At 65.9% G+C, this 57,498-nt stretch carries 51 protein-coding genes (1 of these 51 cut by a window edge); 24 read left to right on the forward strand and 27 right to left on the reverse strand.

Features of this window, described 5'->3' with window-relative positions; translation table 11 throughout:
• The 6 genes from IEJ03_RS10965 to IEJ03_RS10990 all read left to right on the forward strand — a co-directional run.
• Window positions 1-609: the 3' portion of a D-hexose-6-phosphate mutarotase gene (locus IEJ03_RS10965; protein ID WP_192034898.1), read on the forward strand. It extends 381 nt beyond the left edge of the window; the window shows 609 of its 990 coding nt (coding positions 382-990); its start codon lies beyond the left edge, outside the window; its stop codon occupies window positions 607-609.
• Window positions 606-1,481, forward strand: a complete 876-nt coding sequence (locus tag IEJ03_RS10970; RefSeq protein ID WP_192034899.1) for an aldo/keto reductase — start codon at window positions 606-608, stop codon at window positions 1,479-1,481. The genes IEJ03_RS10965 and IEJ03_RS10970 overlap by 4 nt, the downstream gene beginning before the upstream one ends.
• Window positions 1,482-1,590: 109 nt before the next feature.
• Entirely contained in the window at window positions 1,591-3,282 is a 1,692-nt protein-coding gene (pgi, locus tag IEJ03_RS10975) for a glucose-6-phosphate isomerase (protein ID WP_192037286.1), read from the forward strand.
• Window positions 3,279-4,247: a carbohydrate kinase gene (locus IEJ03_RS10980; RefSeq protein WP_192034900.1), complete on the forward strand. Its 969-nt coding sequence runs from the start codon at window positions 3,279-3,281 to the stop codon at window positions 4,245-4,247. The genes pgi and IEJ03_RS10980 overlap by 4 nt, the downstream gene beginning before the upstream one ends.
• Window positions 4,248-4,347: 100 nt before the next feature.
• Window positions 4,348-6,831 (forward strand): PAS domain S-box protein, encoded by a 2,484-nt coding sequence (locus tag IEJ03_RS10985; RefSeq protein ID WP_192034901.1) that lies wholly within the window; start codon window positions 4,348-4,350, stop codon window positions 6,829-6,831.
• Between the two features lie 34 nt (window positions 6,832-6,865).
• Entirely contained in the window at window positions 6,866-8,614 is a 1,749-nt protein-coding gene (locus tag IEJ03_RS10990; protein WP_242457942.1) for an EAL domain-containing protein, read from the forward strand.
• 146 nt (window positions 8,615-8,760) lie between these two features.
• On the opposite strand, the gene IEJ03_RS10995 is transcribed toward IEJ03_RS10990, so the two are convergent.
• From IEJ03_RS10995 to zwf, 3 genes are read right to left on the reverse strand one after another with little or no spacing between them, the layout of a single operon-like run.
• A complete protein-coding gene (locus IEJ03_RS10995) occupies window positions 8,761-9,423 on the reverse strand; it encodes a bifunctional 4-hydroxy-2-oxoglutarate aldolase/2-dehydro-3-deoxy-phosphogluconate aldolase (RefSeq protein WP_192034902.1) in 663 nt (220 codons plus the stop codon).
• An 18-nt stretch (window positions 9,424-9,441) separates the two neighbouring features.
• Complete coding sequence (pgl, locus tag IEJ03_RS11000; protein ID WP_192034903.1) at window positions 9,442-10,107, reverse strand: 6-phosphogluconolactonase; 666 nt, start codon at window positions 10,105-10,107, stop codon at window positions 9,442-9,444.
• 48 nt (window positions 10,108-10,155) lie between these two features.
• A complete protein-coding gene (gene zwf / locus IEJ03_RS11005; protein ID WP_192034904.1) occupies window positions 10,156-11,649 on the reverse strand; it encodes a glucose-6-phosphate dehydrogenase in 1,494 nt (497 codons plus the stop codon).
• Between the two features lie 263 nt (window positions 11,650-11,912).
• On the opposite strand from zwf, the gene IEJ03_RS11010 reads away from it, so the two are divergent.
• Both IEJ03_RS11010 and IEJ03_RS11015 read left to right on the forward strand, forming a co-directional pair.
• A complete protein-coding gene (locus IEJ03_RS11010) occupies window positions 11,913-12,797 on the forward strand; it encodes a MurR/RpiR family transcriptional regulator (RefSeq protein WP_192034905.1) in 885 nt (294 codons plus the stop codon).
• Window positions 12,798-12,894: 97 nt separating this feature from the next.
• A complete protein-coding gene (locus tag IEJ03_RS11015; RefSeq protein ID WP_192034906.1) occupies window positions 12,895-13,662 on the forward strand; it encodes an outer membrane lipoprotein carrier protein LolA in 768 nt (255 codons plus the stop codon).
• Between the two features lie 111 nt (window positions 13,663-13,773).
• Here IEJ03_RS11015 and IEJ03_RS11020 read toward each other — a convergent pair whose 3' ends face one another.
• From IEJ03_RS11020 to IEJ03_RS15825, 9 genes are all read right to left on the reverse strand, one after another.
• Window positions 13,774-14,133 (reverse strand): RidA family protein, encoded by a 360-nt coding sequence (locus IEJ03_RS11020; RefSeq protein WP_192034907.1) that lies wholly within the window; start codon window positions 14,131-14,133, stop codon window positions 13,774-13,776.
• A gap of 138 nt (window positions 14,134-14,271) precedes the next feature.
• On the reverse strand, window positions 14,272-15,126 hold the full coding sequence (locus IEJ03_RS11025) for a universal stress protein (RefSeq protein WP_192034908.1): 855 nt from the start codon (window positions 15,124-15,126) through the stop codon (window positions 14,272-14,274).
• Window positions 15,127-15,215: 89 nt separating this feature from the next.
• Window positions 15,216-16,706: a SulP family inorganic anion transporter gene (locus IEJ03_RS11030; protein WP_192034909.1), complete on the reverse strand. Its 1,491-nt coding sequence runs from the start codon at window positions 16,704-16,706 to the stop codon at window positions 15,216-15,218.
• Between the two features lie 528 nt (window positions 16,707-17,234).
• Window positions 17,235-18,014, reverse strand: coding sequence for a slipin family protein (locus IEJ03_RS11035; RefSeq protein ID WP_192034910.1), 780 nt, complete (start codon window positions 18,012-18,014; stop codon window positions 17,235-17,237).
• 36 nt (window positions 18,015-18,050) lie between these two features.
• On the reverse strand, window positions 18,051-19,655 hold the full coding sequence (locus IEJ03_RS11040; RefSeq protein ID WP_192034911.1) for a nodulation protein NfeD: 1,605 nt from the start codon (window positions 19,653-19,655) through the stop codon (window positions 18,051-18,053).
• Window positions 19,656-19,826: 171 nt separating this feature from the next.
• Window positions 19,827-20,627, reverse strand: a complete 801-nt coding sequence (locus tag IEJ03_RS11045; protein ID WP_192034912.1) for an aspartate/glutamate racemase family protein — start codon at window positions 20,625-20,627, stop codon at window positions 19,827-19,829.
• A 114-nt stretch (window positions 20,628-20,741) separates the two neighbouring features.
• Window positions 20,742-21,464: a hypothetical protein gene (locus IEJ03_RS11050; protein ID WP_192034913.1), complete on the reverse strand. Its 723-nt coding sequence runs from the start codon at window positions 21,462-21,464 to the stop codon at window positions 20,742-20,744.
• A 74-nt stretch (window positions 21,465-21,538) separates the two neighbouring features.
• Window positions 21,539-22,300 (reverse strand): hypothetical protein, encoded by a 762-nt coding sequence (locus IEJ03_RS15820; RefSeq protein ID WP_202884365.1) that lies wholly within the window; start codon window positions 22,298-22,300, stop codon window positions 21,539-21,541.
• A 48-nt stretch (window positions 22,301-22,348) separates the two neighbouring features.
• Entirely contained in the window at window positions 22,349-22,624 is a 276-nt protein-coding gene (locus tag IEJ03_RS15825; protein WP_202884366.1) for a hypothetical protein, read from the reverse strand.
• A gap of 271 nt (window positions 22,625-22,895) precedes the next feature.
• Here IEJ03_RS15825 and IEJ03_RS11065 point away from each other — a divergent pair, with 271 nt between their 5' ends.
• The 8 genes from IEJ03_RS11065 (at window position 22,896) to IEJ03_RS11100 (ending at window position 30,132) form a co-directional block, all read left to right on the forward strand.
• The gene (locus IEJ03_RS11065) at window positions 22,896-23,996 is read left to right on the forward strand and encodes a phosphotransferase (RefSeq protein ID WP_192034914.1); all 1,101 of its coding nucleotides are present in this window, start codon (window positions 22,896-22,898) and stop codon (window positions 23,994-23,996) included.
• 65 nt (window positions 23,997-24,061) lie between these two features.
• Entirely contained in the window at window positions 24,062-25,354 is a 1,293-nt protein-coding gene (locus IEJ03_RS11070; RefSeq protein WP_192034915.1) for an ABC transporter substrate-binding protein, read from the forward strand.
• Between the two features lie 5 nt (window positions 25,355-25,359).
• Window positions 25,360-27,057 (forward strand): ABC transporter permease subunit, encoded by a 1,698-nt coding sequence (locus tag IEJ03_RS11075; RefSeq protein WP_192034916.1) that lies wholly within the window; start codon window positions 25,360-25,362, stop codon window positions 27,055-27,057.
• A 35-nt stretch (window positions 27,058-27,092) separates the two neighbouring features.
• On the forward strand, window positions 27,093-27,800 hold the full coding sequence (locus IEJ03_RS11080) for an ATP-binding cassette domain-containing protein (RefSeq protein WP_192034917.1): 708 nt from the start codon (window positions 27,093-27,095) through the stop codon (window positions 27,798-27,800).
• On the forward strand, window positions 27,797-28,507 hold the full coding sequence (locus IEJ03_RS11085; RefSeq protein ID WP_347400978.1) for a TIGR04283 family arsenosugar biosynthesis glycosyltransferase: 711 nt from the start codon (window positions 27,797-27,799) through the stop codon (window positions 28,505-28,507). The genes IEJ03_RS11080 and IEJ03_RS11085 overlap by 4 nt, the downstream gene beginning before the upstream one ends.
• Window positions 28,497-29,120, forward strand: coding sequence for a TIGR04282 family arsenosugar biosynthesis glycosyltransferase (locus tag IEJ03_RS11090; RefSeq protein WP_192034919.1), 624 nt, complete (start codon window positions 28,497-28,499; stop codon window positions 29,118-29,120). Before IEJ03_RS11085 ends, IEJ03_RS11090 begins: the two co-directional genes overlap by 11 nt.
• Before the next feature lie 200 nt (window positions 29,121-29,320).
• Window positions 29,321-29,929 carry a sigma-70 family RNA polymerase sigma factor gene (locus IEJ03_RS11095; RefSeq protein ID WP_192034920.1) on the forward strand — a complete coding sequence of 203 codons (609 nt, stop codon included), beginning with the start codon at window positions 29,321-29,323 and terminating at the stop codon, window positions 29,927-29,929.
• Window positions 29,926-30,132 (forward strand): zf-HC2 domain-containing protein, encoded by a 207-nt coding sequence (locus IEJ03_RS11100; RefSeq protein ID WP_242457943.1) that lies wholly within the window; start codon window positions 29,926-29,928, stop codon window positions 30,130-30,132. Before IEJ03_RS11095 ends, IEJ03_RS11100 begins: the two co-directional genes overlap by 4 nt.
• Before the next feature lie 139 nt (window positions 30,133-30,271).
• On the opposite strand, the gene IEJ03_RS11105 is transcribed toward IEJ03_RS11100, so the two are convergent.
• The 13 genes from IEJ03_RS11105 to doeA form a co-directional block, all read right to left on the reverse strand.
• Complete coding sequence (locus IEJ03_RS11105) at window positions 30,272-30,736, reverse strand: DUF302 domain-containing protein (protein WP_192034921.1); 465 nt, start codon at window positions 30,734-30,736, stop codon at window positions 30,272-30,274.
• Between the two features lie 150 nt (window positions 30,737-30,886).
• The gene (locus IEJ03_RS11110) at window positions 30,887-31,558 is read right to left on the reverse strand and encodes a haloacid dehalogenase type II (protein WP_192034922.1); all 672 of its coding nucleotides are present in this window, start codon (window positions 31,556-31,558) and stop codon (window positions 30,887-30,889) included.
• Window positions 31,559-31,690: 132 nt separating this feature from the next.
• A complete protein-coding gene (locus IEJ03_RS11115; protein ID WP_192034923.1) occupies window positions 31,691-32,647 on the reverse strand; it encodes a cyclodeaminase in 957 nt (318 codons plus the stop codon).
• A gap of 43 nt (window positions 32,648-32,690) precedes the next feature.
• A complete protein-coding gene (eutB, locus tag IEJ03_RS11120) occupies window positions 32,691-33,689 on the reverse strand; it encodes a hydroxyectoine utilization dehydratase EutB (protein ID WP_192034924.1) in 999 nt (332 codons plus the stop codon).
• 162 nt (window positions 33,690-33,851) lie between these two features.
• Window positions 33,852-35,255: an aspartate aminotransferase family protein gene (locus IEJ03_RS11125; RefSeq protein ID WP_192034925.1), complete on the reverse strand. Its 1,404-nt coding sequence runs from the start codon at window positions 35,253-35,255 to the stop codon at window positions 33,852-33,854.
• A gap of 118 nt (window positions 35,256-35,373) precedes the next feature.
• Window positions 35,374-36,867 carry an NAD-dependent succinate-semialdehyde dehydrogenase gene (locus IEJ03_RS11130; protein ID WP_192034926.1) on the reverse strand — a complete coding sequence of 498 codons (1,494 nt, stop codon included), beginning with the start codon at window positions 36,865-36,867 and terminating at the stop codon, window positions 35,374-35,376.
• A gap of 337 nt (window positions 36,868-37,204) precedes the next feature.
• On the reverse strand, window positions 37,205-39,994 hold the full coding sequence (locus IEJ03_RS11135) for an aminotransferase class I/II-fold pyridoxal phosphate-dependent enzyme (RefSeq protein WP_192034927.1): 2,790 nt from the start codon (window positions 39,992-39,994) through the stop codon (window positions 37,205-37,207).
• A gap of 76 nt (window positions 39,995-40,070) precedes the next feature.
• Window positions 40,071-41,069 carry a C45 family peptidase gene (locus IEJ03_RS11140; protein WP_242457944.1) on the reverse strand — a complete coding sequence of 333 codons (999 nt, stop codon included), beginning with the start codon at window positions 41,067-41,069 and terminating at the stop codon, window positions 40,071-40,073.
• Window positions 41,070-41,116: 47 nt separating this feature from the next.
• Window positions 41,117-42,586, reverse strand: coding sequence for a biotin carboxylase (locus IEJ03_RS11145; RefSeq protein WP_192034929.1), 1,470 nt, complete (start codon window positions 42,584-42,586; stop codon window positions 41,117-41,119).
• Window positions 42,587-42,767: 181 nt separating this feature from the next.
• A complete protein-coding gene (locus IEJ03_RS11150) occupies window positions 42,768-43,637 on the reverse strand; it encodes a carbon-nitrogen hydrolase family protein (protein WP_192034930.1) in 870 nt (289 codons plus the stop codon).
• A 154-nt stretch (window positions 43,638-43,791) separates the two neighbouring features.
• Entirely contained in the window at window positions 43,792-44,262 is a 471-nt protein-coding gene (locus IEJ03_RS11155; RefSeq protein ID WP_192034931.1) for an Lrp/AsnC family transcriptional regulator, read from the reverse strand.
• A 7-nt stretch (window positions 44,263-44,269) separates the two neighbouring features.
• Window positions 44,270-45,301 carry a N(2)-acetyl-L-2,4-diaminobutanoate deacetylase DoeB gene (gene doeB / locus IEJ03_RS11160; protein ID WP_192034932.1) on the reverse strand — a complete coding sequence of 344 codons (1,032 nt, stop codon included), beginning with the start codon at window positions 45,299-45,301 and terminating at the stop codon, window positions 44,270-44,272.
• A gap of 10 nt (window positions 45,302-45,311) precedes the next feature.
• On the reverse strand, window positions 45,312-46,511 hold the full coding sequence (gene doeA / locus IEJ03_RS11165; protein ID WP_192034933.1) for an ectoine hydrolase DoeA: 1,200 nt from the start codon (window positions 46,509-46,511) through the stop codon (window positions 45,312-45,314).
• A gap of 287 nt (window positions 46,512-46,798) precedes the next feature.
• Between doeA and IEJ03_RS11170 the strand changes: the two genes are divergently transcribed.
• A complete protein-coding gene (locus IEJ03_RS11170) occupies window positions 46,799-47,746 on the forward strand; it encodes a glyoxylate/hydroxypyruvate reductase A (protein ID WP_192034934.1) in 948 nt (315 codons plus the stop codon).
• Between the two features lie 207 nt (window positions 47,747-47,953).
• On the opposite strand, the gene IEJ03_RS11175 is transcribed toward IEJ03_RS11170, so the two are convergent.
• A complete protein-coding gene (locus IEJ03_RS11175) occupies window positions 47,954-48,541 on the reverse strand; it encodes a TetR/AcrR family transcriptional regulator (RefSeq protein ID WP_192034935.1) in 588 nt (195 codons plus the stop codon).
• Between the two features lie 169 nt (window positions 48,542-48,710).
• Entirely contained in the window at window positions 48,711-49,268 is a 558-nt protein-coding gene (locus IEJ03_RS11180; protein ID WP_192034936.1) for a DJ-1/PfpI family protein, read from the reverse strand.
• A gap of 185 nt (window positions 49,269-49,453) precedes the next feature.
• Between IEJ03_RS11180 and IEJ03_RS11185 the strand changes: the two genes are divergently transcribed.
• From IEJ03_RS11185 to ugpC, 7 genes are all read left to right on the forward strand, one after another.
• Complete coding sequence (locus IEJ03_RS11185) at window positions 49,454-50,167, forward strand: hypothetical protein (RefSeq protein WP_192034937.1); 714 nt, start codon at window positions 49,454-49,456, stop codon at window positions 50,165-50,167.
• A gap of 213 nt (window positions 50,168-50,380) precedes the next feature.
• Window positions 50,381-51,307 carry a lysine exporter LysO family protein gene (locus IEJ03_RS11190; RefSeq protein ID WP_192034938.1) on the forward strand — a complete coding sequence of 309 codons (927 nt, stop codon included), beginning with the start codon at window positions 50,381-50,383 and terminating at the stop codon, window positions 51,305-51,307.
• Window positions 51,308-51,541: 234 nt separating this feature from the next.
• Window positions 51,542-52,837: an ABC transporter substrate-binding protein gene (locus tag IEJ03_RS11195; RefSeq protein ID WP_242458116.1), complete on the forward strand. Its 1,296-nt coding sequence runs from the start codon at window positions 51,542-51,544 to the stop codon at window positions 52,835-52,837.
• A gap of 12 nt (window positions 52,838-52,849) precedes the next feature.
• Window positions 52,850-53,824 (forward strand): sugar ABC transporter permease, encoded by a 975-nt coding sequence (locus IEJ03_RS11200; protein WP_192034940.1) that lies wholly within the window; start codon window positions 52,850-52,852, stop codon window positions 53,822-53,824.
• Complete coding sequence (locus IEJ03_RS11205; protein WP_192034941.1) at window positions 53,821-54,663, forward strand: carbohydrate ABC transporter permease; 843 nt, start codon at window positions 53,821-53,823, stop codon at window positions 54,661-54,663. The genes IEJ03_RS11200 and IEJ03_RS11205 overlap by 4 nt, the downstream gene beginning before the upstream one ends.
• A gap of 26 nt (window positions 54,664-54,689) precedes the next feature.
• Window positions 54,690-56,339: an alpha-glucosidase gene (locus tag IEJ03_RS11210; protein ID WP_192034942.1), complete on the forward strand. Its 1,650-nt coding sequence runs from the start codon at window positions 54,690-54,692 to the stop codon at window positions 56,337-56,339.
• Between the two features lie 46 nt (window positions 56,340-56,385).
• Window positions 56,386-57,492, forward strand: coding sequence for a sn-glycerol-3-phosphate ABC transporter ATP-binding protein UgpC (ugpC, locus tag IEJ03_RS11215; protein ID WP_192034943.1), 1,107 nt, complete (start codon window positions 56,386-56,388; stop codon window positions 57,490-57,492).
• Window positions 57,493-57,498: the final 6 nt, after the last annotated feature.

The raw sequence follows: 57,498 nt of genomic DNA on the forward strand, positions 1-57,498 counted from the left end.
GACCGTTCGGGGCCGCTGCACGGCCCGGCACGTCGCGCCGACTGGCGCCTGGACGCCGTCGACGAGCACGAGGAAGGCGTCGAGCTGCACCTGTCGCCGATCGAGCGCCTGCACTCCCAGCTGGTGCCCCGGGCGGTGATCCAGGCCAACGCTCGACGCCTGCATGTGGAACTTATCACCGAGCATGTCGGCGAGACTCCGGTCAAGCTCACCGGCGCCCTGCACAGCTACCTGGCCGTCGCCGATGCCCATGGCTGCCGGGTCGAGGGACTGGCCGGCGCGCGCTATCTCGACAAGCTGGCCGGCTTCGCCGAGCGTGAACAGCAGGGCGAGCTGGGCATCCGCGGCGGACTCGATCGCATCTACCATTCCAATCGCGAGGTCATCCTCGACGATGGAGCACGGCGCCTGCGCATCGCCAAGCAGGGCAGCGACTCCACCGTGGTCTGGCACCCGGACCAGACGCCGCCTGCCGACACCTCGGTGTCGGCGGGTCGGCACTTCCTGTGCATCGAGGCCGCCTTCACGCGCCTGGATCCGGTCTGGCTGGTGCCCGGCGCCCAGCACCTGCTGGGCACCACCCTGTCACGGGGAGAGAGCGACGGATGAGCACCGAGCTGTTTCGCGACGCGCCCTTCCTGCTCGGCATGATGCGACTGCATGAGCACGAGCCGCTGCACCGGCCCGATGCCCTGGCCGACTGGATCGAGGCGCGCCTCGACCAGGGCCTTTGCTGGTTCGACCATGCCGACATCTACGGCGATCGGCAGGGTGAGACCCTGTTCGGGCAGGCGCTGCGCGCCCGCCCGGGGCTCGCGTCCCGGGTCCGGATCGTCACCAAGGCGAGCATCGTCACCCCCGGGCGCGATACCTCGCCGATGGGCGTCAAGCACTACGACAGCTCCCCCGTCTATCTTACACAGGCCATCGATGATGCCCTTTCGAGGCTCGGCGTGGAGCGCCTCGAACACTTCCTGCTTCACCGCCCCGACCCGCTGATGGACGCCGAGGCCACCGGCCGCGCCCTGGACGCGGCCATCGATGCCGGCAAGATCGGCGCCGCCGGCGTCTCGAACTTCCTGCCCGAGCAGTGGCGCCGCCTGCAACAGGCGATGCGACACAAGCTGGTCGGCCATCAGCTGAAGCTGTCGCTGGCCCACCCGGAGCCACTGTTCGATGGCCGCTACGATGCCCTGGTGGCCGATGATCTGCATCCCATGGCCTGGTCGCCACTGGGCGGCGGCATCGTCTTCGAGGACGTGCTCGGCGAATCCCTGACACGCATCGCCGAGGAGCTCGCGACCAGCTCCGCCGGCCTGGCCCTGGCCTGGCTCAGGGCCCTGCCCCAGCATCCGGTGCCGGTGATCGGCACCCTGCGCCCCGAGCGCATCGACCAGCTGCTCACCGGCGCCAACCTCGAGCTTGCGCGCCCCACCTGGTTCGCCCTGCTCGAGGAGGCACGCAGCCATCGCGTCGCCTGAGCGCCCCTGGACCTTGCTCACCTGCGGGTGACTCGATTCATCCGCTCGGCGACCATGACAAGAAGCGATCATGACAACAATCACGCACCCCGACACCTTGGAGGACGGCATGTTCCAACTGACCCGCAGCGTCACCTGGCAGGCCCTCGAGCGCCTGCAGCAGCAGACCGCCAACGATCGCATCAGCGACTATTTCTCTGCCGACCCCCAGCGCTTCGAGAAGATGAGCCTGCGGGTCGGAGGCCTCTTCCTCGACTATTCCAAGCATCAGGTCTCCGATGAGGTACTCAAGACCCTGCTGGAACTGGCCGATCATTCCGCCCTGGTGCAGCGTCGTGCCCAGATGTTCTCCGGCGACATCATCAACGTCACCGAAGACCGCCCGGTGCTGCACACCGCCCTGCGCAATCTCGGCGATGAGCCGGTCTACGTGGACGGCAAGGACGTGATGCCGGAGATTCATCAGACCCGCGAGCAGATCAAGCGCTTCTCGGAGGAAGTCCGCAGCGGCGAGTGGAAGGGCTACAGCGGCGAGCGCATCAAGGACGTGGTCAACATCGGCATCGGCGGCTCGGACCTGGGTCCCAACATGGCCTGCCGCGCCCTGCTCAAGCACCGCCATCCCGAGCTCAATTTCCACTTCGTCTCCAACGTCGACGGCACCCATATCCAGAAGGTGCTCAAGCGACTCGACCCGGCGACCACCCTGTTCATCGTCTCCACCAAGACCTTCTCGACCCAGGAGACGCTGCTCAACGCCAAGACCGCCCGCCGCTGGTTCCTCGACAGCGCGGGCGAGGACGCTGACGTGGGCGCTCACTTCATCGCCGCCTCCACCAACCGCAAAGCGGCCATGGAGTTCGGTATCCGCGAAGAGAACGTCTTCGAGTTCTGGGCCTGGGTCGGCGGACGCTACTCCATGTGGTCCTCGATCGGCCTGCCGATCGCGCTGTCCATCGGCTTCGAGGGCTTCATCGAGCTGCTCGAAGGCGCCCAGGAGATGGACAAGCACTTCATCGAGGCGCCCTTCGCCGAGAACATGCCGGTGCTGATGGCGCTGATCGGCATCTGGTACATCAACTTCCACGGCGCCGAGACCCAGGCGATCGTCCCCTACGACCAGGCCCTGCATCAGCTGCCCGCCTTCCTGCAGCAGCTCGACATGGAGTCGAATGGCAAGTCGGTGGACATCTTCGGCCAACCGGTCAACTACAAGACCGGCCCGATCGTCTGGGGCGAGACCGGCTCCAACGGTCAGCACGCCTTCTTCCAGCTGCTGCACCAGGGCACGCGCTTCGTGCCCATCGATTTCATCGCCTCGCTGAAGCCGGAGTCCGGGTTCGAGGATCACCACTTCGCGCTGCTGACCAACATGCTCGCCCAGGCCAACGCCTTCATGGAAGGCAGCCAGGACAGCAGCCAGCTCGATCCCTACAGCTGCCCGGGCAACCGCCCCTCGAGCACCCTGCTGCTCGACGAGCTGACGCCGAAGAACCTCGGTGCCCTGATCGCCCTCTACGAACACAAGGTCTTCGTGCAAGGCGTGATCTGGAACATCAACTCCTTCGACCAGTGGGGCGTGCAGCTCGGCAAGCGCATCGCCGGCGAGATCAGCGAGCGTATCGACGAGAACAGCCAGGACTTCGATGCCTCGACCCAGGGGCTCCTGTCGCTGGTGCGTGCCCGCTTCGGCGACCGCCAGGCCACCTCCTCCAAGAAGGACAAGGCCGCCGCCTCAGCCAAGGACGCGGCAGCGTCCAAATCCTCCCAGTCAACGGCCAAGCAGGATACCTCCGCATGACCCCGATCATTGCCTTCGGCGAAGCCCTCGTCGACATGCTCTCCAGCCGCCTGGGCGACGACGCCCAGGGACCCGAGACCTTTACCCCCTATGCCGGCGGCGCGCCGGCCAATGTGGCGGTGGCCTGCGCCCGCCTGGGGGTGCCCAGCCGCTTCCTCGGTATGCTCGGCGATGATTACTTCGGCGACTTCCTCGCCGACGAGCTCACCGCCCATGGGGTCGACACCTCGGGCGTGGTCCGCACCGACGAGGCCCGCACGGCTCTGGCCTTCGTCTCCCGCGACGCCGCGGGCGAGCGCACCTTCGACTTCTACCGGCCGCCGGCGGCGGACCTGTTGTACCGCCTCGAGCACCTGCCCGCCGGCGTCTTCGAGTCCCCGGCGATCCTGCATCTGTGCAGCAACAGCCTGACCGAAGAGGCCATCGCCGAGACCACCCTGAGCCTCGCCGACATGGCCGCCAAGAGCGGCAGCCTGGTCAGCGTCGATGCCAACCTGCGTCACAACCTGTGGGCGAGCGGCCAGGCCGAGATCGGCCCGGTGACGCAGCTGATCGACCGGGCCGCCCTGGTCAAGCTGGCCCGCGAGGAGCTCGACTACCTGCGCGGCGACCACCCAGCCGATGACTGGCTGGCAGAGCGGCTGCGGGCCGGCGTGCGCCTGCTGCTGATCACCGACGGTCCCGATGCGGTCGAAGTGCGCACCGTGAACGGCAGCTTCCAGGTGACGCCGCCGCGGGTCCAGGCGGTGGATACCACCGCCGGTGGCGATGCCTTCATCGGCGGCCTGCTCGCGACCCTGGCCGACCAAGACCTCTCTCCCCAGGGCGCAGGCAACGACTGGTGGCACGACGAGGCCCTGCTGCGTCGCGCCGTGGATGTCGCCTGCCGCTGCGGTGCCCATGCGGTCACCCGCCCCGGCGCCTATGCGGCCCTGCCCACCGCCCAGGATCTGGCGGCCTTCTAGCAGGAGCAACGTTAAGACAGCCGACCATCGGCCGATAGCTGTGATAGCTTGATGCCCTGCCCGGGAGCCATCTGGGCAGGGCAACGATCACGGAGAGGCCATGACGCAGAATGACACCCCAGCCATCGATGCACGGCGCCTGGCCGAGCTCGAGGAGACCGCCCGCCGCTACGAGGCCCTGGTCGATGAGGCGCCGACCGGCATCGTGCGCATCGACAGCCGGGGCATCATTCAGGCGATCAATCCCTTCGCACTAGCGTTGCTGGGCTACACATCCGAGGCCGTGGTCGGCCGCAACGTGGCCTGCCTGATGGCGCCAGAGCTCGGTCAGCAGCACGACGACTTCCTTGGTCGCTATCTCGCCGGCGAGGCACCACGCATCGTCGGCATCGGTCGCGAGGTCGAGGCGCGGCACCGGGATGGTCATGCCATTCCAGTGCATCTGGCGGTCAATGTTCTGCACGACGCGCGCGGCGAGGTCAGCGAATTCCTCGGTATCCTCACCGACCTCTCCGAGGTGCATGCGGTCCGCCAGGAGATCGTTCGCGAGCGCGCCCTGCTGCGTGCCATCCTCGACGGCAGCAAGGATCCCATCTACGCCCGCAGCACCAATGGCCGCTACCTGACCGCCAACCGGGCCTGCCTCGACCACCTGGGCCTGACGACACCGCCGCAGACGCCCGAAGAGATCGCCTCGCGCCTGCCCGACGCCATCGCCGAACGACTGGCCGAGGCGGAAGGAGCCGTCGTGCGGGATGGAGAGCCCGAGCGCTTCATCCTGCCTCCGCTCAACGACACCCTGTTCGATGTCACCGTCTCGCCGCTGCGCGACGCCGAGGGGCGCATACGCGGCACCGTGGGCGTCGCCCACGACATCACCGCCGCCCAACGTCAGGCGGCCCTGCTGCGGGTGCTACATCAGGGAATCACCGATTATCAGGCGCTGATGTCCGGGGAGCAGCTGTGGGACTTCCTGATGGAGGGCCTGCGCGAGCTCACCGGCAGCGACTATGCGCTGATCGGCGAGGTCATCAGGGTCGAGCAGCACTCCGCGCTGAAGATACATGCCATCACCGACCTGAGCTGGAGCGAGGAATCCCGCGCCTTGATGGAGCGGCTGCGCAGCGGCGACATGACGCTGGACAACCCGAACACCCTGCTCGGCCGGGTGTTCGCTCACGGCGAGACCGTGATGACCGACGACCTGGCCAGCCATCCTAAGCGCGGCGGCTTTCCGCCCGGCCACCCCACCCTGCACAACTACCTGGGCGTGCCGATTCTCGACGGCGAGCAGGTGATCGGCATGTATGCCATCGCCAACAGCCCCCAACGCTTCGATGAGACGCTCCTCGCCTGGATCGAACCCTTCACGGCCACCTGTGCGCTCCTGATCAACTTCTATCGGCAGCGCGCCCAGCGCGAGAACATCATCGCGGAACTGGGTCGCGCCCGGGATCAGGCGGAACAGGCGAGCCTCGCCAAGAGCGACTTCCTGTCCTCGATGAGTCACGAGTTACGCACCCCGCTCAATGCCATCCTCGGCTTCGCCCAGCTGCTCGCCAGCAGCCGCAGGTCCCCCCTCAACGAGCGCCAGCAACGCCAGGTCAGCCAGATCGAGAAGAGCGGCCATCATCTGCTCGGACTGATCAACGAGGTACTGGACCTGGCCAAGATCGAGGCTGGCCATCTGCATCTGTCCCTGGAGCCTCTGTCGCTTAAGACCCTCGTCGAGGATGCCACGGACACCATGGCCGGCATCGCCGAAACCGCCGGCATCACGCTGAGCGCCTCTTGTCCCGATACGGACTTCATCGTGGTCGCCGACTACACCCGCGCCAAGCAGGTCCTGCTGAACCTGATCTCCAACGCCATCAAGTACAACCGTGTGGCGGGACGTGTGAGGGTTCACGTCGCCCGGGCAGCAGCGCGGGCACGCATCACCGTCAGCGACACCGGACACGGCATTGCCGCCGAGCGCCAGGCGGAGCTGTTCGAGCCCTTCCAGCGGCTGGCCGCCGAGCATGGCGCCATCGAGGGCACCGGCATCGGCCTGGCGATCACCCGCCAGCTGGTGGAGCGCATGCAGGGGACGATCGAGGTCGACAGCCGTCTCGGGGAGGGCAGCGACTTCTGGGTCGAGCTGCCACTGGCGAATGAACAGGCAAGCGCAGCGCCCAAGCCCCATGCGGTGACGAGGGCCGCGACGTCCCACACGCCGGAGCGTCGGCTGCTCTACATCGAGGATAACCCGGCCAACCAGCGATTGATGGAGGACATCATCGCGGAGCTGGAGGGCTTTGGCCTGCAGATTGCGCCTAGCGCCGAGATCGGCCTGGAGCTGATACGCTATAGCGCGCCGGATCTGGTGCTGATGGACCTGCACCTGCCGGGCATGGACGGCTACCAGGCCCTGGCCGCACTCAAGCGAGACCCAGTCCATTCGACCCTGCCGGTCGTCGCCCTGTCCGCCAACGCCATGGCCCGAGACCTGAAGCGCGGCCAGCAGGCCGGCTTCGATGCCTACCTGACCAAACCCCTGGCTCTCGACCACCTGCGAGAGACCCTGGAGCGCCTGCTGCCCTGAGCGCGGCGCCGCCTGACCCGAGAGGATATCCGCGTTGATCGCCGACACGCCCCTGACCCACAAGCGCCTGCTGGTGGTGGACGATAACCCGGCCAATGTCGAGCTGCTGCTCGACCTGCTCGATGACCATGGCTTCGAGAACGTGACGAGTACGCTCGAGGGCACCCGAGTGGTGGCGATGTGCGAGGCCGACCGCCCGGACCTGATCCTGCTGGACATTCGCATGCCGGTCCTGGATGGCTACGGAGTCATGGAGACCCTCAAGGAGCGCTTCGGTGCTCAATCGCCGCCGGTCATCGTGCTCACCGCCCAGCACGATGACGAGACCCGTCACCAGGCGCTCTCGCTTGGCGTTCGCGACTTCCTGACCAAGCCTTTTCGTCATGACGAGGTCCTGCAGCGCATTCGCAATGTGTTGGAGGTACAGCACCGCTTCGATGTACGCGACCAGCAGGCCGATGCGCTCGAGCACCTGGTGGCCCAGCGCACCCAGGCACTCGAGCACCAGGCTCACACCAATGCCACCACCGGCCTGCCGAACCGCCAGGGGCTGACCCGGCTGCTGGAGGATCTCTCTTCCCGTGAAGAGCCCACCGGCATCCTCTTCATCGCCCTCGACGGGCTAGATGACATCATGCGTCTGCATGGCTACGGCACCATCGAGGCCTTGCTCAACCGGCTCGGCCGGCTGCTCTCGGCGACGCTGCCCTCCTCCCATGCGGTAGGCCCCTGGGGCAGCAATGAATGGCTGGTGATCTGCCCGAATTCCGAGGAAGCCGCCTCGCTCACGGCCCTCGCCGAGCGCCTCTGCCAGCTGATCCACCAGGATCACCCGGTGGGCGAGCTGCTGCTGCCGCTGAGGGCGCGCATCGGCATCTGCCAGGCCAGCGCCTTCGAGCCCGAGCGGCTGATCCACCAGGCCGCCCTGACCCTGCCTCATGGTCACCTGCCGCCGGTGCAGTACTACTCCGAGGCCCTGGAGCAGGCACAGCGCCATCGCCTGAAATTGCAACAGGCGTTGCGCGGTGCCGCGGCGCGGGGCGAGCTCACCCTGGTCTTCCAGCCCAAGATAGCCCTGGCCAGTGGCCAAATGATCGGCGCCGAGGCGCTGCTGCGCTGGCACCACCCCGAGTTCGGGCCTGTCTCGCCATCGGACTTCATCCCCCTGGCCGAGGCCAGCGGCGACATCCTGGCGATCGGCGACTGGGTCATCGACGCCGCCCTCGCCAAGCTCCAGACATGGCGCCAGGAACCCTGGTTCAGGGCAGACTTTCATCTCGCCATCAATGTGTCGGCGCGCCAGCTGTCACGCCAGGACTTCGCCACGCATCTGCTCGAACGACTGGCACGCTGGGACCTGCCTGGTGACCGCCTGGGCCTCGAGGTCACCGAATCGGGGCTCATGGTCGATGTCGCCCTGGCGCGAAAACAGCTGGCGGTCCTCGCCCGTGCCGGCCTACCCATTGCCATCGACGACTTCGGCACCGGCTACTCGTCGCTGGCCTACTTAAAGACCCTGCCGGTACGCACCCTGAAGATCGACCGCGCCTTCATCAGCCCGCTGCCGGACAGCGAGGAAGACAGCAACCTGGCCGCCACGGTCATCGCCATGGCGCACAGCTTCGGCTGCGACGTGGTCGCCGAGGGCATCGAGTGGCCCACCCAGGCCGCGTTACTGCATCGGCTGGGCTGCGAGGTCGCCCAGGGCTACCATTACGCCCGCCCCCTGACCGCCGAGGCCTTCCTCGACTGGTGTCGCCAGCGAGACGCCGCGCTCAGCTAGGACTACGGGAAAGCGACACGCAAAAAAAGACCCGCCAGTGGCGGGTCGAACAACAGCAGAGCTGTCGAGAGAGAAGCTTGGGTGCGAGCACGGGTCGCGATGGCAGGCCCCCGGCATCGCCGGCGGTGACGCCGCCGGCGCGAATCTCAGTGGTGGAAGCGCTCAGCGGCCTGGCGCGCCAGTTCGCGGATACCGTCCCAGTCCTCGGCGTCGACCAGGGCCTTGGGCGTCAGCCAGGAACCGCCCACGCACATAACATTGGGCAGCTTGAGGTAGTCCTCGGCATTGTCGACGGTGATGCCGCCGGTCGGGCAGAAGTGGGCATCGGGGATCGGGCCACCGAAGGACTTGATGGCCTTGGCACCGCCGCTGGACTCCGCCGGGAAGAACTTGAAACGACGATAGCCGTACTGCCAGCCGGTCATCAGCTCGGAGATGGTCGAGACGCCGGGCAGCATCGGCACCGGGCTCTCCACGCCGTAGCGATACAGTGCCTCGGTGGCCCCCGGGGTCACCACAAAGTCGGCGCCGACCTCTTCGGCCTGACGGTACTGAGCCGGCGTCAGCACGGTGCCGACCCCGATGCTGGCGCTCGGCAGCGCCTCGCGCATGCGCCGGATGGCTTCCAGGGCACAGTCGGTGCGCAGGGTGATCTCCAGTACCGGCAGCCCCCCTTCGACCAGGGCGCGGGCCAGGGGCACGGCGTCCTCGATACGCTCGATGGTGATCACCGGGATCACCTCGGCCTTGAGGCAGATGCTGTCGAGTTCGGTCGTGCGGGTAGAGGGCAGCTGCTTGTCGATGCTCATGATGGTCTCCAGATGGGGTCAGGGCGCCCAGTAGATCGCCAGGGGGCAGGCCAGGAAGGCGCGGACCGGCAGCTCGCGCACGTCATCGCCCCCCAGAGCCGCGGCCAGCCTGGAACGCTTGTCCTCGCCAGTGAGGTGCAGCACATGGCGCTTCGCCTGATGCAGCCGGTCGGCACTCAGGGTGATGCGCGCCTGAGGCTGGCTCGGGGTGCGCACCGCCACCACCGTGTCCTCGGTACTCAGGGCAAGCGGCAGTTCCTGGCTGTCCGGGAAAAGCGAGGCCGTATGGCCATCGCCGCCCATGCCGAGGATCACCATGCTGGCCGGCCAGGTCAGCGCCGCCAGGCGCTCGCCAACGGCCGCCGCGCCCTGCTCCGGAGTCTCGTCGTCGGTGGTCAGGGGCACGAAGGTGGCCGCCGCGGCCTCGCCGGTGAGCAGGTGTTCGCGCACCAGCCGGGCATTGCTGTCATCGGCATTCTCGGCGACCCAGCGCTCGTCGGCGAGGGTCACGTCGATGCGCGACCAGGGCAGCGGCTTGGCCGCCAGCGCCTTGAAGAAGGGCACCGGGGTGGAACCACCGGAGACCACCAGCAGGGCCCTTTCCTGATGCGCGAGATCGGCGCGGAGCGCTTCGGCCACGGCCTCTGCCAGCTGGTGAGCCAGATGTTCGCGACTGGGGTTCATCTTGCGTCCTCGTACAGTGAACATGGCGCCGCCCGCGGCGGCGCCGGATCAATAGTCTTCGTACCAGCTGCGGCCGTCCTGGGTGATCATGGCGATCGAAGCCACGGGGCCCCAGGAACCGGCCGGGTAGCGCCGCGGCGGCGTGTCACGATCTTCCCAGCCGGCGATCAGCTGATCACACCAGCGCCAGGCGTGCTCGATCTCGTCGCGCCGCACGAACAGGTACTGCTGGCCCTTCATCACCTCGAGCAGCAGCCGCTCGTAGGCGTCGGGAATCCGTGCCTTGGGGAAGGCGCTGTTGAAATCCAGGTGCAAGGGCCCGGTACGCAGGCGCATGCCCTTGTCGAGGCCGGAGTCCTTGGTCAGCACCTGCAGGGCGATGCCCTCCTCGGGCTGCAGACGGATCACCAGCTTGTTGGCCGCCAGGCTGCGCTGATCGGGATCGAAGATATAGTGCGGCTGCTGACGGAAGTGAATGACGATCTGCGACAGCTTGTCCGGCATCCGCTTGCCGGTGCGCAGGTAGAAGGGCACGCCCGCCCAGCGCCAGTTCGCGACCTCCGTCTTCATGGCCACGAAGGTCTCGGTATGGCTATCGGTATTGGCGCCCTCTTCCTCGAGGTAGCCCGGCACGGCCTGGCCGCCACTGGTGCCGGCGGTGTACTGGCCGCGTACCACGTCGCGATCCAGCGACTCGTGGGTGAAGGGCTTCAGGGCCTTGAGCACCTTGACCTTCTCGTCCCGGATGGCGTCGGCGTCGAGATTCGAGGGCGGGTCCATGGCCGTCAGGCATAGCAGCTGCAGCAGGTGGTTCTGTACCATGTCCCGCAGCTGGCCGGCCTGGTCGAAATAGCCCCAGCGCCCCTCGATGCCGACCTGCTCGGCCACGGTGATCTCCACATGGGAGATATGGTTCTGGTTCCACTGGGTGCCGAACAGGGGATTAGCGAAGCGCAGCGCGATCAGGTTCTGGACGGTTTCCTTGCCCAGGTAATGATCGATGCGATAGATCCGCGATTCCGGGAACACCTCGCCGATGACATCATTGATCTCCTCGGAGGAGGCCAGGTCGTAGCCGATCGGCTTCTCGACCACCACTCGCGTCTCGTCATCCAGGCTGTCGCTGGCCTGGAGGTTACGGCAGATGTCGCCATAGATCTTGGCCGGCACCGACAGGTAGACCACCATCGGCCGGTTCGCTCCCTCGCGCCAGGCGCGCACGGCCTGGTAGTCGTCGGGCTTGGCGAAATCGACCTTGGCGTAGTCGATACGCTCGAGGAAGCGAGCCAGACTCTCTGGGTCCTGCTCCTTGGGCTTGACCCGTTTCTTCAGAGCCGCGGCCACCTTGTCGCGGAAGTCGCCTTGATCCAGCTCATGACGAGCAAGGCCCAGCACGCGGGTATCGGCGGGCATCAGCCCTTCGCGATCGAGCTGATAGAGCGCCGGAAACAACTTGCGCAGGGCCAGATCGCCCAGAGCGCCGAACAGGGCCAGGTCGACATCCAGGCGGCCGGTGTCCTGAGAACGGGTATCGCGGGTCATGCCTCGCTCCCTGAAATATGGTTAACTTACGCACAAAATACGTTATTTGTGCGGCATAAAGCAAGATTTATATGTAACTTTACAACTTAAGGCACAGGGCGATGGCCACAATTTGGCGCATGCCTGCCGCCCACGCTAGCATATCCTGCATAATGTAGTTAAATCACTACATGACGAGCGCCATCCCGCGGATCGCGCCGCCAGAACGGCCCTACATCCATGCCGCCTCGTCATGTTCGTCGCCACGGAGACACCCCCTCAGCATGGCCAGTCACGACCTGATCGCCCGCATCCGCGCTCGCCTGGACGAACTCAACCGTTCAGAGCGCAAGGTGGCCGACGTCATCCTTCAGGATCCCGCCGCCGCTACCGGCATGAGCATCGCCACCCTGGCCCAGGCGGCCTCGGTCAGCGAGCCCACCGTCAACCGCTTCTGCCGCAACTTCGAAGCCAAGGGCTACCCGGACTTCAAGATCAAACTGGCACAGAGCCTGGCCGGTGGCACCCCCTACGTCAGTCGCAACGTCGAGCGAGACGACGATGCCGCTCACTATGGCGACAAGATCTTCGGCGCCACCATCGCTGCCCTCGACGAAGCGCGCCGCGAACTGGATGCCAAGCGCGTCGAGCGAGCGGTGGATTATCTGATCCAGGCCAAGCAGATCCACTTCTTCGGCCTCGGTGCCTCCGGACCGGTGGCGCAGGATGCCCAGCACAAGTTCTTCCGCTTCAACCTGCCGGTGATGGCCTACGAGGACGTGCTGATGCAACGCATGGTCGCCGCCTCCTGTCACACCGGTGACGTGGTGGTGATCATTTCCTACACCGGGCGAACGCGAGAGCTGGTCGAGATCGCTCGCCTGGCCCGGGACAATGGGGCCGTGGTGCTGGGCATCACTGCCCCCGACTCGCCGCTGGCGATGGAATGCACCGAAACCCTGGAGGTCACCACCCCCGAGGATACCGATGTCTACATGCCGATGACCTCGCGGATGATTCATCTGGCCCTGATCGACGTGCTGGCCACCGGCGTCACCCTGCGCCGCGGCGAGGACTTCCTCGGCCATCTGAAGAAGATCAAGGAAAGCCTCCAGGCGACCCGCTTCCCAAGCGAACCGGAGGCCGCAGGCGGCCCCGCCGGCGGCTGAGCACGGCGATCGCCCCCGCCTCGGGTTACACTAGGCAAACCGCCCCGACTTCAGCAAGAGAGCCCCCGATGAACCACGCCGCGCCCCGGAAGAGATCATGATCGCCAGATTGCGCCCCGTGCTGCTTGCCACCCTGCTGCTGCCGACACTGGCGTTTGCCCCGGCGGCTCAGGCCTTCGATCTCGATGCATTGGAAGCACAGCTAGCTACCCCCGAGCGACTGCAGGGCCACTTCCGCCAGTTCCACTGGCTGGCGGATCAGGAAGTTCGGCTGCACAGCCAAGGCCGCTTCCTCTTCCAGCGAGACCAACAGCTGATCTGGCTCTTCGAGTCCCCGACGCGCCAGGTATTGAGCTTCACCCCCGAGCGGCTGAGCTATGTCCCAGAGAGCGATGCCACGGAGAGCGAGGCCGAGCAGGACCAGGCCCGCTCTCTCCAAGGCGATATCGAGGCACTGCTGCCCGCCCGCCGTACCTTCCAGCGCCAGCTGGTCGCACTCATGGGCGGAGACCTCTCGGCGCTCGGTGAGGAATACCACCTCACGCTCTCCGGCGACCGCGAAGCCTGGCAGGTGGCACTGCGGCCACGAGCCTCGACCCTGGAGCTGCCACTGGCGACCCTGACCCTGTCGGGCGGCGAGCATCCCGAACGGCTGGACATGGCCATCGCCAACGGCGACAGCCTCTCCATCCGCTTGAGTGACACCGAGGAAGTGCTCAACGAGAGCCTGGTGCCCTGGCTGGTTCACTGGCTGATTGGCGATCCCACCGCAGCGGAGGACGCGGCGCCCCTGGAAGATGTGGAGGGCGAGAAGGAAGAGCGCGGCGCGACCGCCCGCGACGCCGCCGTGGAGACGCAAGACTAGAGCAGGAGGGCTGGAGCGGGAAAACGCTAGCAGAACTAGCAGAAAGGGGCCGGCGAGAAGCCGAATACGCATGGGGAGCGACGCGGTCGCTCCCCGACAGGCAGCAAAGGCTCAGCCCTTGATGGCGCAGGTCACGGTGATCTCGACCTTGAGCTCATCGGCCGGCATCGGCGCGGTGATGCAGGTGCGCGCGGGGGCGTGACCCTCGGGCACCCAGGCATCCCAGACCTCGTTCATGGCGGCGAAGTCGTGGCCTTCCTTCAGGTAGATGGTTGCCGAGAGCAGGTGCTCGCGGTCGGAACCGATCTCCTCAAGCAGCGCCTCGACCCGTGCGAGCATGCTCTGGGTCTGTTCGGCGATATCGCTGTGACGGGCCTCGGGGCCAGCCACCTGGCCACACAGATAGGCCACCCCATTGTGAATCACGGCGCGGCTCATGCGCGCTTTGGTGTCGTGTCGAACGATGGTCACGTCCTGGTTCTCCTTGAGTTTCCCTGGGGAAGGTGGCGGCCGGCCCTGTCGCCCGACCGCCACGCATCATGTGCTCTGCGCCGATCTCGGCGCCCGAGCCTATCTCAGCAATCTATTTCAACACTCTATTTCAAGAACTTATCTCAGCAACAGCACCGGCAGGCTGGCCCGGCGCAGCATGGTGGTAGTGGTGCTGCCGACCAGCAGATGACGCACCCGCGAGTGGCCATAGGCACCCATCACCAGCATGTCGATGTCGTGTTCCTCGGCGTAGCCGCGAAGGCTCGCCTCCACCTCACCGGCGCGGATCTCGCCGTGGGCCTCGAAGCCGGCCTCGGAGAGCGTCTTGAGCGCCCAGTCGAGCTGCGAGCGCAGATCGGCCACCTCGGCCCCGACCATCACCACATGACAGTCGATGCCCGTGAACAGCGGGCTCTGGGCGATCATCTCGACGCCCTTGCGGGTGGTCTTGCTGCCATCGAAGGCGATCATCACCCGGCGCGGGGGGCGAAACTCCTCGGGCACCATCAGGATCGGCCGATGCAGGCTGCGAACCACCCGCTCGAGGTTGGATCCCAGATGTTCGGGCGCTTGGTGGGCGGACTCGCCGCGCTTGCCGATCACCAGCAGGCGAATCTCGCTCTCGAGTTCGGCCAGCGTCTCGACCAGCTCGCCGTTGCGCTGGCGAGAAGCGGGTTCGGCCACACCATCCTCGACGGCCCGAGTCTTGGCGGCCTCGAGCATCACCCGGCCACGCTCCTGGGCCAGGCGCGCGCGTTGCTCGTCCAGCGACGAGAGCTCCTCGAGCAGGTGCTCCCGGGAGCCCAGGCCGATGTTGCCGGAGAGATCCGCCTCGGCGGTCTGGGGATGGTTATCGACCACATGCAGGAAGGTCAGGGGCGCAGCCAGCGCCTGGCTCGCCCAGGCGGCGTAATCGCATACGCCGGTGGAGAAGTGAGAGCCGTCGATGGCTGCCATCACTTGATCGGTCATGGTGCAGGTCCTTGGCAGGTGAATGGCGTCTCTTACCGCCTTTCTACCGCAATGCGCCGGCGCTGGATAGCACCGGCGCGATTCGCGTATCAGTGACCGCCCATCAGCTTGTCCACGGCATCCGGCTTGTCGTGGATCGCGAAGCGGTCGACGATGGTCGCGCTGGCCTCGTTGAGGCCGATCACCTCAACCTCGGTGCCCTCGCGGCGGAACTTGAGCACCGCCTTGTCCAGCGCCTCAACGGCCGTGATGTCCCAGAAGTGTGCCCGGGACAGATCGATCACCACCCGCTCGACGCTTTCCTTGAAGTCGAAGGCGGCCATGAAGCGCTCGCCGGAGGCGAAGAACACCTGGCCCACCACCTGATAGCGACGGCCGCGACCGTCTTCGGAGGCCTCGGAGCCGATGTAGAGAATGTTGCCGACCTTGTTGGCGAAGAACAGCGCGGCCAGCAGCACGCCGACGAAGACGCCGATCGCCAGGTTATGGGTGCTCACGGTGACCACCACGGTCGCCAGCATCACGATATTGGTGGAAAGCGGATGCTTCTTCAGGTCACGGATCGAGGCCCAGCTGAAGGTACCGATCGAGACCATGATCATCACCGCCACCAGCGCGGCCATGGGAATCTGCGACACCCAATCGGAGAGGAAGACCACCATCAGCAGCAGCACCACGCCGGCCACCAGGGTCGACAGGCGACCGCGGCCGCCGGATTTGATGTTGATCACCGACTGGCCGATCATCGCGCAGCCCGCCATGCCGCCGAGCAGGCCGGCGCCGATGTTGGCGATCCCCTGCCCCTTGCACTCACGGTTCTTGTTCGAGGAGGTGTCGGTCAGGTCATCGACGATGGTGGCGGTCATCATCGACTCGAGCAGGCCGACCACGGTGAGCATCACCGCATAGGGCAGGATGATCCACAGGGTCTCGAGGGTCAGCGGCACCTCGGGCCACAGGAACACCGGCAGGGTGTCCGGCAGCTCGCCCATGTCGCCGACGGTGCGAATGTCCATGCCCGAGAGGATATACACCGCGGTCAGCACCAGGATGCACACCAGCGGGGAGGGCAGAGTCTTGCCGATCACCGGGATCAGCGGGAACAGATAGATGATGCCAAGTCCCGCCGCCGTCATGGCATAGACATGCCAGGTGACGTCGGTGAGCTCAGGCAGCTGCGCCATGAAGATCAGGATCGCCAGGGCGTTGACGAAACCGGTGACCACCGAGCGCGACACGAAGCGCATCAGGTCGGCGAGGCGCAGATAGCCCGCCACGATCTGCAGCACCCCGGTCAGGAGGGTGGCCGCCAGCAGGTATTCGAGGCCATGTTCCTTGACCAGCGTCACCATCAGCAGCGCCATGGCACCGGTCGCCGCCGAGATCATGCCCGGCCGGCCGCCGGTGAAGGCGATGATCACGGCAATACAGAAGGAGGCGTAGAGGCCCACCTTGGGGTCGACGCCGGCGATGATCGAGAAGGCGATGGCCTCCGGAATCAGCGCCAGCGCCACCACGATCCCCGATAGCGAATCGCCCTTGATGTTGGAAAACCAGTCTTGCTTGATTGATCGGATCATTCTGCGGTCCAGTCGTGGGTCCATGTCATGCCCGAAGGCGCGAAGCGCGTGGCGCGCGGTGACGTCGAGATACGGGGGCCGCCTGAAGCGCGACGCTGGCCGCGGCCTGCCGGCGAAGGCAGCCCATAGGCGAGGCGGAGCGTGTCGCTAATCAGCACGGTTGACGTCAGGATGACGCCAAGCGGTGACGCTGCCATGAAGACAGCGACAGGATGGGAAAGGGAGCGCTAGGGCGGGGTACTGCCACCGGCGGGCAGGGTCTGCCGAGTATCAACTGTCGTATCGACTATCACAGTGAATCATCCCGTCACTCGCAGGTAAGGACCGTCACGGCGATCCTTTACCCTGGTGGTATCTACGTCACTTTTGACAAGCGGCGGATTCTATCAGTTGAGCGCGCGACCTGCACCCTCCTGGCGACGGGGACCGCCGCCCGGCCAGGCTCGGACCGTCGGGCGGGGCACAAGGAAGGTTCGAGCCTCACTCGGCCCTTTTCTCGCTTCTTACTCGCGCCTTAATCTCGCGCATTTAGTCAGTCGGGGGCGGCGGCGTGGCCTTTCGGTACTCGCCCATGTCCCGGAAGGCCTGCATGACATCCATGGGCAGCGGGAAGAAGATGGTCGAGGCATTCTTGTTGCTCATGTCGCTCATGGTCTGCAGGTAACGAAGCTGCAATGCCGCCGAATTCTCGGACATCACATTGGCCGCCTCGACCAGCTTCTTCGAGGCCTGCAGCTCGCCCTCGGCATGGATGACCTTGGCGCGCCGCTCCCGCTCGGCCTCGGCCTGACGGGCGATGGCGCGGATCATGCTCTCGTCGAGATCGACGTGCTTGATCTCGACGTTGGCCACCTTGATGCCCCAGCCTTCGGCGGAGGTGTCGATGATCTCCTGGATGTCGTCATTGAGCTTGTCGCGCTCGGAAAGCATCTCGTCGAGCTCGTGCTTGCCGAGCACCGAACGCAGCGTGGTCTGGGCCAGCTGACTGGTGGCATTGACGTAGTGCTCGACCTGGATGATCGCCTTCTCCGGGTCGACCACCCGGAAGTACAGCACCGCATTGACCTTGACGGTGACGTTGTCCTGGGAGATCACGTCCTGCTCCGGCACATCCATGGTGATCACCCGCAGGTCGACCACCTGCATCCGCTGAATGCCGGGAATGATGATGACGAGCCCCGGCCCCATGACGCGCTGGAAGCGCCCCAGGAAGAACACCACGCCGCGCTTGTATTCCGGCAGGATACGAATCGATGCCGCCAGCAGCATGATCAGCAGCACCACCGGTACCAGATAGGAAATCAACATGACGCACACCTCCTTGGCAGTCCCCGGCCGCACTGGCTAGGACTCGCGTGATGATGCCTTGAGCGGTTCGACCTCCACGGTCAGGCCGTGAAGCCCCACCACCTTGAGCGGCTGCCCCTCGAGCACCGGCTCCCGGGCGCGAGCGCGCCAGCGTTCGTTGTGCAGCCAGACGTGGCCATCGGTATCGAAGTCCTCCAGTGCCCTGGCCTCGGCACCGAGCAGCTCCTCCTGACCGGTACGCACCGGACGCCGGCGCAGGCGGATGAAGTGGACCATCATCCACAGCAGCAGGGCCGCCGCGAGTCCCGCCACGCCGCCGATCAGCGGCAACGAGACGCGCAGATTCTCGGCATCCATCAGGATCACCGAGCCGATCACGAAGGCGACGATGCCGCCGATACCGAGAATGCCGAAGCTCGGCATCAACGCCTCCCCGGCGATCAGCCCCAGGCCGACCAGAATCAATGCCAGGCCGGCGAAATTGACCGGCAGCACCTGGAAGGCAAACAGCGCCAACAGCAGCGAGATCACTCCGATGGTGCCGGGCACCAGGCTGCCGGGATTGGAGAGCTCGAAGATCAGCCCGTAGATGCCGATGATCATCAGGAAGTAGGCGACATTGGGGTCGGTGATCACCGACAACAGCTCGGTGCGCCAATCCGGATCGAAGCGCTCGAGGGTCAGGTCCGCGGTCGCCAGCACCCGCTCTCCGTTCTCCATGATCACACGGCGACCATCGAGCTGGGCCAGCAGGTCATCGAGATCGCGGGCCAGCACATCGATGACCCCTTGCTCGAGGGCCTCGCTGGAGGTCAGGGTCCGGGCCTCGCGCACGGCGAGCTCGGCCCAGTCGGCGTTGCGACCGTGACGCTCGGCGAGGCCGCGGATATAGGCCACCGCATCCTCGAGCACCTTGCGCTCCATGGCGGTGGCGCCACGCCGCTTCGGGGCGTCGGCGTCTGGTTTCTCTGCCGCCTGAGCATCTGGAGCCCGACCATCTGGAGCCCGATCATCTGGAACCTGAGCATCAGCCGCCTGAGGAGCCGGTGTACCGGCCGTTGCGCCCCTTTCGCCGGAGGCGCCTTCACCCTTGCTCACCTCCCTGCCCTTGGCCTTGCCGGACGTAGCCTTCCCTTCGGTTTCATCACCGGCCGGGGGCTCCTCGTCGCCGAAGCCTGGCAGGCCGCCCCCACCCAGGCTCACCGGAGTGGCCGAGCCCAGATGCGTCGACGGCGCCATCGCCGCCACATGACTGGCATACAACAGGTAGGTGCCGGCGCTGGCCGCTCGAGCTCCGCCAGGCGCAACATAGATCGCTACCGGCACCGGCGAGGAGAGCATCTCGCTGATCATGTCGCGCATCGAGGCATCCAGCCCACCCGGCGTATCGAGCACCAGGATGGCGAGTTCGGCATCGAGGTCCCGGGCACGATGCAGGCCGCGGATGAAATAGTCCGCGGTGGCCGGGCCAACAACACCGCCCAGGGTCATCACCAGCACCTGGCGCTCCCGACTCTCCTGCTGGGCGAGGGCCGGCCCCAGCCAGGCGAGCATCGCGCCGAGCAACAGCACCGCGAGGCTCGGCCACAGTCGCCCTCGGCTCCTGCGACAGAATGTGCGATGGGATCTGCTGGCCTTCATGATCTCTGCCCCCTTCCCTGCCGCTGGGCCTTGCGAGCCCGGCCAGGGAGAGCGCCTGCTCCCCCCACCCATGTGCCGCGCTTGCGGTGTACTCACCCTTACAACATAGCCAACATCGACATCATCAGGCCCGATTTCGCCATGAACACCCAGACTCGACGGCTTGCGCCCTCATACGCCGGCCAGCAGCCGCCCGAAGCCGGCCTGACAGGTGGGGCGGCCGGCGATCCAGCGGGCGTGCCAGTAGAGCGCCTGATTGCTCGAGATGCAGGGCACGCCGAAGCGCTGCTCGAGCTCCTCGAGCACATCCAGCGCACGCAGGTTGGTGCAGGGCAGGACCACCGCCTCCACAGGCTCCACGCCTTCCAGAAGCGACGCCAGGGCATCGCCCAGGCAAGCGGGGTCCACCGCCGGAATGTCCGGGTCGTGGTCGAGGCGGAAGCCGCCGATGGCCGCGACCTCGATACCTTGCGCCGTGAAGGCGGCGAGAAAGGCATCATCCACTGCACGCACATAGGGAGTTAGCACGGCGATGCGGCGCGCCTCCAGCGCCTCCAGGGCGGCACGGATGGCAAGCCAGGGGTGAGTGACGGCAACCTCGGGGCGCACCGCATGCAGGCGCTCGGCGATCGGCACGTCGCCGATCAGGAGCCCCGCCGAGGTACAGCCGAACACCAGGGTATGCAACGGCAGTCCCGGCACCAGGGTCGCCGCGGCCGGGGTGATACCGGCTTCCAGGGCCTTGAGGGCCTCCGGGGTGACCTCGGCGTGAGTGGGCATGCGGGTGCAGAAGAGCTCCATGTCGTCACCGACCAGCCGATGCCAGTCCCGCTCCAGGGTGTAGTCGGTATCGAGCAATACCAGACCAATGCGCAATAGCTCCGGTCGGGCATAGCGATGAAACGCCAGTGCCCGGTCGTCCGCCGCGGCAGTGAGCGGGAAGGAGGAAACTGAGGAAGAGACTGGCGGCATGGCGGCATCCGTGAATAGAGGCGTGATGCTATTACCCTAGTCGCTCTATGGGTCTCAAGCCTGTGTCTTCGTGCGCACATGTCGCTGATTGTCATGCGGCGCGTCAACGCAGCCTCACTCCCCGACGATCCCCTGCTGGTCGCGACGCGCCCGAAGCGCGCCTTCCAGGACCGCCGCCCAGGCCGGCAGGTCGATAGGCAGCTGGCCGATCACCTCGATCTCTCGATTCTCGAAGACCTCGGGATCCGCGCCGGCCAGCCGCCTGATCTCCCGGTCGCGGTGCTCGAGCAGTACGTCGAGATAGGGGTGATAGCAGGCCAGCAAGGCGGTGATCCAGCGGTTGACCGGCCAGGAAGGCCAGGCATGATCGAGGGCGAAGGCCTCGGCAAGCGACAGGGTCGTGGTCGCATCGCGCCAGTGCTCGCCGGTCACCCAGCGGTTGGTGGTGAAGAGGCCCAGCGGCTCGCCCCAGGCGTCCATGGAGATGGCGATCAGATGAGTGGGCGTGCCGACCTCGCCGTCCCCATGGTCGGCGACCGGGCGGTTGAAGACATGGAAGTGACCATGCTCGCCGCCGCGATGGGCATGATAGTAGTACTGGCCACCGGTCTCGCTGTCATAGACATCGCCATCGGGATAGTGATTGAACTCGAGGAAGTCCCCCTGCCCCTTGAGCAGTTCACCAACGAGATTCAAGCCGACCTTCTTCAACACCCGCTGGCAGTCCAGCGCCTCTCTGGCAGCGGCCGCCATGACCGCGATCTCAGCGGTGGAATAGCCCTCGAGGCGTGGCACCGAGATGGGCTCGAAGAGGGAGAATGCGGCCATTGATGTCATCGATGACTCCTTGCTTGGCTCTGGACGGCGGTCCGGCGCCCTCCAACGGCGGCTCGCCGGACCTGTTGCCCTTCCTAGAGGCGGTGGGGTTCGCCCGCATAGCGCTTCTGTACCTCGACCACATAGGCCGATAGCGCGGAGAGCTCCTCGCTGTCCCAGCCCAGCGTCGAGGCGGCCATGGGGTTGAGCATGCAGACCTGGACCATCTCGTCGGCATGCAGCATCGACATGCCATAGAGGCTCTCGCCCATCGCCACCCGATGCGGGAAAGGCGAGGCGAAGGTGGCCTGATAGGCGCTGTCCTGATCGACCCCATGGCAGCTCGCACAGGCCAGGCCATTGGTGCTGAGGCTCGCGTCCTGGAAGAGTGCCTTGCCTCGAGCGATCAGGGTGTCAACGTTGTCGCCGTCTTCCCGATAGCCCGGCGTGTAATTGTCCGGCCGCTTCACTGCGCAGGGGTTTCTGGCACTGGCCGCGGCACAGGGGTTCTTGGCCGCGCAGGGATTCGCCGCACAAGGATTCTTGGCCGCGCAGGGATTCGCCGCACAGGGATTCTTGGTGGCGCAGGGATTGGCGGCGCAGGGATTGGCGGCGCAGGGATTGGCGGTACAGGAATTCTTGGCCGCACACGGATTGTCCGCGGCACAGGGGTTCTTGGCGGCACAGGGGTTGGGGGCACAGGCCTGCTGGACGGCGCAGGGGTTCTTCGCCGCACAGGGGTTGGCGCCACACTGGGCCAGGGCCTGCCCCATGACACCGGCCAGGGAAACGCCGAGCAGGGCCCCGCCTGTCATCAGGGGGCGGCGACAGCGCCAGAGATGATCGATCGTAGTCATGGACTCGCTCCTGAGACTCTTCCATTAGCAGGATAGACGGAGAGGCCCCTACTGGCCGCCGGCCTCGCAGGGATTGCAGGGAGGCTTGACCGCACAGGGATTGGCCGCCGCGCAGGGATTGGCCGCGGCACAGGGGTTCTTGGCCGCACAGGGATTCGGCGCGCAGCTCTGCTGGGCGGCACAGGGTGTCTTGACCGCGCAGGGGTTGGCCCCGCACTGCGCCAGGGCGCTCCCGGCGGCACCTGCCAGGCCGAGCCCCAGCAGCGACGCGGCCAGCGAGTGAGTCATGGCACGACGGTTGGGCAGCAGACGAAAGCTAGGCATGATCGTTCTCCAGATTGTTGTCGGTGGCTGGCCCTGAGGGCCCTGGATACGTGCCGCAGCGTGCGAAACGTGGAACTTGGTCGCGCATCCTGAGCCAGACTTACACCCCGGTGGCGATTTTCGCCGATGCGCCCGAGGCTCCTGCCTCGTCCAGCACCGGCCGAATCGAGCGGATAACCCGGGTAAGGTTCTGTGCTCAAAGGCTGTAAGGTATTGCGACGACGGTAGACCAAGTTCCCGTATTCTCTCTTTTTTCTGACCCGAGACCGCCATGCTCGATACGGACACCGCTGCCTCGCTCCCCCCCGCCACACCCCTGCAGGCCCCCCTGGCTCAAGCCCTCGAGGTAGCGGGGCTCGCCGGAAACCTGCTGGCCATCAAGCCGATGCCCGATACCGGCCTGGCCCATGCCCACCTGTGGCTCGAGCGCGACAGCGGCGAGGACTGGGTGGCGCGGCTGCCCAAGCAGAGCCAGATGGGGCTCGCGGTCGACGACAACCTCGCCTACCAAGCGGCCTGCTTCACCCGAGCGAGCCGAAGCGGTCATACCCCGGCACTCAAGGCCGTGCTGCCCCCGAGCGCCGCCTTGCCGCGAGGTGGCCTGCTGGTCTCGGCGATCCGCGGCCGCCCATCCCGGTTGCCCGAGGACCTGCCGGCGATTGCCGAGGCCCTGGCCAGCCTGCATGCACAGCCACTGCCACCGGCCGAAAAACGCGCCCCTTTGCTGGCGCCGATCGATCCCTGGGCGGCCATGCTCGCGGAGCTTCATGAGCAGGCGGCGTATCTTGATCAGGCGAAGATCGCGCCCGAGGTGCGCCAGGCGTTGCACGACGATTTGCTGGCGCTCGTGCAATGGGCCAGTGAGGCACCGCCCCCCCGGCCTACGCTGATCAGCTTCGATGCCCATCCCGGCAACTTTCTTGTTCAAGACGGCGGTCGGGCGATGCTCGTCGACCTGGAGAAGTGCCGCTATAGCCTGCCCGGCTTCGACCTGGCCCATGCGACCCTCTACACCTCGACGACCTGGGACCCTCGGAGCCATGCCGCGCTGAGTCTCGCCGAGGTCCGCGCCTTTCATCGCGCCTGGGCCGCGTCCATGGCCGAGCGCGACGCCCGGTTCGACGCCGATGACCTGCTGCAGTGTCGTCGCGCCATGTGGCTGTGGTCGGTGACCTGGTGTGCCAAGTGGCAGGTCGAGCGATGCCGGGCGCGTGATGCCGCCGCCGCGGGCGCAGACTGGTCGTCGGAACTCAGTGACCCAGCGCTGATCCGTCATGTCGCCGACCGGGTCCACCACTATCTGTCTGCGCCCGTCATCGCCCGCGTCCGTGACGAGTGGCGGGCGCTTGCCGACGACAGCGGCCTGGCCTGACGGCCCGCGCCTCTAGGGCCTCTCTTACCCTGACGATTGACACCATCACCACAAGGATCGCCTTCATGACCCGGATAGCCCTCCTCGCCCACCGTCACAGGCCCGCTGCCTCATCTCGCTCGCTCGGTCGTTGGCGAGGCCGCTCCCTCACCGGCTTGCTGAGCGCCATCGCCCTCACCATCACCGCTCTGCCGACCCTGGCTCAAGATGACGCCCTGCGCCTGGATGACTGGGCCGCCATCGAGCGGGCTGCGAAGGGCCAGACGGTCTACTGGAATGCCTGGGGCGGCGACAGCCGTACCAACGCCTACCTGGCCTGGGCCGCCGATACCCTCGAGGCGCGCCACGACATCGAGCTGGTCCACGTCAAGCTCGACGATACCGGTACCGCCGTCTCACGGGTGATCGCGGAGAAGGCCGCCGGCAACCTCGATGAGGGCGCCATCGACCTGATCTGGATCAACGGCGAGAACTTCGCCGCCATGAAGGACAACGACCTGCTGTTCGGTCCCTTCGCCGAGGCCTTGCCGAACCATGACCTGACCCGGCCCGAGACCAACCCCGAGGTGCGCCTCGACTTCACGGTGCCTACCGAGGGCTTCGAGGCCCCCTGGGGCAAGGCGCAGCTGACCTTTTACTACGACAGCGCTCGCCTCGAGACGCCGCCGGGCTCCATCCCGGCTCTGCTCGACTGGGCTCGCGCCCATCCGGGCCGTTTCACCTATCCGCTGGTGCCAGACTTCACCGGCAGCACCTTCTTGAAGCAGGCCCTGATCGAACTGGCGACGGACACCGCACCCCTCTATGAACCGGCCGCACAGAGCGACTTCGCCGCCGTCACCGCCCCACTGTGGGACTACCTGGACGCCCTGCACCCGCACCTGTGGCGCGACGGGCGTCACTTCCCGGCCAGCGGGCCGGAGATGCGGCGCCTGATGGGCGACGGCGAGCTGAGCCTCGCCTTCACCTTCATACCCTCCGAGCCGGCCGCGGCGGTGGCCGACTTCCAGCTGCCGCCGACCACCCGCAGCTACGTGCTGGACGGCGGGACGCTGGGCAACGTGCACTTCGTCGCCATTCCCTTCAATTCAAGCCACAAGGCCGGGGCCCTGGTCACCGCCAACTTCCTGCTCTCGCCCGAGGCCCAGGCGAAGAAGCTGGATCCGGCCGTCTGGGGTGATCGCACCGTGCTCGACATGGCCGCCCTCGACGAGGCGGCACGCGCCACCTTCATCGACGACCGCGACAACCCCGCCGCCCTGCCCGCCGATGCCTTGTCGAAGACGCGTCCCGAACCCCACCCGAGCTGGATGGCGCGTCTCGAGGCGACCTGGCTCGAGCGTTACGGCAGCCAGTGATCCCGATGCGCCTCTTCTCACCGACCATTCGTGCCATCCCCTGGCTCGCCATCGCCCTTCTCAGCCTGCCGGTTGTCGGCGGGCTGGCCGGGGTCCTGGCCCCGGCACTCGGTTGGCTGCCGGCCCTCGGCGGCGATGAGCTGACCCTCGCGCACTGGCGGAGTCTGGCCGCAACCCCGGGCCTTGGCGACATGGTACGCCTGAGCCTGACCACCGGGCTTGTCAGCACCCTGGTCTCGCTCGCCATCGTCATGCTGTTCATCGGCGCCTTCGCCGAGACCCGCGCCCTGGCGCTGGTGCGTCGCCTGCTGTCGCCCCTGCTGGCGGTGCCCCATGCCGCCGCCGCCATCGGCATCGCCTTCCTGCTCACACCCTCGGGGCTGGCCAGCCGGCTGATCTCGCCCTGGCCCAGCGGCTGGGAGACGCCGCCGGACTATCTCTTCCCCGGCGACCCCTGGGGCCTTGGTCTCATCATCGGACTGGTCATCAAGGAGGTGCCCTTCCTGTTACTGATGAGCCTCGCCGCCCTGCCCCAGTGCCAGGCCCAGGCTCGCCTGCGACTGGCCCGCTCGCTGGGCTATGCGCCCCTCACCGCCTTCGCCAAGGCGGTGCTGCCCGGGCTCTATCCGCTGATTCGTCTGCCGGTTTACGCGGTGATCGCCTTCGCCTCGGCCAATGTCGAGGTGGCGATGATCCTCGGGCCCAGCACCCCGCCGCCGCTGGCGGTCTCGGTCGTGCGCTGGATCAATGACCCGGACCTGGCGATGCGCTTCGTCGCCTCGGCGGCGGCCCTTTTGCAACTCGGCGTCACCCTGACGGCGCTCGGGGCCTGGTGGTTGGGCGAGCGGCTGATCGCCCGTCTCTTCCACGCGTCCCTGACCAACGGGCGGCGCCACGCAGGCGATGGTCTCTGGGCCGGCGCCGGCGGGCTCACTACCCTGCTCGCCGTGGCGCTACTGGGTGGCAGCCTGATGGGGCTGGTGCTGTGGTCGCTGGCCGGCTGGTGGCCCTTCCCCGCGCTGCTGCCAAGCCCCCTGAGCCTGCATGCCTGGCAAGGCGCCCTGCCGGGACTGCTGGATCCGCTTGCCCAGACCGCGCTGATCGGCGTGTGTGCCACCGGCCTGTCGCTGGCGCTGGCCATCGGCGCCCTGGAGGCCGAGCAGCTGCGCGGCCAAGGCATGGCGGCCTGGGCGGAGCTGGTGCTCTACCTGCCGCTAGTCGTGCCGCCGGTGGCCTTCCTGTTCGGGCTGGTGCAGCTGCAGGGCCAGGCCGGCCTGGCGCCGGGCACGCTGGCCGTGATGCTCGCCCACAGCCTCTTCGTGCTGCCCTATGTGTTCCTGTCACTGGCCGAGAGCTATCGCCGCCTCGATCCCCGCTGGGCGCAGGTCGCGGCGAGCCTGGGCCATTCGCCGGCCAGCCTCTTCCTGCGGGTACGCCTGCCGCTGCTCACGGTGCCGATCCTGACCGCCGCGGCGGTCGGCTTCGCGGTGAGCGTCGGCCAGTACCTGCCGACCCTGCTGATGAGCGCCGGCCGCCTGACCACCCTGACCACCGAGGCGGTGAGCCTGGCCAGCGGTGGTGATCGTCGCCTGGCCGCCGTCTATGCACTGATGCAGCTGCTGCTGCCCGCCCTGGGCTTCGCCCTCGCCCTGACCCTGCCCCGACTGCTGATGCGTCACCGAAGTGGAGTGCTCGACCCGTGATTTCTCTCGATTCTCTCGCCCCGGGCACCGCCCCCATGACTGCAAGAAGTGCCACCACCGACCGTTCTCTCCCCGCCGATGCGGGAAGCAAAAGCCGCCCCGTCGAGGGAGCCCTGACCCTGGAAGGGGTTCGCATCAACCAGCGCGGCCAGCCGCTGGTGGCACTGGATACCCGCATCGCTCCCGGCGAGATCCTGACCCTGATGGGCCCCTCCGGGGTCGGCAAGTCGACCCTGCTGTCCTACCTGGCGGGCTTTTTGGCCCCGGCCTTCTCGGCGCGGGGGCGGGTGCTGCTCGACGACACCGACCTCACCCGCCTGGCCCCCGAGGCGCGCCAGTTGGGCCTGCTGTTCCAGGACCCGATGCTCTTCCCCCACCTGAGCGTCGGCGGCAACCTGGCCTTCGGCATGCCCCGCGGCGGCGGCCGCCGCGCGCGGCGCACGCGCATCGAGGCGGCACTCGAGGAGATCGGCCTGTCAGGCTACACCGACCGGGACCCGACCACCCTGTCCGGCGGCCAACGCTCCCGGGTGGCCCTGATGCGGGTACTGCTCTCGCGCCCCCGTGCCATGCTGCTGGACGAGCCCTTCTCGAAGCTCGATGCGTCCCTGCGCCACGAGATGCGATGCCTGGTGTTCTCCCGGGTGCGCCGCCTGGGCCTGCCGGCGCTGATGGTCACCCACGACGCCGCCGATGCCGAGGCGGCCGGCGGGCCCGTCATCGAGCTGGGAGCTCAATCTTGACCCCATCGATGCCCGTGCCTAAAACCCCGCGCCTGAGTATCATCATCCCGACCCTCGACGAGGCGGCCACCCTCGAGCCTCAGCTGGCCACCTTGCTCGGTCTATGGGTGTGCGGGGTCGAGATCCTGGTCGTCGATGGCGGTAGCCGGGACGCCACCGTCACGATCGCCCGGCGCTATGCCGATCGCGTTCTTTCCTGCGAACCGGGCCGGGCCCGGCAGATGAACCTCGGCGCCCAGGCCAGCCGCGGTGAGCACCTGCTGTTCCTGCATGCCGATACCCGGCTGCCGCGCCGGGCCGACCGCCGGGTCGCCCGAGCCCTCGATGGGGCGAGTTGCTGGGGTCGCTTCGATATCCGTCTCACCGGGCAACGGCGCATGCTAAGAGTCGTCGCCTGCTGCATGAACCTGCGCTCACGCCTCACCGGCATCGCCACCGGCGACCAGGCACTGTTCATGACCCGCGCCGCCTTCGACGCCGTCGGCGGCTATCCGGAGCAGCCGCTGATGGAAGATATCGAGATCAGCCGGCGCCTGAAGGCACTGTCGAGGCCGGCCTGCCTACGCACGCGGGTGGTGAGCTCGGGGCGGCGCTGGGAACGCCACGGCCCCTGGGCCACGATCCTTCTGATGTGGCGACTGCGCTTTCGCTACTGGCGGGGCGAGGACAGTCACCGCCTGGCCGAGGAGTATCGCCATGCCCGCTGATCGGCTTAACGACGGTTTGCCCCTGGCCATTCTGGCCAAGGCGCCCCTGCCGGGGCGGGTCAAGACTCGGCTGATTCCCGCGCTCGGTGCCGAGGCCGCGGCGCGGCTCCATGAGCGGCTGCTGCGCCGAACCCTCGAGGTGGCCCTGGCCACCACCCCGGCGCACCGCATCGTGCTGTGGACCGGCCTCGAGCATGACCACCCGCTGTTCGTGGAGCTCGCCACCCGGCATGGCATCGCGCGACGCCCGCAGCCGGAGGGCGATCTGGGCGAGCGCATGCTCTCAGCGCTCGACGCCATGGCGACGCCGGGGCTACTGGTAGGCAGCGACTGCCCGGTGCTGACGCCTGCGCTGCTCGCCGACTGCCAGGCCGCCCTGGCCCTCAACGACGGTGTGCTGCTGCCCGCCGAAGACGGCGGCTATGCCCTGGTCGGACTAAACACCCCGCGGCGGGCCTTCTTCGCCGACATCGCCTGGGGCGGCGAGCGGGTGCTCGCCCAGACCCTCGCCCGGGCGGAGGCGCTCGGTTGGTCGATCGCCCGCCCCGCCGAGGTCTGGGACATCGACCGCCCCGAGGACTTGGCCCGCTGGCAGGCCATGATGTCACCCTGAGGCGGCGCTCGGACACCCGCGCATCGGTGATGAAGGGCATGATCGGCGCCCGCGCAGGTTCGTGCGCAAGTGCGTGCTCAAGTTCATGCGTAAGGTAGGCGTCTCTCGCGGCACCAAGTCCCATGCTCGCGTTCGGGTATCGCCTTGACCTTTCGTATCGGCGGTTCATGATATGAGCATCGGTTTGCCAGGGGGATGCCATGAGCGGCACGAGTACAGAAGAGACCAACGCGAGGATGCAGCGCCTGGCGGCCGTCAGGCCCCGCCTGGTGTCCTTCGCCCGCCTGCAACTGAGAGAACCGGCCATGGCCGAGGACGCGGTGCAGGAGGCGCTGGCCACCGCCATCGAGAAGGATGCGGACTTCGCCGGCCGTTCCGGCTACGAGACCTGGGTCTTCGGCATCCTCAAGTACAAGATCCTCGATGCCCTGCGGACCCAGCGACGTCAGGGCAAATGGCAATCCTTCGAGGGCGAGAGCGACGAAGATGCCATCGACCGGCAGTTTCAGCAGAACGGTCAGTGGCAGGCGGCGGCGCGGCCCTCGGCCTGGGGCGACCCGGAAGCCAGCTTCGCCAACGAGCACTTCTGGCGGGTCTTCGATACCTGCATGATCGCGCTCCCCGAGAACATCGCCCGCGTCTTCTCGCTGCGCGAACTGATGGGCCTGTCGACGGCGGATATCTGCAAGGAGACCGGCCTGAAAGAAAACAATTGCTGGGTGATCCTGCATCGAGCCCGCCTGCGGCTGCGGGCCTGCATCGAACGCGGTTATCTTTCCCAGCATGCCCCGACGGAGCACGGCCAATGATCCAGATGATGATGTGCAAGCAGGCGACCCGCCTGATGTCCAAGCGCCTCGACGCCCCCCTGAGCCTGCGGGAGCGCTTTTCCCTGCGCTTTCACCTCGGCATGTGTGGGGCCTGCCGCCATTGCGACCGGCAGTTCGAGTTGCTCCATCTGGCCGGGCAACGCTACCGGGACCGTCTGGCACCCGATGACGACGCCCGATAGCCATACCAGCCTGCTACTACCGCCCGCGAGCGATGCCACTTCCCCCTGAGCGCTCACCCGCGGCGCCTCGCCGTCACCCTGCCGACACGTCGACGCCCGACCATCAATGGCCGGGCGTCGCGTCAACGGTGCTCACCCGTCAGGGCGTGGCTGCTTCCTGAGCCACGGCCTCGAGAATGCCCGCCACCTTGTCCAGCGGCAGCTCACAGTCGGTCAGCCGGTGCCGCTCGGCCAGGTAGTGGGGAGAATTCCATTCGAGCCGAGTGCCTTCGTCCAGCTGGCGGAGCACCATCTTCTGCGGCAGGTCCAGCGCCATGCTGCCCTGACACACCATCATCGGGGTACCGACCTTGGGGTTGCCGAACACGAAGGTACGGGTGGGGGGCAGGGATAGCCCGGCCTTCTGGGCATTGTCGGCGTGGTCGATGACCGTAAACAGCGTCAGGCCCTTGCTGTCCAGGGCATCGCGCAGGCCCTGATCGACCGCCTGTATGTCTTGTTCGCTATCCAGGTGCTCGATACCGTCGGCGCGGTCACCGGCCGCGGCGATGCCGGACAGGCTGAAGAGGGTCACGGCGACGAGGGCCAGTCTTGCCTTGATCATGATCGTACTCCTTTCCGTTGGAACCTTGGGAGGACCACAGTGACGCCGTGGCCATGAGATGTCTGCATGACAGGCATGCCGACCGGATGCCCGGGCGATCGGTTCCGATCCTCAGTCAGAATGCCCAACCCGAAGGCTCAGCCCGTGTACTCAACCTAGCCGCTCGCTTAACGCGAGCAGGTCGGTCACGGTCACATCCGGCTCGCCACCCCAGGCATCGAAGGGCGCCTCGGCGCTGCGCCGCACCCAGGCGGCATGCAGGCCGGCATGGCGAGCCCCGATCACGTCAAAGGGATTGCTGGAGATCAGCCAGGTGTCCTGAGCCTCGCTTTCCATGCGGTCACGCAGGTGCGAATAGACCGCCGGGTCGGGCTTGAAGCGCTTGATCTCATCGACGCTTATGATGTCGTCGAAGTAATCCCGAAGCCCGGCCTGACTCAGCAGGCCATCGACCGCCTCGCGGGTGCCGTTGGAAAAGGCCACGCAGGTCACCCCGGCGCCCGAGAAGCGCTGTAGCGCCTCGGCGACATCGGGAAAGGCCGGCAGCCGGCCGTAGGTCGCCATCAGGCGATCCTTCTGACCTTCGCTCAGGCCGGTTCCCAGCGCGCGGTCGGTGAACTCCAACGCTTCCCGGGTGCAGGCCGAGAAGGGGGTGTAGGCGCCCATCAGGCCGCGCCGAAAGCTGTATTCCAGCTGCTTGTCCCGCCAGCGCTGGGAGAAGGCCGCGGCTCTCTCGCCCAGCGCCGTTTCCAGTTCGGCGATCACGCCATGCGTATCGATCAGGGTGCCATAGACGTCGAAGGCCAGTACACGTTTGCTCATCTTGCATCCTTCTGATTATGCGCTATAAACGGCGACGCCGGGCGTCGCCCGCAGGACCGTATCTCCATCGCCCCGCAACAGACACCTGAGCGCCAAAGGGGTTCAACGCCATGGGGGCCACGCCATAGCGGGTCAACTCAGACGGCCGAGAGCAAAGTCGGCGATGGCGGTATCCTGCACCCCGGTGCCGGTCAGGTCGCAGACGGTGATGGTCGCATCGGACAGCCGCAGCCGCTGCCCTTCGGCGATCACCCGGCCAAGCTCGAAGACCTTGAAGGGCAGAGCGCCACCGACGTCGGCGGCCCCGGCGAAGGCCTTGAGCTCGCCATGGCACGCGCTCTGGGCCCGGCTGTCGCAGACGAAGGCATCGGCGCGAGTCAGCACGCCGGCGTCGAGCTCGCGCTTCTCGGGGCTGTCGGAGCCCATGGCGGTGACGTGCACGCCCTCGGGTAGATCCGCCGCGGTAAGGAGTGGCTCATGGGAGGGCGTGGTGGTGACGATGATGTCGGCCACGGCGCAGGCGGCCCGGACGCTTGCGTGCACCCTGACCTCAAGGCCCCGGGCACGCAGCCGCTCGGCATAGTGCTCCGCCGCCTGCGGCCTCCGCGCCCAGACATCGACGCTGTCGATATCGCGGACCAGGCGCAGCGCCTCGACCTGTCGCTCGGCCTGCTCGCCGGCCCCCAGCACCGTGACCCGGCGGCTGTCTTCCCGTGACAGGTGCTTGGCGGCGATGGCACCGGCCAGGGCGGTGCGCACCATGGTCAGGTAGCCCTCATCGAAGAGCATCGCCTCGACCAGGCCGGTGCGCGCCGAGCACACCATCATCAGGCCGCTGAGGCTAGGAAGGCCCAGCCTGGGATTGTCGAAGAAGCCGGAGCTGACCTTGATCGCGAACCGCGAATAGCCGCGAAGGTGGGCGGTCTTGACGTCGACCTCGCCGTTGGCCTCCTCGATGGCCATGGACAGGATCGGCGGCTGCACCGCCTCGCCCCGCCCCAGGGCGGCAAAACCCGCTTCCACGGCGGTCAGGGCGTCCCGATCCAGCGTCACGGCCTCGCCGATCGCCTCCCGGTCGAATAGTTGCATGGGACTCTCCTTAACTGGGGGGTCGGTGATCCCGTCAGAGCCTCTAGCGTCCTATGAGCCCCCGGGCTCGATCAAGGGTCTCAAGCGATACCCCGTTGCCGGAAACGATCAAGGCGATCGTCTGGCCTCCGATATCGATGCCGTGCTCGGCGATCGCCGCCAGCCCGACCGCCGCCGCCCCCTCGACCAGCAGCTTCTCGTGCTCGAGCATGTCGACCATGGCATGGGCGATGGCGGCCTCCGAGACCTGGTAGTGATCGTCCATCACCTCATCGACCAGGGCCAGGCTGCAGCGGTTGTCCAGGCCGATCCCGCCACCCAGGGAGTCACCGAGGCTCTCGACCTCCTCCACCGCCACCGGATGCCCGGCCTCGAGGCTCTTCCACATCGCCGCTCCGCGAGAGAGGCTCACCCCGGTCAGCTGAACCTCCGGGCGGATCGCCTTCAGGGCCGCGCCGATGCCGCCGAGCAGGCCACCGCCGGAGAGCCCGACGAAGACCCGGTCGAGCTCCGGGGCGTCCTCGAGCAGCTCCAGGCCGATGGTGCCCTGGCCGGCGGCGATCAGCGGGTCATCGAAGGGCGGGATCAGGGTCATGCCCTCCTTATCGACCAGTCGCGCCACCTCCTCGAAGGCCTCGTCCTGGCTGGCGCCGATGCGCGTGACAGTGGCGCCCAGGGCCTCGATGGCGGCAACCTTGTTGGCCGGCACCAGGGTCGACAGACAGATGGTCGCCGGCACCCCGAGGCGCGCCGCGGCGAAGGCCACCGCCCGGCCGTGGTTGCCGGTGGAGGCGGTGGTGACGCCTTTGGCCAGGGCCTCGCGGCCATGGCGCTCGATCAGCGCAGCGATCATGTTGGTGGCCCCCCGCAGCTTGAAGGCGCCGGTGGGCTGGCAGGTCTCGAGCTTGAGCAGCACCTTCGCGTCGAAGCGGCGCGATAGCGCCGCCGAGCACACCAACGGCGCGCGCACCACCTGGCCTTCGAGCCGCTTGCGTGCTCGGTAGAGTTCGGCCAGGGTCACACCGTGAACGGGAGGGGGCATGGGCGCATCCTTATTCGATGACCATCACTAGCGTCATGATGATGAGTCTAACGATGGCCGTGTGCGCGGCCACGATCAAGCGCGCCGCCCGGTGGGCGGCGCTTGGATGACGATCCTCACCTGCTGTTCATGCCGGGCGAGTCAGGACTGGGCGGGCCTCGTTCAGCGCAGCGCGCCATCGCGGGTCAGTTCATCGGTCACCTTGTCCACGGCCCGTTTGACGCGGGCAATGATCTCGTCGACCTGATCCCGGGTGGTGATCAGCGGCGGCGCGAAGCCGAGGATATCGCCCTGAGGCATGGCGCGGGCGATCAGGTTCTCCTCGAGGGCGGCCGCGGCGATCCGCGGGCCAACCTTGAGGCTCGGGTCGAAGTGGGCGCGCTTGGCCGGATTGGCGGAGAACTCAAGCGACGCCAGCATGCCCACGCCGCGGGCCTGACCGACGATCGGGTGATCACCGAAGGTGGCCTGCATCTGCTGCTGCAGGTAGGCGCCGGTCTCGGCGGCGTTGGCGGTGAGGCCTTCGCGCTCGATGATCTCCAGGTTGGCAAGCCCCGCCGCGCAGCCCAGCGCATGGCCGGAGTAGGTCCAGCCGTGGCCGATCGGGCCGTATTCGCCGGTGCCCTGCTCGAGCACCTGCCACACCCGGTCGCCGACGATCACCCCGGACAGCGGCTGATAGGCGCTGGTCAGGCCCTTGGCCACGGTGATCAGGTCCGGCTTGATGCCGTAGTGATGGCTGCCGAAGTTGCTGCCGATGCGCCCGAAACCACACACCACCTCGTCGGCTATCAGCAGCACGTCGTACTTGTCGAGCACCGCCTGGATCGCCGCCCAGTAACCCTCCGGTGGCGGCACGATGCCGCCGGTGCCCAGCACCGGCTCGCCGATGAAGGCGGCCACGGTGTCGGGGCCTTCGGCGAGAATCATCTCCTCGAGCCGGGTCGCGCAGTAGGCCGAGAATTCCTGCTCGCTCATGCCTTCCTGCTCGGCGGCGCGGTGGTAATAGTACGGCGCCTCGGTGTGGCGAATGGTATCGATCGGCAGGTCGAAATGATCGTGAAACGCCTTCAGGCCGGTCAATGAGCCCGACGCGATGCCGGAGCCGTGATAGCCGCGCATCCGCGAAATGACCTTCTTCTTCTGCGGGCGCCCGAGCACGTTGTTGTAATAGCGCACCAGCTTGAGCTGGGTCTCGTTGGCATCTGAGCCTGACATGCCGTAGTAGACCTTGGACATGCCGGGGCCGGCCAGCTCGAGAATCTTTTCGGAGAGCCTGATCTGCGCTTCGTTGGAGTGCCCCACATAGGTGTGGTAGTAGGACATCTCAAGGGCCTGCTTGTAGATGGCCTCGGCCACCTCGGTACGGCCGTAGCCGATGTTGACGCAGTACAGGCCGGCAAAGCCGTCGATGAACTCACGTCCGTCCATGTCGACGATATTGATGCCCTGACCGCCGGTGATGATCCGGCCCGGCGCATCGCCATGGGCGAAGTCACGCAGGTGGGTAGAGGCGTGGAAGGTGACCTTGCGATCGCGATCGATCAGCTCCTGATGGGTGCTCATGTTTTTCTCCCTAAAACTCCCCGACCACATCGGGGAGTATGTGCATGGCTTGGCATCACATCAGCCAAGACCGTTATCCAATAAGTGCTAGAACCCTGCGAGCGATGGCCAGGCTAGCTTAACTACCTGAAACCGAGCCCAGCGCGCCCAGGCAGTAGTACTTGGTCTCCAGGTATTCATCGATGCCGCCGACGCCACCTTCACGCCCGAGGCCGGACTGCTTGACGCCGCCGAAGGGAATCGGCGGACCGGTCATCTTGACCGAGTTGACCGAGACCATGCCGAACTCGAGTGCCCGCAACAGCTTCCAGATGCGCCGGATGTCGTGGGTGTAGACATAGGCGGCGAGGCCGTATTCGGTATCGTTGGCCATGGCGATGACTTCATCGTCGTCGCCATAGGCAGTAATGCCGGCCACCGGGGCAAAGTTCTCTTCCCGCCAGACCTTCATCTCGGGGGTCACCCCGGTCAGCAGCACCGGCATGAAGAAGTTGGGCCCGGGCGCCGCCGACTGATCGCCGGCCACCAGGGTCGCGCCCCGGGAGATGGCGTCATCGACGATGCTCGCCGCCTTCTCGACCGCCTGGCCATGGATCAGCGGGCCCAGATCGACCTCGCTCTGCAGGCCGTTGCCGACGGTCAGCGCCGCCATCCGCTCGGCGAAATGCTCGACGAAGGCGTCATGGATCGATTCGTGCACCAGGATACGGTTGGCCGCCAGGCAGTCCTGGCCGGCGGTCTGGAACTTGGCGGCGACCGCCGCCAGGGCGGCCTCCCGCGGGTCCATGTCCGGCCCCACGATGAAGGGCGCATTGCCACCCAGTTCCAGCGACACCCGCTTGACGGTGCCGGCGCACTGCTCGAGCAGCAGCCGCCCGACCCGGGTGGAGCCGGTGAAGGACAGCGCCTTGACGCGCTCCTCACCGCACAGGATCGAGGACACCTCCGCGGGCTCGCCCAGCACCACGTTGTAGATGCCCGCCGGGATGCCGGCCCGCTCGGCGAGCTCGGCCAGTGCCAGCGCCGAGAACGGAGTCTCGCCGGCCGGTTTGACGATCACCGGGCAGCCCGCGGCCATGGCAGCCGCCGCCTTGCGGGTGATCATCGCCAGCGGGAAGTTCCAGGGCGTGATCAGGGCGGCGATACCGACCGGTTCCTTGATCGTGCCCAGGGCCGCATTGGGAATGTGGCTGGGAATGGTCTCGCCGAAGGTGCGCTTGCCCTGCTCGGCGAACCACTTGATGAAGCTGGCGCCGTATTCCACCTCGCCCCGGGCATCCGGCAGCGGCTTGCCCTGCTCCATGGACATCAGGATGGCGAGATCCTCGCGGTGTGCCTGCAAGAGGTCATACCAGGCCAGCAAACGCTCGGCACGCTCGTCGGCGCGCAGCGCCCGCCACTGGACGAAGGCTCGCTCGGCCGCATCGACGGCACCGCGAATCTGGTCGGCCTCCAGCCAGGGAATATGCCCAAGGACCTCACCGGTGGCCGGGTCGGTCACGGCCTCCTCGCGGCCACCATCGCCATGGGTCCACTTGCCGTCGACATAGGCGTACTGGCGGAACAGGCGGGGATCGTCGAGTCGCTGAGTCACCGTCGTGGACACTTTCATGAAACACCTCCCTGGGAGAACAGCGTCAATGGCGCTGGCACCGAAAATTGGCTCGGGCGGCAGTCGCCGCCTGATGCCTACAGGGTAAGGCGTCCTGGCTAACGAGACTTTTTGTTGGACTGCCCTTGGCGCGAGGTTTTTTCCGCGTTCTGACCGAAAGCGACAGAATTTTCTGCTCGATTCACACAACCATCTGACCGGGAAACACAGGGGAGAAAACATGAGGGCCAGAAACGCCATCGCCCCGGCCGAAGGGCCGGGGCGATGGCAATGCTTAGCGCTACTGCGGTACTAAATGGTGGAGCTAAGGTGGTGGGGCTAAAGCGACCCGAGCGCGTCAGTCGGCACCCTCGGAGGTCGCCAGCAGCGCCTCTTCGGTGAACACGATCAGACCAAGCTCCGGGCGATAGCCGTGGATCTCGGTAACATCCAGCGCCTGAAGGAAATACAGAATCTCCTCGCTGATCACCTGACCCGGCACCAGCACCGGGAAGCCGGGCGGATAGGGAATCACAAAGCTTGCCGAGACGACATCACGTCCTGCCGCCATGGCGCGCTGCAGTTCCCCGTTGTCGAAGCGCAGGTACTCGGTGTTCTCCTCGTCATAGCTCAAGAAGTAGGCGCGGCGAATGTCACCATCCGGCGTACCGTCCGCCACATGCGGCCGGAAGGCATCATGGAAGCGACTGAAGTCCGGCAGCGGCGGCAGATCATGGGTCAGCGACTGAATCTGATGTTCGATGATCTTGCGCTCAGGGCGACTGCTTTCCTCCCAGCGCCGATCGAAGGACTTGGCCAGCTTGATCAGCACGTCCAGCAGGTAGGCGATCGCCCCGCGGGTGGTGCCGATGTTGGTCATGAACAGTACGGTATTGCGCGAGGTCTTGTTGATCTGGATGCCGTACTGGTTCATCAGGTAGTCGTTCTTGAAGGCATCGCCGTCGATACCGGTCTTGCCAATCGACAGGGTGATGCGGGTCGGGTCGACCACGAACTCGTCCTGGGCCCAGGCCTCCTCCATCTTGTTCCAGCCGGCATTGGGGTCATAGTAGGTCTCGACCCCTGACTGACGGAACTCGGCAGGCACCAAGTCACTGTTCTTGAGCACCTCGAAATACTTTTTCAACAGCGGGTTGGTATAGAGCTGTTCACGCAGCGACAGCGCCGCCTCGACCTGGGAGTGCACCAGCTCGAAGCCCTCCATTTCGGCCTGCATCCGCCCCACGTCCAGGGAAGCCAGAATCTGGTAGTTCGGCGAGGTCGAGGTATGCGTCATGTAGGCTTCGTGGAACGGCGCCTCGACCTTCTGGCGGAAGTCCTGGTCGTAGACATGGATCATCGAGCCCTGGCGCAGGGAGGTCAGGGTCTTGTGGGTCGAGTGGGTGGCATAGGTGCGCACTCGCACGGCCTCGGGATCCGGCATCAGCGGTCGATCGAGCCAGGTAGCATCGTCGTCGGGATCGAGCTGATCGAACTCCGCCTTCCAGGCCGCGTATTCCTTGGCATACTCCTCGCTACGGTAGCGGTCGCGCAGATGGCGCGCGGCATGCATCGCGGTGCGCGGCCGATAGGTCGGGTTGAAGGTGGCGAAGGCGAACCAGGCCTCGTCCCACAGGAACACCAGATCAGGCTTGATGGCCAGGCACTCTTCCATGACCCGGCGCACGTTATAGACCACGCCATCGAAGGTACAGTTGGTCAACAGCAGCATCTTGACCTTGTGGAGCTGCCCCGAGCGCTTGTATTCCAGCAGCGTCTTCTTGATCTCGCGCAGCGGCACGGCGCCATACATCGAATAATCGTTGAGCGGGTACGAATCCAGATAAGCCACGTGGGCGCCGCTCAGCACCATGCCGTAATGGTGCGACTTGTGGCAGTCGCGATCGACCAGCACGATGTCGTGGGGCTTGATCAGCGCCTGAACGACGATCTTGTTGGCCGTCGAGGTGCCGTTGGTGACGAAGAAGCTCTGCCGCGAGCCAAAGGCACGGGCCGCATACTCCTGCGCCTTCTTGATCGGCCCATAGGGCTGCAGCAGGGAATCCAGGCCACCGGAAGTCGCCGAGGTCTCGGCGAGGAAGATATTGATGCCGTAGAAGTCGATCATCTGCCCGGCCCAGTGCGAGCGGGTGATCGACTTGCCCCGGGAAATCGGCATGGCATGGAAGACGCCGGTGGGCTTGCGGCTGTACTCGCGCAGCGCATCGAAGAAGGGCGTGCGGAAACGGTTATCGATCGCCCGCAGGATCGTATGGTGCTGCTCGATGTAATCCGTTTCGCGATAGAAGATCCGGTTGAAGTGACGGATGTCCTTGCTGGCGGTGACTTCCACATCGCCGCTGGTGACCAGGAACTGGTCGATTTCCGGACGAATCTCGCGAATCATCGAGCTCAGCAGGATGCTGCGCTCGGCCTCGGACTTGCTCTCCAGCTCGACCTCGGAGATGCCTTCCAGATAGTTGCGCAGCGCGCTTAAGTTGTACTTCGACTTGTAGGGGAATTCGTAGCGGATCAGGCACGCCTGGATATTCGGGTTGACCAGGATCGCGATCAGCGCATCCTCGAAGCTGCGCACCGTCACCACGTCATAGACAAACTTGTCTTCGGGACGGCGCAGGTTGTGGAACGCCTCGCGCACCACTTCCTCTTCCTGCAGCGACATGGCATCGACGATCAGCACCTCGAAGTAGGGCTGCGAGGAACTGTTCGAGGTCGGGTGACCACGGCGCAGCTGCGCCAGGGCATCCAGGGTCTCGAGATCCTCGGCATCGGCGTCGGTCTCGCTGAGGTCGACGTGACGCCGGCGGTAGGACTCGCTGATCATCGCCCGGACCAGGCGCTTGACCACCTTCTCCAGCAGCGAATATTCCTGGCGGTTGAACAGGTGCCAGAGATGCCGAAAGTCTTCCTTGGACGGGAAGGCGTGATAGTCCTCGATGATCTCCAGCCGGGTCAGCTTGATATCAACGGCCTTGACCAGGTTTCGCGCCTGGGCATCGTCCTTCAGCTGTACCAGCTTGCCAAGATCCCGCTTGAGGGCATTCCATGTATCTGCGCGTAGCTGGGAGATCTTGTGGTAGAACCCCAGAGCCGTATATGGCGTGTCTGTTCCAATCGTCTCACTCATGGCGCTTCCCCAGCAGTGCTGCTTGTCATTATTGCGGCTGCTGCGAGCATCCTGCCCGCGCAGCGAAACCGAGAGGCTAGCCGGCACCGTGGTGCCGGGGCCCGTAGTGAATGGTGAAGTTAGTCTCGGGAAAATGCGTGAAGCTCAGATCGACCTCATGCTCAGGCCAGTGGAATTGCACACGACCCTGCAGAGGGCGATAAACCGAGGTGTAAACGGTGCCCAGTCCGCGCCGGTGGTCTGTGCGATACAAAGGCGGTGCAAAGAACGCCGAGACCAGACGTTCTTCGGTTGTGGCATCGTCGTCGACCAGAATCGAGAGTTGCCGCTCGCGAATCAGAGTCTCGGAGGCCAGCGCATGGGCGTACCACTCGATCTTCTTCTGATGATTGGTGGCCACCGGCACGCGTTTGATGGTGGCCTTGCGATCCGGCGCGATCATCGCCGTGACGTAGCGCCCCTGGGCGTCATTGACGGTGATGTTGTAGGCCATGTGGGTGGGCACCCGCGCCAAGACCTCGGCCGCCTCGGGGGTGGTGTCACAGAACTCGAGGATATAGCGCAGGATGATCGGCGCCCCGAAGCCATCGCCGACCACGGTCCGGCCACCGAAGGCCAGGGAGACCGCCAGACCACTGTCGTTCATGCCATCGAGCACGCCCCACAGGCAATCGGTCATGGCGATCACCTGGCGACCGTTCCAGCACGATGACAGGATGGTACCCTCGCACAGTTCGGGCGGGTAATCGTAGTTGCGCACCAGGACATTGCTGTTGCCATTGGCCAGCACCGCCTGGGAACAGCCGGTGATATAGGCCGGCGGCCGATACAGGCTCAGCATGCGCGAGGAAAGATCGCCGCCGCCGGCAAGCGCACACAGCCGCTCGTAAGTCGGCAGCAGCTCGGGCATGTGGCGTCGCAGGGCATTGAAGCCGGCCAGATAGCCTGGCCGCTCCCGCTCGCCTTCGGACAGGAACCAGCGCTCGTAGGCCGACCAGTGCAGCTCGAACAGCGACTGCCACTTCGCACCGGCCTGCGGCTCGTGGACGGTGCGAAAGGCCAGTTGCTTGGCCATGTCTGCCTGCCAGTGGCGTCCGGACCGTCCTGTTGCGGTATCCATGATCAAAGGATCTTGAAGTTGCCGCCGCCCACCGCATGGTTCACGGCGACCTGCTCGACGACCGGGTCCTGCACCGACTGACCGGCAAACTGCCCGCGAATGCCGTCGATCCAGGCCTTGGCGCGCTCGTTGAGCTGGAAGTCGTCATCCATCAGGCGACCGCGGGTGATCAGGATGCCGAGATCCGCGCCCTCGTAGCGGAAGTCACCGACGCCGCTGATGCGCATGAAGAAGGCCTCCTGCTCGCTCTCGGCGGCGTGGGGATGCGAATCATAGTGGTCGTAGGCGATGCTGCCATCCGCCGCCATGCGCCAGACCCCGGACTCCGGCGCCTGAGTGAGCAGGTCCACCGACTCATCGGTGTGCTTGATCACCAGCTGGCTCCAGCTGTCGATGCTGTCCGGGTGCGCCCAGCGATCGTTGACGGCCTGGATATCGATGTCGAAGTCCTGGCCCGAGAATTCGAGCAGGTGGAACAGGAACAGCGGCACGTCGGAGTGGGCAAAGGCCGCGACGTTGGTCAGCGAGCTGGCGCCAGTCACCCGCGGGTTGAGTTCGCCGAGATAGACCTCGTTGGTATCCATGTCGATCAGGAAGTCGAGCTCGAAGTAGCCACGATAGCCCTCCTCGCGCAGCGCCTCACCGAACTTGTTGGTGTACTCCTGGGCCTTGTCGCGCACCTCCTGGGTGAAGGCACCGGCAAACATCTCGTTGCCGCACCAGCCCCCCTTATAAGGCGTCAGCGTCTTGAAGCCGACCAGCTCGGTCATCAGCGGGCCCACCACGGTGCCACAGCGCGTGGCGCAGGCCTCGATGGCCGAGCCGCGGCAGTTGATGCGCTTCATGATCTTGACCTCTTCCTCGGCCTCGATCTCTTCGGCGTAGCGGTAATACTCATCCTCGTTGGAGACGAAGAAGGTGGTGTGGCCGGAGTCGCCAAAGGCCGACTGGATGACCAGATCGTGGGTCCCCAGCTCCTTGCTGATCTCCAGCAGATGCTGATAGCTGTCGACCTTGGCCAGCACGTTGGGCACGCTGGGCACGCCCACCTTGTTGCCGATGCGCACCGTCTCGATCTTGTTGTCCATCCGCGAACGCAGCTTGGCCGGCGGGAAGGCCACCCGCAGCCCGAGCTGTTCGCAGATTTCCTCGGTGTGCTCATCGAACATCAAAAAGGCCGCCACGCCCTGCTCGCCGCGGGAGCGGATGTAGTCGATGACCTCCTTGTGCTCGAGCAGATAGTTGTTGATGTCCTCGATGCTCTCGAAGTCGCGCGGAAACTTCTCCTTGGGCACGAAGACATTCTTCTGCTTGTCATCGAAGCAGTTGATGTAGTTGATGTGGCGGAAGTTACCCACCCAGTCACCGATCCCCAGCAGGTTGAAATTGGTCGCCGAGATGAAATAGACCGGTTCCTTGTTGTTATGGAAGAAACGGCGCACGTCGGAGATGCTAGTCAGTTTTGTTGTCATGGCGCTGACTCCTTTTGAATGACGATCCTGAGTGGCTTGGGCAGGATGGGGAACGCCACCGTTTCGGGTGGCGCTCAGGAGACTCCTCAGGCGAGAGAGCAGACGTTGTAATCCTTGGGGGATGGGGGGTGCCACCATGAACTCCTTTTCAATGCGGGCCGCCCGTCGTCAGGCAGCCGACTCAATAGGGCTCGATATCCCGACGCGCCGGCTTCGCCAGCGGGCCCAGGGTATCGAGGAAGGGAGTGGAGCCGGTCTCGCTCCGGTACAGCGAAAAGTCCACCTGACGGTCGCGGAAGCTCTTCAGCGGCTGACCGAGCCCGCGCAGCCCCGCCTCGCGTTCGCGTCGCACCCGGGTCACGTCGATCTCGATCGGCATGATCTCCTCGCCGATACCGGCCTGATGAATCACGTCACCGGACGGCCCGACCACGATCGAGCGGCCGTTGCCCAGCGCACCGGCGCCGTTGATATCGAAGAAATAGCACTGGTTGACCGCGGCATTGGTGCGGGCGATCGACAGCTCGATATCCCGGTCGATGGTATCGGTCATGGTCGGATGCAGGATCACCTCGGCGCCCATGGCGGCCAGGGTGCGCGTGGTTTCCGGGAACCACATGTCGTAGCAGATCGAGACACCGAAGCGACCGATGTTGGGCACGTCGAAGACCACGAACTCGGTGCCGCCCTCGACGCCCGCCTCGTAGGGGCGGAACGGGAACAGCTTGCGGAAACGGTTGACCACCTGCCCCTGGGGATTGATCACGCTCAGGGTGTTGTAGACGCGCTCACCTACCCGCTCGAACATCGAGCCGGGAATCAGCCACAGACGATGCTTCTCGGCCAGTTCACAGAACATGGCCTCGGTGCCACTGGGCATGGGCTGTGCGTTCAGCGGCGAGGCCCCATGGGCGATCAGCTCACTGAAGACGACCATCTGCACATGGGGAAAACGCGACACCAGCATCTCGATGCGAGCGCGCATGGCATCGGTGTTATCACCGTGGTGAGGTGCCTGAAGCTGCACCCCGGCAATCGTGAAATAAGACATGCGAACCTCTGTTATGCGATAGCCTAAAAAACAACCGGCGCCGTCCAGCGCCAATCACCCTCGTAGTAGGCGTTATCGCCAATCTGCTCGCTACGATCCCAGCTTATGTCAGTTTTGCGTGAAGTGGAATCCACTAGATTTACACGGGCCCCATTTAATCGAGTCCCAGCTCGATCGATGGGGCAGCATGTTTGACGGTCTTGGTGACGATGTAGGTGAAATAGCGCTGGATACCGATCTCCGACATCAGCCAGCCATCGATCAGGCGCTGATAGGCATCGATGGTTTCGGCCTCGACCTTGATCAGATAATCGACGCCGCCCCCCACGGCCACACACTCGGTGACTTCGGGGGTCGCCATGACCTCGGCCTCGAAGCGCTGGAAATCGGCGGCATGATGGGACTTGAGCTCGATCTGCACCCAGACCGGCGTGCGTCGCACCATCACCCGGGAATTGATGCGCGCCCCGTAGCCCTCGATGATGCCGGCCTTCTCGAGCCGCCTGACCCGCTCCCAGCAGGGGCTGACGGACAGGCTGATGGCCTCGGCCAGGCGCGACTTGGTGATGCGCCCGTCCTTGGACAGGATCTCGAGAATCTTCAGGTCATAGCGGTCGAGCTTCATCGTGGCCTCATCCGTCCAGGGCGTCGACGATATCGGCGATGACCGCGATGGTATCGCCCATGCCCACCTGGGCCGGGAAGCGCCGCGCCACCAGCAGGCCGCTGCGCTCGGCACGGTATTCGATCGGCGCGGTGCCGGTGCGGCTCATGTCGTAGACCCGAGCGATCACCTGACCGGCCTCGACCGCATCGCCCAGCGCCAGCGTGAGCTCCAGCAGGCCCTGATGCTCACTCTGCACGTAGCAGGAGGCATCCGGCATGTCGACGTAGACCTGTGGCTCGGGCGGCGCCTCGAGTTCGCCATCGATCAGCCCGTAGTGAATCAGGAAGTTGTTGACCCCGCGCTCGGCGATCCTCAGACGCTCAGGGGTAGTGGTGCCACCACCGCCCAGCTCGGTGGCAACGAAGACCTTGCCCTGGCGCTCGACGGCGGTGTCGAAGAGCTTCTCGGCATCGAGTTCGAACATCATCATCGCGGTGGGCGCACCGAAGGCCTTGGCGCCTTCCAGGGCACGACGCTGCAGGTTCTTGTCCTCGAGCTGATGCGAGGCAGCGAAGGGCACGATATCCAGGGTGCGCCCACCCGAATGCAGATCCAGCACCACGTCGCAGATCGGCACCAGATAGCGGGTGAAGTAGTCGGCGATCTGCTCGGTCACGCCACCATCCGGGTTGCCCGGGAAACTGCGATTCAGATTACCGCTGTCCATCGGCGAGGTCCGCCGACCGGCCTGAGCGGCCGGGGTGTTCATCATGGGCACGATGATCACCCGGCCGTGAACCTGCTCGGCGCGAAGGTCATTGGCCAGCTTCATTAATGCGGTCATGCCCTCGTACTCGTCGCCATGATTGCCGCCGGTGAGTAGCGCCGTGGGGCCCTCGCCGTGCTTGATCACGGTAATCGGGATCATCACCGCCCCCCAGGCCGACTCGTCGTTGGAGATCGGCAGCTTGAGGAAGCCGTGCTGAACGCCCTCGGCGTCGAAGTCGACCGTTGAGGAAATGGGGCTCGGCCGCAGCCGACTGGCTGACATGCTCATGGGGGTCTCCTTATTTGACGAACAGCTGGCGCGGGAAGTCCGCCAGCGTCTCGCAGCCTGTCTCGGTGATCAGAATGCTCTCGGTGATTTCCAGCCCCCAGTCCTCGTCCCACAGCCCCGGCATGAAATGAAAGGTCATGCCAGGCTCGAGAATGGTCTCGTCGGAGGGGCGAAGACTCATGGTGCGCTCCCCCCAGTCCGGCGGATAGCTGATGCCGATGGGATAGCCGCAGCGCGCCCCGCCGCGGTCGAAGCCGTACTTGTCCATGGCAGAGCCCAGCGCCATGGCGATGTCCGCGGTGCGGTTGCCGGGCTTGGCCACCGCCAGACCGTTCTCGATGCCCTCGAGTAGCGCCGACTCGGCACGAATGAAATCCCGTGGCGGCGTGCCCAGGTACACTGTGCGCGACATCGGAGCGTGATAGCGTTTGTAGACTCCGGCGATCTCGAAGAAGGTACCCTCGCCCTTGCGAAAGGGCGTGTCGTCCCAGGTGAGGTGCGGGGCCGCGGCATCGGTGCCCGTCGGCAGCATCGGCACGATGGCCGGGTAATCGCCGCCGAAGATCTTGCCCTGCTCATCGCGCCAGCCCTCGATGCCGACCCGATAGATCTCCGAGACCAGCTTCGACTTGGGCAGCCCCGGCTCGATCATCTCGAGGATGCGGGAGTGCATGCCCTCGACGATTTTCGCCGCCACCCGCATGTACTCGACTTCCTGGGACGACTTGATGGCCCGGCACCAGTTGACCAGGGCATTGGCATCGATGAAGCGGGCGTGAGGCAACTCGCGGACTAGGCTCTGGTAGGCCTTGGCCGAGAAATAGTAGTTGTCCATCTCCATGCCGACCACGCCGGTATGCCAGCCGTAATAGGGCAGAATGGTCTGCGCCAGGTAGTCCATGGGATGCATGTCCGGATTCTGCACGTAGTAATCCGGGTAATAGGTGATGTTGTCCGGGTCGATCCAGCAGGTCCGCAGGGCCCCGTTGGCGTCCATCCGTCGGCCATACCAGACCGGCTCGCCCTCGAGACCCACCAGCACACACTGGTGGACATAGAAGGACCAGCCATCGTAGCCGGTCAACCACGCCATGTTGGAGGGGTCGCTGACGATGATCACGTCGATACCGCGGCTGGCCATTTCGGCACGCACTTTCAACAGCCGGCTGGCGTACTCCTCACGCGTGAAGGGCAGGGAAACCTGAATCATGGGCCATTCGCCATCAAAGAATCACCAAAACCGGCCTTGACATTCAAGGCCGGGACCATACGGCGTGTCATCACCCCAGGGGGGGACTCACCCCCGGCAAATAGCGATTGCCATCAAGTGCTTGACACTCGATCATGACATTTCAGGTCAATGACCTGATGCTGATACTAGCACCGGCCGCGAGCCCCCCGTCAAAGGCTTTATTGCCTTTTTCACGACACCTGCCAGCCCCTGTGCATGGCCGATGCCACCCACTCATCTCAGCCGCCGCCAAGGAGCCGTTTGCCATGCAGATCCTGATCCACTCTACCGATGCCGAGCAGTGGCGCGCGGCCATCGCCGACGCCCTGCCGACGGCCAGTGTCGTCACCAGCGAGGCCTCGCTGGAGCTCCGCCAGGACGCCGACTATTTAGTGGCCTGGCAACCGCCCGGCTGGCTCTTCGAGGAGCAGCCCCATCTCAAGGGCATCCTGAACCTCGGCGCTGGCGTGGATGCCCTGCTCGCCAACCCGTCGCTGCCGCCCGGGGTGCCGATCGTCAAACTGCGTGATGCCGGCATGGCCGATCCGATGATCGACTACGTGCGCTACGCCGTACTGCACTTCCAGCGCGATTTCGATCGCTACGCGCGCCAGCAGGCCCACCTTCAGTGGCAGGAACAGCCGCTGGTGCCCAAGGCGGACTGGGCGATCGGCGTGCTGGGGCTCGGCGCCATCGGGGCGCGCGTGGCACAAGCGCTGGCCGCCGATGGCTTTCCGGTCCACGGCTGGAGCCTCCGCCCCAAGAACCTGGACGGCATCACCTGTCATCACGGCGAGGCAGGCCTCAAGGCGCTGCTTGGCCAGGTGACGAGCCTGGTGACCCTGCTGCCGGACACCCCGGCGACCCGGGGCATCATCGACGCCGAGGCCCTGGCCGCCCTGCCCCGGGGCGCCAGCCTGATCAACCCCGGCCGCGGCAGCCTGATCGAGGAGACCGCGCTACTCGAGGCCCTGGGGCCCGCCGACCGCGAGGATGAAGGCGACGCACGGCTGCGGGGGGCGGTACTGGACGCCTTCCCGGTCGAGCCACTGCCCGCGGACAGCCCCCTCTGGCAGCACCCGCGGGTGCTGATCACGCCGCACATGGCCGCGCCCACACCCCGTGATGCGGCGCTTGCGCAGGTCATCGCGACCCTGCGCGCCTGGCAGGCCGGCGAGTCGGTGCCGAGCATCGACCCCGCGGCCGGCTACTGAGACGCTGTCTGACAACTGCCTACGCTGAAGGGACGCCCTGCGCCGGCTCGACGAGGACGAGACATGGGCGACAAAAGAGGTGAGAAAGAGGGCGAGAGAGAAAGAGAAGAAAGGGGCACGGAAGGCGATAGACGAGAGGCCGCAGGCTCAGGCTATCCCGTCACCCTCAGTCCCAGCCTCGCGGGGCTTGCCGCCAAGAACTGAGCCTCAGCGCAGCACCCGGGCGAACAGGACATCCTCGAAGTGCTGCATCGGCGTCACCGACTTGAGGGTCTTGGCCCGCAGCAGCGCGCCCTGCCAGCCGCTGAGGATGAAGCTCGCCAGGGCGGCGCTGTCGGCCTCCGGGGAAAGCTCGCCCCTTGCCAGGGCCTGTTCCAGGCAGCCGGCGATCCTCGTCTCCCAACCCTTGAGGATGGTATCGAGGCGCTCGCGGAACTGGTCGCTCCTGGCCGACAGCTCCTGCCCGAGGCTACCGATCAGGCAGCCGCGACTGTGATCGCAGCCGGCCATGTCATCGCGCCCGGCCGCGAAGAAGCGTCGCAGGCGGTCGAGTGGCGCGCGACCGTCATCGACGACCAAGGCGTCCAAGCGCGGCTTATAGGTCTCGGCGAAGGCGTCGATCACCGTCAGTCCGAAATCTTCCTTGCTGGCAAAGTAGTGATAGAAGGAGCCCTTGGGCACCGCCGCCGCCTTGAGCACGGCATTAAGGCCAGTGGCATGATAGCCCTGCTCGGCAATCAGCTCGGCACCGACGTGGATCAGGGTGTCGCGGGTGGAGGCATGCTTGGAGGTCATGGCGGGGGCGATCTTGAAAGGGGGAAATGCCGGGATTATGAGAGCGCTTGGGGCTCTGAATCGCCATGATACGCAAGACACCGGGCAGGTGCGAACCTGCCCGGCGATCCGTGGCGCCGGAAGGGCGGAGACGTGCATCGCCTCCGGCCCTTGTCGCCCGCTGGTGGCCTTACAGGAGGGCGTTGAACTGCTTGAGCCATTCCGGATGCGCAGGCCAGGCCGGCGCGGTGACCAGTTTGCCGCAGGTGATGGCATCGGTTACGGCGATATCGGCGAAGTCGCCACCAGCCAGGTACACCTCCGGCGCGCAGGCCGGATAGGCCGACACCCGACGCTTGTCGAGGGACACCGCCGCCGCCAGCAGCTGCGCCCCATGGCAGATGGCCGCTACCGGCTTGTCGGTATCGAAGAAGTGACGCACCAGCTCCAGCACCCGCTCGTCGAGGCGCAGGTACTCCGGCGCCCGCCCCCCCGGCACGACCAGACCGTCATAGTCGGCGGGATCGATCTCGGCGAAGGTGGCGTTGAGGGCGAAGTTGTGCCCTGGCTTCTCGGTATAGGTCTGATCGCCCTCGAAATCGTGGATGGCGGTCTTGACGCTGTCGCCCTCGCGCTTGTCCGGGCAGACGGCATCGACCCGGTGTCCCATGGCCTGCAGGGCCTGGAAAGGCACCATGATCTCGTAGTCCTCGACGAAGTCGCCGGCAATCAACAGAAGCTTGGCCATCGAAAAATCCTCTTGTCCATGAGTGACAGGGCAATGCACTGGGCCACGATCGATCCCGGGCCCTTGCGATATCGCCCTGGCAGGTTAGCGCGCAATTCACGACAACGATAGCCGTGGAACCTTTCACCGCCCGGCCTATCTCAACCTTGTTGATTACCAGACACCGGCCCGGGGAAAAGATGCAGATGAACCACAAGCCATTGCGCCAGCGGCGCCTGGCGGGACTGCTGCTCGGCCTCGCCCTGGCCTTCATTGCCCCATTAAGCGCCCTTGCCGACGGCGCTGTCGCCCCGCCGCGCGCCTTCGAAGCCACCTACCGGCTCGAGATCGAGGGCTGGCCGGACACCGACGTCACGCACCGCCTCAGGCGTGAAGGCGATGCCTGGATCAGCGAGATGCGTGCTCGCATTGCGGTGGCCAGCGGCTGGGAGCGCAGCCGCTTCACCCTCGAAAGCGACCGCGTGACCAGCCGCGACTATGCCAGCGGCTACTCGCTGCTCGGTATCAGCAAGGACTACCGCATGGGCCGCGACGAGCTTGGGGCCTGGCCCGATCGTCAGGCGGCCCTGTTCGCGCTGTCGCGACAGGCCGAAGCCGCCACCTGCTGGCACCCCCAGGTAGCCCCCTGCACCCTGACCTACACCGATTACGAGGGCGAGGAAAAGCGCTTCCACTACCGGCGCCTCGAGACCACCACCCTGGAGCTGCCCGCCGGCACCTTTTCGGCCGTGACCGTCGCCCTGTGGCGAAGCGAACGTCCCGGCCGCGACCTTCGGCTGACCTTTAGCCCTCGGCTGCCCGGCCTGTTGTTGGCGGCGGACTACTTCAAGGACGGGGAACGCAAGAGTCGCATGCGCCTGCACCGGCTGCGTTCCCAGACCCTGGCCCGAGCCAACTGAGCAGCGCCGACTGGGCTGCCCCGTCTGAGCAATAGCGACTCAACGGCAGCCCAGCGGCCAGCTGTCCAAAACAGCGGGGCGAATGAGGCTCCATCGCACTTATTACTCCTGCTGATTTCCCATCAGCGAAAATCATTTCTCCTCATATAAGAGTCTCGTTACAGTGGCGCCTTACGGTCGCCGCGTCGGCGACCCCTGGCTTTTGGAGATCCGATGCTGTCCGGCCTGCTGATCGTGTTGCTGCCCCTGATCCTCGGCTACCTGGTGCCGCTTAACCATGAAGGTCTGCTCATGGCGGTCAACCGCGCCGTGAATGGTGCCATCTACGTCATCCTGCTGCTGATGGGCGTGGGCCTGGCCGGCCTCGACGACCTGGGCGGACAGCTATCGCGACTGGGCGGCCAGACCCTGTTGCTGTTCCTGATCACCGCCGCCTGCAACCTGCCGGCCCTGTGGTGGCTCTCCCGGCGCAGCGCCCTGCACGCCAGCGGTACCCCGGTCGTCAGGGGTGCCCCCACCAGCAAGCTGGCGGCCATGGGCGGCTCGCTGCTGCTGGTCGGGGTGGTGATCGCAGGCGTCCTGCTGGGGCTCGCCGGCAAGGCGCTGGCCATCGCCGGGCTGCATGGCGGCGCCGAGACCCTCGCCGAATGGGTTCTCTATCTGCTGCTGGCACTGATCGGCTGTCAGCTGCGCAACTCCGGCATGTCGCTGCGCCAGATCCTGCTCAACCGCCATGGCCTGGCGATCGCCGCCACGGTGGCGGTGAGCTCGCTGGCCGCCGGCCTGATCGCCGCGCCACTGATGTCGCTTGAATGGAACGAGGGACTGGCCATGGCCGCCGGTTTCGGCTGGTACTCGCTGTCCGGCATCCTGATCGGCGATCAGCTGGGGCCGCTGATGGGCGGCGTGGCCTTCTTCAACGACCTGGCACGAGAACTCGTGGCCTTCATCCTGATTCCGCTGCTGATTCGCCGCGCCACCCCACTGGCCATCGGCTATGGCGGCGCCACCTCGATGGACTTCACCCTGCCGGTGATCCAGCAGCACGGGGGCGTCACCTGCGTGCCCATCGCCGTGGTCAGCGGCTTCATCCTCTCCCTGCTCTCCCCGCCGCTGATTCTCTTCCTGCTCTCGCTCTGAGCCGTCCTTCAACGAAGGACCTTCATCCTGCGCCGGGCCTCATGACGACCGGCGCCTCCCTACGCCCAAAGTCTAAGCACCCAAAGTCTAGGTTGATGGCACCGGAGGCCGGGGCTAGTGTTCCCTTACCGCTTAACTTAAACGATTAAGTTCATTCGTGATCGCCTTAAGCTGCCTTGCGCCGCCGAGGTCTGCCCATCCACACAACAAGAACACGACGAGGAATGCCTGATGATCAAGAAGCTGATTCCCGCCATCGCCCTGGCAAGCGTCGCCGGTACCGCCGCCACTCAGGCGCAGGCCGATGAGCTGACCATCTCCTGTGGTGCCGTCGGCGCCGAGCTCGCCCTGTGCGAGGAAGGCGTCAAGGCCTGGGAAGACAAGACCGGCCACACCGTCAATATCGTCTCGACCCCCAACTCCTCCACCGAGCGGCTGTCGCTCTATCAGCAGATCCTCTCCGCCCAGTCCAGCGACATCGATGTGATGCAGATCGACGTGGTCTGGCCGGGCCTGCTGGCCAACCATCTGCTCGACCTGCGCGAGGTCCTCGGCGAGGACGTCGCCGCCGATCATTTCGAGACCATCGTCGCCAACAACACCGTCGACGACCGACTGGTGGCCATGCCATGGTTCACCGACGCCGGCGTGCTCTACTACCGCAAGGACCTGCTCGAGCAATATGGCCACGAGGCCCCCGAGACCTGGCAAGAGATGACCGCCATCGCCGAGGAGATCCAAGACGCCGAACGGGCCACCGGCAACGACAAGATGTGGGGCTACGTCTTCCAGGGCCGCGCCTACGAGGGGCTGACCTGTAACGCCCTGGAATGGGTGGCGAGCCACGGCGGCGGCACCATCGTCGACGCCGACGGCGAGATCACCATCGACAACGCCAAGGCCGCCGAGGCGCTGGACCTGGCGGCGAGCTGGATCGGCGACATTTCCCCGGCCGGCGCGCTCAACTACACCGAGGAAGAGGCCCGCGGGGTCTTCCAGTCTGGCAATGCGGTCTTCATGCGCAACTGGCCCTACGCCTGGTCACTGGCCCAGAGCGAGGACAGCGACGTGGCCGGCAAGGTCGGCGTGGTCAAGCTGCCCCATGGCGCCGACGGCGGCAGCGCCGCGGCTTCGGGCGGCGAAAACCAGAGCGCCGCGACCCTGGGCGGCTGGAACCTGGCGGTCTCCAAGTACACCGAGTCCCCCGAGGTTGCCGCCGACCTGGTGGCCTTCCTGACCGGCGAGGCCGAGCAGAAGCGTCGCGCCATCGAAGGGGCCTACAACCCGACCATTGCCAGCCTCTATCAAGACGAGCAGGTACTGGCGGCCGTGCCCTTCTTCGGCACCCTCTACGACACCTTCACTAACGCCGTGGCGCGGCCCTCCGCTCCCACCGGCGACAACTACGGCCGCGTCAGCAACAGCTTCTTCAACGCCACCCACAGCGTGCTGTCCGGCGATCTGAGCGGCGCCGAGGCGGTATCTCAGCTGGATAGCGAACTGTCGCGCATCAAGCGCCGTCGCTGGTAACCGGAGGCCGACATGTCCATCCCTGCAACCGACAGCGCCCCTCAGCTGGGGCGCACCACCAAGGCGGGTTATCGGGGCACGAAGGTGCGCCGCCAGCGGGTGCGCGCCGCTTGGCTGTTCCTGATCCCGATGCTGATCACCCTGGCGATGGTGGCCGGCTGGCCACTGGCGCGAACCTTCTACTTCAGCTTCACCGACGCTTCGCTTTCGGACACCGCCGGCGCCGCCTGGATCGGCATCGAGAACTACCTGGTCTTCGATGATGGCAACTGGTACGGCATCCTCACCGACCCGGTGTGGTGGCAGTCGGTGTGGAACACCCTGTTCTTCTCGGTGGTGTCGGTGTCACTGGAGGTGGTCTTCGGCATCATCGTTGCCCTGCTGCTCAACGCCGAGTTCAAGGGCCGCATGCTGGTGCGCGCCGCGGTGCTGATTCCCTGGGCCATCCCCACCATCGTCTCGGCCAAGATGTGGGCCTGGATGCTCAACGACCAGTTCGGGATCATCAACCATCTGTTGATGACCCTGGGCCTGATCGATGCACCCCTGGCCTGGACCGCCGACGCCGACCTGTCGATGTGGGCCGTGATCATGGTCGATGTCTGGAAGACCATTCCCTTCGTCGCCCTGCTGGTACTGGCCGCCCTGCAGATGCTGCCCAAGGACTGCTATGAGGCCGCCGAGGTCGACGGCATCCATCCGGTCAAGGTGTTCTTCCGCGTCACCCTGCCGCTGATCACCCCGGCCCTGCTGGTCGCCGTGATCTTCCGCCTGCTCGACGCCCTGCGCGTGTTCGACGTCATCTACGTGCTGACCTCGAACTCCACCAACACCATGACCATGTCGATCTACGCCCGCCAGCAGCTGGTCGAGTTCCAGGACGTGGGCTACGGCAGCGCCGCCTCGACCCTGCTGTTCCTGATCATCGCACTGGTGACCATCCTCTATCTGTATCTGGGCCGCCGCCAGCTGGGAGTCGACGAATGAACCGTTATCAGCAGATCAAGCTCGCCAAACAGGTCGGCAAATGGGCCCTGATCGCGGTGATCATGGTCTACGCCATCTTCCCCTTCTATTACGCCGTGATCACCTCGCTGAAGCCCTCGAGCGAGCTATTCCAGGTCGATTACTGGCTGTCCTCGGTGGACTTCAGCAACTATGCGCAGATCTTCTCCCAGAAGAGCTTCGTGCAAGCCATCGGTAACTCGATCCTGGTCGCCATCAGCGTGGTGTTCATCGCCCTGCTGCTCGGCATCACCGCCTCCTACGCGCTGGGTCGGGTGCGCTTTCGCGGCCGCACCACGGTGATGCTGGTGGTCCTCGGCGTCTCCATGTTCCCCCAGGTCGCGGTGCTCTCGGGGCTGTTCGAGGTCATTCGCACCCTGAACCTGTACAACAGCCCCGGCGGCCTGATCCTGAGCTACACCATCTTCACCCTGCCGTTCACCGTCTGGGTGCTGACCACCTTCATGCGTCAGCTGCCGATGGAGCTCGAGGAAGCCGCCATCATGGACGGCGCCACCCCCTGGGTGACCATCACCAAGGTGTTCCTGCCGCTGATGTGGCCGGCCATGGCCACCACCGGCCTCTTGGCCTTCATCGCCGCCTGGAACGAGTTCCTGTTCGCCCTGACCTTCACCCTCACCGACAGCCAGCGCACCGTGCCGGTGGCCATCGCACTGATCTCCGGCGGCAGCCAGCACGAGCTGCCCTGGGGGCCGATCATGGCCGCCTCGGTCACCGTCACCGTGCCGCTGGTCATCCTGGTGATGATCTTCCAGCGCCGCATCGTCTCCGGCCTCACCGCCGGCGCCGTCAAGGGATAAGCCTCATGTCATCAATGGAATCCAAGATGCAAGATACAACCTTCTGGTGGCGCGGTGGCGTCATCTACCAGATCTACCCGCGCAGCTTTCTAGACAGCAACGGCGACGGCATCGGCGATCTGCCGGGCATCACCGACAAGCTCGACTATGTGGCGTCGCTGGGCGTCGACGGCATCTGGCTGTCGCCCTTCTTTACTTCGCCGATGCTCGACTTCGGCTACGACATCAGCGACTACCGCGATGTCGACCCGATGTTCGGCACCCTCGAGGACTTCAAGACGCTGCTCGAGCGCGCCCATGCACTGGGCCTCAAGGTGATGATCGACCAGGTGATCAGTCACACCTCCGATCAGCATCCCTGGTTCCAGGAGAGCCGTCAGGATCGCACCAATGACAAGGCGGACTGGTTCGTGTGGGCCGACCCCAAGCCCGATGGCACGCCACCGAACAACTGGCTGTCGATCTTCGGCGGCTCGGCCTGGACCTTCGATTCACGCCGCCAGCAGTACTACCTGCACAACTTCCTGGAAAGCCAGCCGGACGTGAACTTCCACAACCCGCAGGCGCGTCAGGCCCAGCTCGACAACATGCGCTTCTGGCTCGAGCTCGGCGTCGACGGCTTTCGTCTCGACACGGTCAACTTCTACTTCCACGACCTCGAGCTGCGTGACAACCCGCCGGTACCGGCGGGCGAGGCCAAGACCCTGGGAGCGCCGGCCACCAACCCCTACACCTGGCAGCGCCACGTCTATGACCTGAGCCGCCCGGAGAATCTGGATTTCCTCAAGGACCTGCGCGCCCTGATGGACGAGTTCCCCGGCACCACCACGGTTGGCGAGATCGGCGACGACAACCCGCTCGCGCGCATGGCCGAGTACACCGCCGGCGGCGACAAGCTGCACATGGCCTACGGCTTCGACCTGCTCAATGCCCCGCATTCGGCCGGCTATATCCGCGAGGTGATCGAACGCTTCCAGCGCCTGGCCGGCGATGCCTGGCCCTGCTGGGCGCTGTCCAACCACGACGTGGTGCGCAGTGCGACCCGCTGGGGCGAAGGCGAAGATCCGGTCGCCTACCCCAAGGTGGCGCTTTCCATGGTGCTGTCGCTGCGCGGCAGCGTCTGTCTCTACCAGGGCGAGGAGCTCGGCCTGCCCGAGGCCGAGGTGCCCTTCGAGCGCATCCAGGACCCCTACGGCAAGGTGCTGTGGCCGGAGTTCAAGGGCCGAGACGGCTGCCGCACGCCGATGCCCTGGACCCAGGGCGAGCAGGGCGGCTTCTCCTCCGTCGAGCCCTGGCTACCGGTGGACGAGCGCCATCTCCCGCTGGCCGTCGCCAACCAGCAGGACGACGCGGACTCGGTGCTGGGCGCCACCCGCGCCATGCTGGCCTTCCGCCGCCGCCACCCGGCACTGATCGACGGCGGCCTGAGCCTGGTCGAGGTCGGCGAGGACCTGCTCGGCTTCATCCGCGAGGCGGGCGGCGAGGGTGACACGGAGAGGGGCGGCGAGCGGCTGCTGTGCGTCTTCAACCTGACCGGCGAGCCTCGCGAAACGCCGCTGCCGGCCACGCTCGGCGAGGGTGCCCGGCTACTCGACGGCCCCGGCTTCCAGGCAAGCCTCGAGTCCTCGCAGCTGGTCCTGCCGGCCTATCAGGCCGCCTTTATATCGCTCGATTAACCCTTTCCAGATGCCGGCGCTCCAGGCGCCGGCAGGGAGTCGCAAGATGGCAAGCGTGAACCTCCAAAAGATCAACAAGGTCTTCGGCAGCACCCACATCATCAAGGATCTCGACCTCGAGGTCGGCGATGGCGAGTTCGTGGTCTTCGTCGGCCCCTCGGGCTGTGGCAAATCGACCCTGCTGCGCCTGATCGCCGGGCTGGAGTCGATCACCGACGGCGAGATGCACTTCGCCAACGACCTGGTCAACGACCTGCCTCCCCGCGAGCGCGGTGTCGGCATGGTCTTCCAGTCCTACGCCCTCTATCCGCACATGACGGTGTACGAGAACATGGCCTTCGGCCTGAAGCTTGCCAAGACCGACAAGCAGAGCATCGAGCAGCGGGTGATGGAAACGGCGCGCATCCTGCAGCTCGAGGAGCTCCTGCACAGAAAGCCCAAGGAACTCTCCGGCGGCCAGCGTCAGCGGGTCGCCATGGGCCGCGCCATGGCCCGCGAGCCGCGGATCCTGCTGTTCGACGAGCCGCTCTCCAACCTGGACGCCTCGCTGCGGGTGCAGATGCGCAACGAGATCGCCCGACTGCACCAGCGCCTGGGCTCGACCATGGTCTACGTCACCCACGACCAGGTAGAAGCCATGACGCTGGCCGACAAGATCGTGGTGCTGCGCGATGGCCGCATCGAACAGGTCGGCAGTCCCCAGACCCTCTATCAGCAGCCCGCCACCAAGTTCGTCGCCGGCTTCATCGGCTCGCCGACCATGAACTTCCTGCCGGCACAGCTCCTTGGCGCTGACGCCGAGACATGTCGGGTCAAGGCCGAGGGCCTCGGTGAGCTGGCCCTGCCCCAGGACGCCAACGGCCAGCCTCGCGGCGCCGACCTGACCCTGGGCGTTCGCCCCGAGCACCTGACCCTGGCCGAACCCCGCGGCGACAACCGCTTCGAGATCGTCAACGTCGAGTACCTGGGCAACGAGGTCTATGTCTATCTCGAGCCCAAGGCCGGCGAGGCGCTGCTGATCCACCGCAGCGAGGCCCCCAGCCAGTGGCAGATCGGCCAGCAGGTGGCACTCGTGCCGGAGCTTGCGCACGTGCACCTGTTCGATGCCGGCGACCGGGCCCTGCCCCTCGCCAAGGCCGCCGCAGCCGCATAAGGGTTC

The organism is Halomonas sp. YLGW01 (assembly GCF_014840935.1).
Classification (GTDB): Bacteria; Pseudomonadota; Gammaproteobacteria; order Pseudomonadales; family Halomonadaceae; genus Onishia.

Coding starts and splice junctions, on each gene's coding strand:
- IEJ03_RS10970 (WP_192034899.1), top strand. CDS start 606: ATGAGCACCGAGCTGTTTCGCGACGCGCCCTTCCTGCTCGGCATGATG.
- pgi (WP_192037286.1), top strand. CDS start 1,591: ATGTTCCAACTGACCCGCAGCGTCACCTGGCAGGCCCTCGAGCGCCTG.
- IEJ03_RS10980 (WP_192034900.1), top strand. CDS start 3,279: ATGACCCCGATCATTGCCTTCGGCGAAGCCCTCGTCGACATGCTCTCC.
- IEJ03_RS10985 (WP_192034901.1), top strand. CDS start 4,348: ATGACGCAGAATGACACCCCAGCCATCGATGCACGGCGCCTGGCCGAG.
- IEJ03_RS10995 (WP_192034902.1), bottom strand. CDS start 9,423: ATGAGCATCGACAAGCAGCTGCCCTCTACCCGCACGACCGAACTCGAC.
- pgl (WP_192034903.1), bottom strand. CDS start 10,107: ATGAACCCCAGTCGCGAACATCTGGCTCACCAGCTGGCAGAGGCCGTG.
- zwf (WP_192034904.1), bottom strand. CDS start 11,649: ATGACCCGCGATACCCGTTCTCAGGACACCGGCCGCCTGGATGTCGAC.
- IEJ03_RS11010 (WP_192034905.1), top strand. CDS start 11,913: ATGGCCAGTCACGACCTGATCGCCCGCATCCGCGCTCGCCTGGACGAA.
- IEJ03_RS11015 (WP_192034906.1), top strand. CDS start 12,895: ATGATCGCCAGATTGCGCCCCGTGCTGCTTGCCACCCTGCTGCTGCCG.
- IEJ03_RS11025 (WP_192034908.1), bottom strand. CDS start 15,126: ATGACCGATCAAGTGATGGCAGCCATCGACGGCTCTCACTTCTCCACC.
- IEJ03_RS11030 (WP_192034909.1), bottom strand. CDS start 16,706: ATGATCCGATCAATCAAGCAAGACTGGTTTTCCAACATCAAGGGCGAT.
- IEJ03_RS11035 (WP_192034910.1), bottom strand. CDS start 18,014: ATGTTGATTTCCTATCTGGTACCGGTGGTGCTGCTGATCATGCTGCTG.
- IEJ03_RS11040 (WP_192034911.1), bottom strand. CDS start 19,655: ATGAAGGCCAGCAGATCCCATCGCACATTCTGTCGCAGGAGCCGAGGG.
- IEJ03_RS11045 (WP_192034912.1), bottom strand. CDS start 20,627: ATGCCGCCAGTCTCTTCCTCAGTTTCCTCCTTCCCGCTCACTGCCGCG.
- IEJ03_RS11050 (WP_192034913.1), bottom strand. CDS start 21,464: ATGACATCAATGGCCGCATTCTCCCTCTTCGAGCCCATCTCGGTGCCA.
- IEJ03_RS15820 (WP_202884365.1), bottom strand. CDS start 22,300: ATGACTACGATCGATCATCTCTGGCGCTGTCGCCGCCCCCTGATGACA.
- IEJ03_RS15825 (WP_202884366.1), bottom strand. CDS start 22,624: ATGCCTAGCTTTCGTCTGCTGCCCAACCGTCGTGCCATGACTCACTCG.
- IEJ03_RS11065 (WP_192034914.1), top strand. CDS start 22,896: ATGCTCGATACGGACACCGCTGCCTCGCTCCCCCCCGCCACACCCCTG.
- IEJ03_RS11070 (WP_192034915.1), top strand. CDS start 24,062: ATGACCCGGATAGCCCTCCTCGCCCACCGTCACAGGCCCGCTGCCTCA.
- IEJ03_RS11075 (WP_192034916.1), top strand. CDS start 25,360: ATGCGCCTCTTCTCACCGACCATTCGTGCCATCCCCTGGCTCGCCATC.
- IEJ03_RS11080 (WP_192034917.1), top strand. CDS start 27,093: ATGACTGCAAGAAGTGCCACCACCGACCGTTCTCTCCCCGCCGATGCG.
- IEJ03_RS11090 (WP_192034919.1), top strand. CDS start 28,497: ATGCCCGCTGATCGGCTTAACGACGGTTTGCCCCTGGCCATTCTGGCC.
- IEJ03_RS11095 (WP_192034920.1), top strand. CDS start 29,321: ATGAGCGGCACGAGTACAGAAGAGACCAACGCGAGGATGCAGCGCCTG.
- IEJ03_RS11100 (WP_242457943.1), top strand. CDS start 29,926: ATGATCCAGATGATGATGTGCAAGCAGGCGACCCGCCTGATGTCCAAG.
- IEJ03_RS11105 (WP_192034921.1), bottom strand. CDS start 30,736: ATGATCAAGGCAAGACTGGCCCTCGTCGCCGTGACCCTCTTCAGCCTG.
- IEJ03_RS11110 (WP_192034922.1), bottom strand. CDS start 31,558: ATGAGCAAACGTGTACTGGCCTTCGACGTCTATGGCACCCTGATCGAT.
- IEJ03_RS11115 (WP_192034923.1), bottom strand. CDS start 32,647: ATGCAACTATTCGACCGGGAGGCGATCGGCGAGGCCGTGACGCTGGAT.
- eutB (WP_192034924.1), bottom strand. CDS start 33,689: ATGCCCCCTCCCGTTCACGGTGTGACCCTGGCCGAACTCTACCGAGCA.
- IEJ03_RS11125 (WP_192034925.1), bottom strand. CDS start 35,255: ATGAGCACCCATCAGGAGCTGATCGATCGCGATCGCAAGGTCACCTTC.
- IEJ03_RS11130 (WP_192034926.1), bottom strand. CDS start 36,867: ATGAAAGTGTCCACGACGGTGACTCAGCGACTCGACGATCCCCGCCTG.
- IEJ03_RS11135 (WP_192034927.1), bottom strand. CDS start 39,994: ATGAGTGAGACGATTGGAACAGACACGCCATATACGGCTCTGGGGTTC.
- IEJ03_RS11140 (WP_242457944.1), bottom strand. CDS start 41,069: ATGGCCAAGCAACTGGCCTTTCGCACCGTCCACGAGCCGCAGGCCGGT.
- IEJ03_RS11145 (WP_192034929.1), bottom strand. CDS start 42,586: ATGACAACAAAACTGACTAGCATCTCCGACGTGCGCCGTTTCTTCCAT.
- IEJ03_RS11150 (WP_192034930.1), bottom strand. CDS start 43,637: ATGTCTTATTTCACGATTGCCGGGGTGCAGCTTCAGGCACCTCACCAC.
- IEJ03_RS11155 (WP_192034931.1), bottom strand. CDS start 44,262: ATGAAGCTCGACCGCTATGACCTGAAGATTCTCGAGATCCTGTCCAAG.
- doeB (WP_192034932.1), bottom strand. CDS start 45,301: ATGAGCATGTCAGCCAGTCGGCTGCGGCCGAGCCCCATTTCCTCAACG.
- doeA (WP_192034933.1), bottom strand. CDS start 46,511: ATGATTCAGGTTTCCCTGCCCTTCACGCGTGAGGAGTACGCCAGCCGG.
- IEJ03_RS11170 (WP_192034934.1), top strand. CDS start 46,799: ATGCAGATCCTGATCCACTCTACCGATGCCGAGCAGTGGCGCGCGGCC.
- IEJ03_RS11175 (WP_192034935.1), bottom strand. CDS start 48,541: ATGACCTCCAAGCATGCCTCCACCCGCGACACCCTGATCCACGTCGGT.
- IEJ03_RS11180 (WP_192034936.1), bottom strand. CDS start 49,268: ATGGCCAAGCTTCTGTTGATTGCCGGCGACTTCGTCGAGGACTACGAG.
- IEJ03_RS11185 (WP_192034937.1), top strand. CDS start 49,454: ATGAACCACAAGCCATTGCGCCAGCGGCGCCTGGCGGGACTGCTGCTC.
- IEJ03_RS11190 (WP_192034938.1), top strand. CDS start 50,381: ATGCTGTCCGGCCTGCTGATCGTGTTGCTGCCCCTGATCCTCGGCTAC.
- IEJ03_RS11200 (WP_192034940.1), top strand. CDS start 52,850: ATGTCCATCCCTGCAACCGACAGCGCCCCTCAGCTGGGGCGCACCACC.
- IEJ03_RS11205 (WP_192034941.1), top strand. CDS start 53,821: ATGAACCGTTATCAGCAGATCAAGCTCGCCAAACAGGTCGGCAAATGG.
- IEJ03_RS11210 (WP_192034942.1), top strand. CDS start 54,690: ATGCAAGATACAACCTTCTGGTGGCGCGGTGGCGTCATCTACCAGATC.
- ugpC (WP_192034943.1), top strand. CDS start 56,386: ATGGCAAGCGTGAACCTCCAAAAGATCAACAAGGTCTTCGGCAGCACC.